The organism is Thalassospira xiamenensis M-5 = DSM 17429 (genome assembly GCF_000300235.2).
Lineage (GTDB): Bacteria > Pseudomonadota > Alphaproteobacteria > Rhodospirillales > Thalassospiraceae > Thalassospira > Thalassospira xiamenensis.
Genome location: NZ_CP004388.1, coordinates 115,215 through 160,000 on the forward strand (window position 1 = coordinate 115,215; position 44,786 = coordinate 160,000).

Below are 44,786 nucleotides of genomic sequence, written 5' to 3' on the forward strand. Positions count from 1 at the left end.
GCATAAAGGTTGTCTATGCTGTCCCAGCCGTCTTCGTGAAACACTTTTCGTTTGCAGTCAAAACCACGTGCTTCAAGGGCTGTCTGCAAGACATCAAGCGCACCGGCATCCGCAGGGGTGACGGACGGGCAGCGGATCAGGGATTGGGCAAGATCAAGGGCGGCGGACATTTGATATTCTCTTGGCTTCTTGATGAACGAGTAGGATTAAAAATCCATCATGGATGTTTCAAGTGAAACATTTGATGTGCAAAGGGGCGAAACGGCATTCCGCTTCGCCCCTTATAGATCATTAGAAAATCCGGTGACAGAAATCAGTCACGCAGCAATTCGTTGATCGAGGTTTTCGAACGGGTTTTTTCATCCACACGTTTGATGATGACCGCGCAATACAGGCTCGGCCCCGGTTTGCCATCGGGCAATGGCTTGCCCGGAATGCTGCCAGGAACCACAACCGAGTATGCCGGAACGCGGCCGACAAAGGTCTCGCCAGTGGTGCGGTCGATGATCTTGGTTGATGCGCCGATAAACACACCCATCGAAATCACGGCACCTTCTTCGACGATAACACCTTCGACGATTTCCGAACGCGCCCCGATAAAGGCGTTGTCTTCGATGATGACCGGACCGGCCTGCAGGGGTTCAAGCACGCCACCGATACCGGCACCACCGGAAAGATGAACGTTTTTGCCGATCTGTGCGCAGGAACCGACCGTTGCCCAGGTATCGACCATCACGCCGGTATCGACATAGGCACCAAGATTCACAAAGCTCGGCATCAGAACGGTGCCCGGTGCGACATAGGCCGAACGGCGCACGATGCTGCCCGGTACGGCCCGGAAGCCGGCATTTTTGAATTCAGCTTCACCCCAACCTTCAAATTTCGACGGGACCTTGTCCCACCAGTTGGTGTTTTCGCCGGGGCCGCCGGAAATGGTGGTCATGTCATTGAGACGGAAGGACAGAAGAACCGCCTTCTTGGCCCACTGATTGACAATCCACTTGCCGTCTGTCTTTTCGGCAACACGCAGTTTGCCGCTATCAAGTGCGGCAAGCGTCTGGTCGACGGCCTTGCGGATTTCACCCTGGGTGGCGGAGCCGATTTCGTCGCGGTTTTCCCATGCGACGTTGATCACGCCTTCAAGTTCTGTTCTGTCCATTTTCAGAAGTCCTTGCGGTCAGCCTTAATTTCATGTCGGGCGGAGAATGGTCAAAGCCTGCTGTGAAGTCAACTCCGCCAGTTTACGTAGTTCCGGCTTTTGGGTGCCCTGATTCTGACCCGCGCAAGAATTACCCGATCACGGCGCCAAGCTCAATCTTGGAACCATGACAAATTTACCTGAAACCGGTTTTAGGCCGGACCGTTGCCCAGTTCGCGTAAGAAATGCACCAGATTGTTGGTTTCGTGGTCGATCCTGGGATCGTCGCGGCCAACCTGCGCCCATTCCTCATCAGTATGGACCCATACGGTCGTCATGCCCATGTCCTTTGCCGGAAGCAGATTTTTGGCCATGTCTTCGAAATAGATCGCGCGCGTTGGATCAATTGCATCGCGTGCAAGCAATCGGTCATAGGGCTGGCGTTCGGGCTTGGGGATATAGTCGGCGTCGACGATGTCAAAGATGGTTTCGAAATGGCTGGCAATGCCAAGGCGATCCATCACCCGTTCGGCATGCCCGCGCGATGCGTTGGTGAAGATTACCTTGCGGCATGGCAGCGCATCCAAAGCAGCCGCCAGTTCCGGCGCAGGATCCATCACGGACAGATCAATATTGTGAACCTTGTTAAGGTAATCCGCCGGATCAATGTCATGTTCGGTCATCAGACCGCGCAGCGTCGTGCCATAGCGGTGAAAATAGCTTTTCTGGATCACATAGGCCTCGTCCGCCGGAAGCCGTAATGTATCACGCACATATTGTCCGATTAGATTCGAGACCTGCGAAAACAGGTCGCATGCCGAGGGATAGAGCGTGTTGTCGAGATCAAAGATCAGGACATTGTCCGGCGCAATACGCGGAATGACAGCAGTGGCAGAAACGATCGAGGGCATGTTGAAGCATTCCGGTTATGGGCGATGGCGGCACAAAGCTACGCGGCGTTCACGACATTCTTTATTATGGGATTACATCCGGTTTGCAAAGGTGCCGACGGTGATTTCGCAATGCAGCATTGTAGGCATGCGGTTTTTGCAACAATTTCAGGATCGAATAATTCGGGGTAGGGGTTTAAAAGCGCAGCCTGAACAAAGATATAGTCAATCTGTGTTTGGAGCCGGGCGGTGCCAGGGGAATGTTCCGAATTTCGGCGCGTTACGCACCCGGAAATGTATTCGCGAAGTTCGAAATCTGTCGGTGCTGTAAAGGCGTTATTAAGGGTGCCATGCAGATGATAGGCGAATTCGTCTTTGCGGATGATGTGACTTCCTGAATTGGGGGCAGGAAGTCGCAAGGATTTCGAGGCAGCGCAAGAGGACCCTTTGGAAAAGCTTCTCAAAAGTCGAACGACGGCACTTCGGAACGAACGGAATCGTTTCGCTGCACTTGCGTTTGTGTGGGGGGATCTTCTGCTTGAACTGGATGACGATCTGAGGATCGTGTTCGCATCCGGGGCGGCAGATGGCATGATGGGCCGGTCCGCAGCCGACCTTGAAGGACATAGTCTGCAATCGGTTCTGGCCCTGCAATTCCGGCCGCTGGTTCAGGAAATGCTGTATGTGGCGCGCCGTCGCGGCCGTATGGACAATATCCAGGTGCGGTTTATTCGCCCGGATGAGCAGTTAAGCGCCCCGGTTTCCATGAGTGGTTATTTCCTGCCCGATCTTGGCGATCATTTCTTTGTTGCCCTGCGCGTTGCGATCAATACGCTACCCCATGATGTGGCGCGATCAATCAGGCGCGATGAGGCAACCGGACTGATGGACGAGGAAAGTCTGTCCCGGGTGGTGACCGAACGCCTGATGGCGCAACGCGAAACCGGTGCAGAACACAAATTTACCTTGATGACATTGAATGCCTTTGATCCGCTTTGCAAACGCATGGAGCAGATCGAACGGGATGAAATGCTGTCCAGTATCGGTGCATTTCTAAGGGCGCATTCCGTTGCCGGGGATACTGCGGGCCGCCTGAATGGCAATCAGTTCGGTATGTTGCACCGGCCCGATGTGCCAGTTGGCGAACTTGAAGATCGGATTGCCGATTGTGCGCGGGACGCCGATCCGGAAGGCAAGGGGGTGGAGATTTCCACGTCTGTTACCGACTTTACGGCCGAAATGATCCCGCCTGGCGATCTTGCTCGCGGGGTGCTTTATTCTATCCGCCGGTTCTGTGACCGGCAGGAGCACGGATTTACATTTTCGCGCCTGATAGGGCAGACCCCCAATCTGGTGAATGATACCTTTTCGGCAATGCGCGATTTCGGCATGCGGGTTGACCGTCTGAAATTCGATGCGGTTTATCAGCCGATCGTGCGGTTGCCATCTGCGGAAATCCATCATTTCGAGGTCTTGGCGCGCTTTTATGATGACGATGGTAATCTTATTCCGACGGAACGACTGATCAGCTTTGCCGAACAGGTCAATATGATCCACAGGCTGGATCTGGCGATGATGCGCCGGACCCTCAAATGGATCCGTAACCAGCTGGACGAGGGCATCGATGCCCGTGTGGCGGTCAACGTTTCGGGTCATAGCATCGAAAACCCGGATTTCTGCCGGTCTGTGATTGCACTGTTTGAACGCAATCGCGACACGATGGGGCAGTTGATGATCGAGATTACCGAAACGGCCGAGATTACGGATATCGATACCGCATCAACCTGGATTTCACGGTTCCGCGATTTTGGTGTTGAAATCTGTCTGGATGATTTCGGTACAGGAGCATCGAATTTCCGATATCTCAGTGCGCTGGATGTTGATTATGTCAAAATAGACGGGGAATCGATCCGGCAGTCATTGAAGGCAACCAAAGGCCGTGCATTCCTTAAATCGCTGGTCGATCTTTGTCATGAACTGAAGGTCGAGGTCGTGGCCGAAATGATCGAAACCGAAACCATGCGCGAAATGGTCACCAAGGTCGGTTTTGACTATGCCCAAGGATATCTTTTCGGTAAGCCCGAAAAGGACATTACGCTTTACTGGCGCAATATTAATGATCCCAAACGGTAGTAAGTTCAGTATCCGTTAGTCACCGTAAAGGTCGCCATTCTGAGCCTGTGTCAAAACCCCGTTAGATTGTTAGCGGGGTTTTGCATAAGCGAGAGTGTTTTCATTTTGCCGGGAAGAGCGAGAGCCTTTCGATGATGTTTTTGACCCTCAGAATGTTGATTTAATTCGTTCTGGTACGATGTCGCCTGTGTCACCGCGTGATGGGCAATTAGTCCGTGGGGGTCATCTACCGCCGACTGAAAATTGTAGTCGACAACCACTTGCGTCTGCCCCATCTCTTCCATCAAAAGCACCGATTGGGTCAAATCGGCTTTCTGCGCACGCAGCTTTGCCAGTGTTGCACGCAGATCGCTCTGGCAATGCAAACAACAGAAAGCGTGCATCAAAAAGCCAGCGGATGATCGACCGCTGGCTTCAGGAAAAAACGTCAACGTATTTTAGGACGGCACAGCTCGGGCAGTTCCGTCGGTTGAAACGAGAATCAATTTTCTGTTTTCAGCAAAAAGGCCGATGCATGCACCGGCCTTTCTTAAATAACGGGTGTCAGTCGCCTTACTCGGCGGCTTTGACTTCGGCGTTGCTGCGGATTGCAGCATCGCGAACGTCGGCAGCGACATGTTCTTCGAACTTCGCGAAGTTCTTTTCGAACAGGCTGGTCAGGTTCGCGGCGGCTTTGTCATAGGCAGCCTTGTCTGACCAGCTTTCACGCGGGTTAAGGACTTCGGCGGGGATGTCACCACACGCGGTCGGGTATGCCAGACCGAAATACGGGTCGGTCGCGAAGTCGGCATTTTCGAGTTCGCCATTGAGCGCCGCGTTCAGAAGGCCGCGGGTATAGGCGATTTTCATGCGCGAACCGACACCATACGCACCACCGGACCAGCCGGTATTGACCAGCCAGCAATTTGCCTGATGTTTTTCCATCAGTTCGCCAAGCAGCTTGGCATAAACCGACGGATGACGCGGCATGAACGGTGCGCCAAAGCAGGCGGAAAACGCCGCGGTCGGTTCCTTGACGCCTTTTTCGGTGCCAGCAACTTTTGCGGTGTAACCCGACAGGAAGTGGTACATCGCCTGTGCCGAGGTCAGCTTGGCGATCGGCGGCAGAACGCCAAACGCATCGCAGGTGAGCATGATGATGTTTTTCGGGTGACCACCACGACCGTTTTCCGATGCATTCGGGATGAATTCGATCGGATAGCTTGAGCGGGTATTTTCGGTGTGACGGGCATCGTCGAGGTCAAGCTCGCGCGATTGCTTATTCATCACAACGTTTTCCAGAACCGTCCCGAAGGTTTGGGTTGTGGCATAGATTTCCGGTTCTACCTCTTTGGAAAGCTTGATCACCTTGGCGTAGCAGCCGCCTTCGAAGTTGAAGACGCCATCTTCGCCCCAGCCATGTTCATCGTCACCGATAAGCGTGCGTGATGCGTCGGCCGACAGGGTGGTTTTGCCGGTACCCGACAGACCAAAGAAGATCGCGGTGTCGCCGTCCTTGCCCATATTGGCCGAGCAATGCATCGGCATGACGCCTTTGGCCGGAAGAATATGGTTAAGAACAGAGAAGATCGATTTCTTCATTTCGCCGGCATACCAGGTGCCGCCGATGATCACCATTTTGCGTTCGAACGAAACGACGACGAATACTTCGGAACGGGTGCCGTCGACTTCCGGATCAGCCTGCAGGCCAGGAGCGTGCAGAACGGTGAATTCCGGTGCGAAGTCGCGAAGTTCTTCTTTCTGCGGCTGAATGAACATGTTGCGCGCAAAAAGATTGTGCCATGCATTTTCGTTGATCACGCGAACCGGCAGGCGGAAACGCGGATCCGAACCGGCATAGCAGTCCTGAACGAACAGTTCGGTGCCCTGGAAGTAAGCGCGCACTTTTTGATACAGGCGCTCGAACACTTCCGGGCTGACCGGGCGGTTAACGTCGCCCCAGTCGATGTCATTCTTGGTGCCTGCCTCTTCGACGATAAAGCGATCCAGAGGGGAACGTCCGGTATGCTCGCCTGTCAGCGCAACAAATGCGCCACCCTTGGCAATTTTACCTTCCTGACGACGGATTGCATGTTCGTAGAGGCCGGCAGCGTCCAAATTCCAGTGAACGGCGCCAAGATTCTTGAGGCCATGGGTTTCAAGGCCTACACGGCTGACAACGGGTCCTGATTGCAGCACGGATCTCTCCTGGTGGGAATTGAGTCTGGGGGTTAATAGTCAATTCTACACAATCGGTATGTGGGTTAACCGTTTGCGTCGCGACATATTGTTACAAAGGTGTCTCAAAAGCAACCTGTCCTTTGGCTCAATACCAAGGAAAACGTAGACGTTTTTGCGTTTGCGAAAAGTCACCTTTCGAAAGTGATAATTAAATCTTCGTTGCCAAATTCAGGACACCTGACCGCGCGATTTTTTACACATTTCGACCAGAATATCGCGCGCTTCGCCGGGGCTGCGGATTGTTTCGGTGAAGTTGACCCGCAAAGGTCGGGAATCGGCAGAATTGCATTCCAAATCCATTCCATCGCAATCAATGGCGACCATTTTCCAACCGTCATTCTTATCCTGATCGGTGAAATATCCGACAATGTCGGCTATCGCATCGGCATGATCGGAATTCATTTGGAAAATGACTTCATCATGGCCATCAATCAGTGGTTGGCAGCCATCAATCACAAACTGGTTCCCCGTTAGTCGGCGCTGTTTGCCAAACCCGCCAACCCAGTAAACCGCCTCTACCGCAACGTGGTAAAAGTCAAAATCGGCGAAATCGGCATATTGGGCGGCATCGGGATGGGTTTGAAGGTAGCGTTGGCGTGTTTCCGGTGCGTGATCGGCAACGGCCCGGCCAAAGATCGTCAGTCTGGCATTATCCGTATCGATCCGCTCGCTTTGTCCGGCATCGATATTGCCGTCGGTGAAAAGAAGCGACAGACGCGGATCACGTCGTAAATGACGGGTATGATCCGCCAGATCGGAAATCAGCAGAATGGGGCTGCCATCAATATGCGCAGCAGGGACAACGATTGACGTCACCGGCCAGCCATCGCCGACCTGTTTGTGATCACAGGCGGTTGTAGCCATCACGGCATGTAAGGCACGTCTCGTCATGCGCCGGAGTTCTGCCGCTGCATTTCCGTTTTGCTGTGCAAGGCTCGACATGCATACGCCCCTTTGATGATCAGGGTTTTTATTTAGGATTGGTTGTTGCCGTCCGCAATGTCTGGTCTGGCTGGGTTACAGGCCTTTGTCCCCGGTCGTGATCAGCGGTTCGGAAATGGTCGAAAGACGCCGTTTGCGGATGGTTTCCAGCAACCGTTTCTTGCTGCCGTCACTCATGCCCATCCATGCACCAATTTCGTCGCCCGTACGAAAGCATCCGGTGCAGTAGCCAGCGGCCGGGTCAAGAACGCAAACGCCAATGCAGGGGGATTTGACAGGCATGATTTTCCAAAGCTGGTAACAGGATTGATTGCCTGCATAGAAAACACAAAGCCCGCCAGGATCAAGAGGGTAATAATCCGGCGGGCTTAGTTATGTGTGGTAATCTGGTGGGGGTGAAAGCCCTAGAGGCGGTCAAACCAGTTGCGGACCTGGCGGTCGGCCTCTTCGCGCTCAACGCCATAGGCTTCCTGAACCAAGCCAACCAGTTTTTCCTGCTGGCCTTCGATCTCATCAAGATCATCGTCGGTGAGGCGGCCCCATTCGCGCTTGACGTGACCACGCATCTGTTTCCAACGGCCTTCAATCTGGTCCCAATTCATCAGGTGTTCTCCTGTTTCTTTCGGGTTGTTTGCTCGTTCGGTCCGGAAATTTTATCTGCATGCCAATGGCATGCTGCTTTTCCGGTTGCCTGATCATAAAACGGCTCGGAGTGTTTTTTGTTCCACGATGCCCGGATTGCTTCCTCTGCCGGGGCAGGGGGGGGCGGCCCGCTGACTTGCCATATTCGCCTTTGAGGGGTATAGCCGAGCCAGTTTTTTCATTGGAGTGTGTGTGAGCGCACCATCGGCGTGCAGCACGGAGGACAATATGCGCGGATATTTCGGGATCGGGATCGAAGGGGCCAGCAAGCCTTTTAACGTGGGCACGCTGTTTCGTTCCGCTCATGCGTTTGGTGCCAGCTTTGCCTTTACGGTGGATGCGGATTTTCGTGATGAACGGGCCAATGTGGCCGACACATCACGTGCGTCCGAGCAGATGCCCTACTATCACTTCCCGGATCACGATCATCTGTTTCTGCCCGATGGATGCCGGATGGTTGGTGTCGAACTGACACCTGATGCGATTGAACTGCCAAGTTTCAAACATCCGTCGCGCGCGGCCTATATTCTTGGGCCGGAACGTGGAAATCTGTCGCAGGAAATGCAGGATCAGTGCGATTTCATCATCAAAATCCCGATGAGCTTCTGCGTGAATGTCGCGATTGCTGCCAATATCGTGATGTATGACCGCCTGATCAGTCTGGGCCGGTTCGCCCCGCGCCCGGTACGTGCTGGTGCCCCGACCGAGCCAAAGCCAGAAGCCTTTTATGGCGGCTGGATTTCGCGCACGCGTGACAAACGCAAAGCAGATCCGGAAAAGTTTCGTCAGGCTCCGCCACCCGATTACAGTGTGATCGACGGGACGCTGGATGACGACGACGATTAAGGCATAAAATGAAGCAACGGCCGCGAGGGAGGGGCGCGGCCGTCGCATTTTCCTGACCCGGTTTCATCGACAGGGGGAGGTCGATGGCAGGTGGCATGGGTCAGGCAATCGGGTTCATCATTTGGTTTCAGGCGGCTTTTGCCGCTGTTTCATCATCTTTGTCACCTTCATCCGCATCGGGAATTTCCGCCTTTTCAGGCAGAATGCCGTGCGGATTGCGCAGCAGGTTGGCAATCATCCGCATCCCGACATCTCCTTGCAGGGTCAGCAGGCTTTCGGGATGGAACTGGACCGCGCTGATCGGCAGGCTTTGATGACGTATCCCCATAACCACACCGTCATTGCTGCGCGCGGTGACTTTAAGGTCAGCTGGCAGGCTTGCCAGGTCGGCAAATAGCGAGTGATAGCGCCCAACAACGATTTCATCGGGAAGGCCTTCAAACAACGGATCAGACGGGTCCAGTTTCACCTTAGACGGTTTGCCATGCATTGGTGTGTCGAGTTGACCAAGTGATCCACCAAAAAATTCGACAATCCCCTGTAAACCAAGACAAACACCAAATACCGGAAGCCCCGCGGCAAGGGCACGTTCAATGCTTTGGCGCAGACCATAATCATCGGGGCGCCCCGGACCCGGGGACAGGAACACCAGATCCGGTTTGAAATCATCAAACGCCTCATCCGGGAAACCGGGGCGGAGCGTTAATGTTTCGGCACCAGTTGCACGGATATAGCTGGCAAGGTTTTGAACAAAGCTGTCTTCGTGATCGATCAGAAGCACGCGTTTGCCAACGCCCGAAATGGTCGGATCAATGGTGGCTTCGTCCTTGGCATCGCGGGTTACGGCATCAATCATGGCCGATGCCTTCAACACGGTTTCGGCTTCTTCGGCGGCAGATTCACTATCAAACAGTAATGTCGCACCCGCGCGAACTTCGGCGACACCCTGTTTGAGGCGCACGGTGCGCAATGTCAGGCCGGTATTCAAGTCGCCATTGCACAGAACCGCGCCGATGGCCCCGCCATACCATGCCCGCGGGCTGCGCTCGACTGTTTCGATATGTTTCATGGCTGCCCGTTTGGGGGCACCGGTTACGGTGACCGCCCAGCAATGCGTCAGGAAAGCATCAAGTGCATCAAAGCCTTCGCGCAGGCGGCCTTCGACGTGATCGACCGTGTGGATCAGGCGGGAATACATTTCGATCTGGCGACGGCCAAGAATACGGATGCTGCCGGGTTTGCAGACGCGTGCCTTGTCGTTGCGATCAACATCGGTGCACATTGTCAGTTCGGATTCTTCCTTGGCCGAATTCAGAAGTGTTCGGATATTTTCCGCATCCTCGATCGCGTCGCGGCCGCGCGCGATGGTGCCCGAAATCGGGCAGGTTTCAATACGTTGGCCGGTGACGCGGACATACATTTCCGGCGATGCCCCGATCAGATGTTCACCGTCCCCAAGATTGATCAGGAAACCATAAGGTGCCGGGTTGCGGCGTTTAAGGCGGCGGAAGATTTCCGACGGTGCCGTTTTGCATTCGGTTCGAAAGACGCGGCTTGGCACGACTTCAAACAGTTCTCCGCGCGCAAATCGTGGCTTGGTATCATCTACGACGGCGGCGTATTCGCCTTTCTTCATATCGTTTTCGACGATTCCGTTTGCACCGTGTGACGGTGGGTGATCCTGTGCGATGCGGTCAAGCCCTGCAGTGCTATGCCCGTCTGGTGCAATGAAGTCATATTCAAAAAGGGTCGCGACCTTGGATGCGTGGTCGACTGTAATCATCTGATCGGGCAGGTAAAGATGGACATCCTTATGATCACTGCTGCGGTCCTGGGTCAGTGCAATTTGTTCGAAATGAAGGGCGATGTCGTAGCCAAAGGCACCGTATAGACCCAAACGTTCCTCGCCCTTGTGGGCAAACAGATCGCGAATGGCCCGGACAACGGAAAACAGGCTGGGTTGTTGACTGCGTTCTTCTTCCGGGAACCAAGCCGCCGCTTTGCCGACATAGCCGTAAAGCCCGTCATCGCCTTTGGTCAGGCCTTCGATATGGGCATGATCGGCAAGGGCGTTTTCAATCACCGGCAAAAGCACCTGGCCGCGATCATTAAGCGCACGGATTGCAAAGCCGCGTTCCCGTCCGGTGATTTCCAGCGGTGGTTTGGCAAATCCCATGTCCCAGCGCGAATAGCGACCCGGAAACTCGTAGCTTGAAGACAGCAAAACACCCTTGGTCCGATCAAGCGCGTCGATCAGGCTTTCGGTGGCATTTTCATAGGTGATTTCTGTCTGGCGGCGAATAACGGCGATGCCGCCATCGGTGGTATATCGATATTCGCTACTGGTTTCAGAAGTCGGGTTGGTCACGTCAAATACTCCGTTTGCGGGGCGCTGCCGCAGGAGCAATGTGACTTTTCAGCAGATAGGAACAAGGTCTGAAAACACAAAGCCGCCTGCGAAGATCAGGCGGCCGGTTGTTTCAGGGCATGATAATTGGCCGCCCGCTTATGCGGACCACCACCAACGATTGGAAATAAGGATTGTGTTCATGCCGTGTGTTTTCATGTTTCAAACTATGATCAGCGATCAGGCGGGCGTCAAGCATTTTGATCAGACGATTATTCGCCCGGTTCGGAAACTTCGAAACGAAGCGGTTTATGGCAATGTGGACAGGACAAAAGATCGTCTTCGTGATTATGATGAATGTCGCGGATGTCGGATATGATGGACTGGGCCTGTTCATCGCTGATGCCAAGTTCGTCCTGATGTGATCGCAGCCTTTTTCGCACGGCCTCGGTCAGGCGTTTTCCCGAAAGCTGATGGGCGGCTTGTTGGCGATAGGCCTCCTCGCGGCGGCGCAGTTCACTGGAAAAGGCGGATGCCAGAATACCGGCAGGCACCGCGACGATGCCGATACCCGTTAGTGAAATCAGACTTGCGATGATTTTACCGAGGGCTGTGATTGGTACGACATCCCCGTAACCGACGGTGGCAAGGGTGATAACGCTCCAGTAAAGGGCACTGGGCAGGTTGCCAAATGCGTCAGGTTGGGCTTCGTGTTCAGCAAGATAAATGGCGCCGGCGCTGAAAACCAGCATGCAGGCCAGCGCCGCGCTTGCGGCACCAAAGATGCCCATCTGCTGACGAAACACCATCAGCATCAGTTCAAGGCCGGTAGAATAGCGGGTGAATTTCAAAAGCCGAAGCAGACGGACAATGCGGATGAACCGCAGATCAATCGACGTGAAAAACAGCAAGAAGACCGGAAGGATCGCAATCAGATCAACCATTGCCATTGGTCGCAGCATATAACGCAAACGCCCCCATTTTCCGGAAAATTCCGGGTTATCGGGGGCCGACCATACGCGCAAGACATATTCAACTGTGAAAATCGCCGTGCAGATCAGCTCAATGACCAGAAACAGTATAAAAAACTGTTCGGCCAATTCATGAACGGTGTCGAGAATGACGCAGATAACATTGATCACGATCAGCGAAGCAAGGATCAGATGTACCGTCAATGACACCCGTGATTGACGGTCGACCCCATGCAGCAAATTCTGAACTTTTGATCGAAGCGTTCTTTCCATTTGACCCCATACGCTAACGGGGCACCAAACACCGCCCGCGATCGTCCGATAATTGCGGGGATCGCTTCAGAAATGGTTAAAGAGGATGCTGATACAGCGCGGTCGGGTACTAGTAACCCTTTGCCGCGCGAATGAAATCGGCAATCTTGCGCGCGTCTTTCACGCCTTTGGTCTTTTCAACGCCAGACGATACATCAACCCATGGTGCACCGGAAATGCGTACCGCATCGGTGACATTATCAGGGTCAAGTCCACCGGCGAGCATCCAGCTGCTTTTGAAACTGCGCCCGGTCAGAAGTGTCCAGTCAAAGCTGACGGCGTTGCCGCCGGGTAGAATGCTTTCTTTGGGCGGTTTAGCATCAAAAAGCAGAAAATCGGCGACGCCATCGAAGTTTGCCGCAGCGGCATCAATGTCATCGGATGTACTGACCGAAACGGCCTTCATGACGCGCAGGCCGAATTTTTCTTTTACTTCTGCGACCCGTTCCGGGCTTTCCTTGCCATGCATCTGGATCACGTCAAGGCGACCGGCCTTGATCGCATTTTCAAGGGCTTCGTCACCAGCTTCAACGAACAGGCCAACCTTAAGGATGCTGTCCGGTACGCGCTCGGTCAAAGTAGTGGCGCCGTTAAGCGATATGTGACGCGGGCTTGGTGGAAAAAAGACATAGCCCAAGGCATCAGCACCGGCACTCATCGCGGCCATTGCGGCGTCTTCGCTATTGATTCCACAGATTTTGACCATGCAGCTCATCGGGGTGTCCTGTCTTGTAGCCAATTCAAACTTCCGTCCAAGTCATTTGGTCCTAGCAGAAAGTGATCCCGACCAACAGGATATTTGCGAATTTAGGTGGCTTTCCACTGGCGAGATGGCGGTTGCTGCGCTATTTTCCCGGCCATGAGCAAGCACAAAGGCCCAGCCGGGGGCGAAAACGGCGAAAAGACAACCCATTTCGGTTTTCGGGATGTTCCGGAAAGCCAGAAGGCATCCATGGTGCGCGAGGTTTTCGATACTGTCGCGTCCAAATATGACTTGATGAACGATCTGATGAGCGGCGGTGTACACCGTTTGTGGAAAGATACGTTTATCAACGAGCTGAAGCCGCGTCCGGGCATGAAGCTGCTGGACGTTGCCGGTGGCACCGGGGACATTGCATTCCGGTTCCTGAAGAATGGTGGCGGCTCTGTCACGGTGTGCGACATTAACTATGAAATGCTGCATGTCGGTCGTGATCGCGCGGTGGATCACGGGTTGCTGAAAAACATCAACTGGACTGTTGGCGATGCGCAGAAACTGCCACTGCCCGATCATTCGGTTGATGCCTATACGATTGCCTTTGGCATTCGGAACGTGACGCGGATTACCGAAGCCCTTTCCGAAGCCTATCGTGTGCTCCGACCGGGTGGAAAATTCCAGTGTCTAGAGTTTTCCAAGGTGGTGGTGCCGGGGTTTGATAAACTTTACGACACATACTCCTTCAAGCTTTTGCCTGAAATCGGTCGCTTCATTGCCGGGAATCGCGAAGCATATCAGTATCTGGCCGAAAGCATCCGTCAGTTCCCCGATCAGGAAACTTTTGCATCCATGATCCGCGATGCCGGGTTCGAACGGGTGAAATATCGCAATCTTTCCGGTGGTATTGCCGCCATTCATTCCGGCTGGCGAGTATAGGTGGCGACTGAATGATACGGTTCGTTCGCAACAGCTTTCGACTGCTTGGAATGGCTAGGACTTTGGCGCGTCATGATGCGCTGTTTCCACTTGCCCTTGTGCCGGGTGGAAAGGTTCTGGCGTTTTTTGCCCGACTGACAGCACCATTTTCACGTCGATCCGATTTGCGGCCGGGGCGCCGGTTGGCCCGTGCGCTTGAAGAATTGGGCCCCGCATTCATCAAGCTTGGCCAGACACTGGCCACGCGTGCTGATCTGATCGGGGATGATGTTGCGGCTGATTTATCAAGCCTGCAGGATAGATTGCCGCCATTTTCGGCCAAGATTGCCAAGCGGATCATTACCGAACAGCTTGACGGGCCTTTTGAAACCCTTTTTTCCGAGTTTGATGATACGCCTGTTGCGGCGGCATCCATCGCACAGGTACATTTTGCCACCACGTCCGATGGGCGAGAAGTTGCCGTCAAGGTGCTGCGCCCTGATATCAAGACGCGCTTTGCCCGTGACCTTGATCTGTTTTACTGGGTGGCGGAGATTGCCGAACTGACGCAACCGCGCTTGCGTCGTCTCAAACCGGTTGAAACCATCAAGACGCTGGAAGACAGCGTGCATCTTGAAATGGATTTGCGGTTTGAAGCATCGGCAGCATCCGAGTTCCGCGATAATTTCGAGGCTGATCCGACTTATTATGTGCCGCAGATCGATTGGGAACGGACGGCGGAACATGTGATCACCATGGAACGGGTCAAAGGTGTTCGCATCGACAATGTCGAGGCCCTGGATCGCATGGGTGTTGATCGCTCTGCCCTTCTGGCGAAGGCGGCGGGGGCATTTTTCCAACAGGTTTTCCGTGACGGCTTCTTCCACGCCGATATGCATCCGGGCAACCTGTTTGTCGACGAAACCGGTAAGGTCAGCATCGTTGATTTCGGTATCATGGGGCGTGTTGACCGTCAGACGCGCCTGTACCTCGCAGAAATGCTTCTTGGCTTTCTGACGCGTGATTATCGCCGTGTCGCCGAGGTGCATTTCGAAGCGGGATATGTCCCACGTAACCAGTCGCTTGAAAATTTCCAGCAGGCGTGCCGTTCCATCGGCGAGCCGATTCTGGGCAAGGAACTGGCCGATATTTCGGTCGGGCGCCTGTTGGGGCAGCTTTTCCAGATTACCGAAACCTTCGGGATGGAAACCCAGCCGCAGCTTCTGATGTTGCAGAAAACCATGATTGTCGCCGAGGGGCTTTCCCGTATTTTAAGCCCGAACGAGAATATGTGGGAATTGTCGCGTCCGCTGATTGAGGAATGGATGCGTGAAAACCTTGGCCCGGAAGCAAAGATTGCCGAAGCCACCCGACAGGCAGGGACCATGTTACGCCGGTTGCCGCGCGTTCTTGAGGCTGCCGAACAGGCATCGGCTGTCTTTACCGATCAGGGGTTGCGCCTGCATCCTGATACGGTTGCAGCGATGCGTGGCCGGTCAAACGGGCAGCGCAGTTCCGGTGGAGTTTCCAAGCAATCCATCCTGCTTTGGGTCGCGATTGCAGCACTTGCAGTCGCCCTGTTCGTCAAATAGAGGACGGCAATGAGCGAAATTGAGATCAGTTGTGATCGCGGTCGGCTGGACCTTGGATATTGCTATGATTTCATTGCCAATTCTTATTGGTCGCGGGGCAGGTCGCGCGGCGAGTTTGACCGTTCGGTTGAAATGTCGGTACCGGTTGGTGCCTATTGTGACGGGCGGCAGGTTGGTTTTGCCCGCGTCGTGACCGACTTCATCGCCATTGCCTATATCGCCGATGTGTTTGTTGACCCCGATTACCGTCGTCGGGGCATTGCATCCATGATGCTTGATGCCCTGCATGCTCATCCCGATATTGCGCGGGTCAAACGATGGATGCTGGCGACACATGATATGCAACCGGTTTATCGCCTTCATGGATATGAAGACCTTAATGAAACGATCATGATGCGGCTTGATGCAGAATCCGATGATCGGGAACCTTTGCTCTAGGTATGATTAAACCCGACATCTTTTAAAAGAAACGCCGCCACGGTCAGACCGGGCGGCGTTTTTGTTTCCGGCAATCTCGCAATCAGCTGGTGCGGACTTCATCAAGGAAGTTGCCGACCTCGCTGCGCAGCGTTCCTGATTGCGCGCCAAGTTTTTCGGAGGCATCAAGTACCTGTCGGGCAGCATCGCCGGTCTGGCGGGCCGCAGACTGCATTTCATGGATATGGCTTGTGACTTCCTGCGTACTCTGGACCGCCTGCTGCACGGAGTGTGAGATTTCGGACGTCGCCTGTCCCTGTTCCTGAACTGCGGCGGCAACCTCGGATGCGATTTCGTTCAGATTGGCGATGATGCTGGTGATGCCATCAATTGCACCAACAGCTTCCTGGGTCGATCCCTGAATGCCGGAAATCTGGGCTGAAATATCCTCGGTCGCGCGTGCTGTCTGATTGGCAAGGTTTTTGACCTCGTTGGCCACCACGGCAAAGCCTTTGCCCGCGTCACCGGCACGTGCGGCTTCGATCGTGGCGTTCAGCGCCAGAAGGTTGGTCTGTTCGGCAATGGCCTGAATGATCTGGACCACTTCGCCGACTTTCTGTGCTGAAACATCAAGCCCCTGAACCATTTCATTGACCCGATTGGCTTCGGTGCTGGCGTTGGCGGTAATGTTTGACGTGTCATTTACACGCGCACTGATATCGCGGATTGAAACAGATAGCTGTTCGGCAGCACTGGCAACCGTTTCGACGCTATGATTGGCCTGCTCAACTGCGGCAACCACTGCCTGCGAACCGGATTCGTTCTGATGAACGGCCGCAACCATTGTCTGGGCGACTTGCTGCATTTCGCTTGATGCGCCCGATACACCGTCGACAACACCCATGACGGTCTGTTCGAAACGCCCGGCAAGGCCGTTCATTGCCTCTCGCCGTTTTATTTCTGCGCGCTCGCGTTCCTGTTCGCGTTCCCGATCAAGTTGGGCAACTCGGTTGGCATTTTCCTTGAATACTTCGACCGAGGCCGCCATCTGGCCAATTTCATCGGTGCGATGAACGCCAGGGATGTGAATGTCGCGATTGCCATCAGCAAGGGCCGCCATGGCACCATTGATTTTAACAAGCGGGGTAATGATCTGATTGCGCAGGACAAACCAGGTGCTGCCCAGAAGGACGGCAAGGATTGCCGCCGCAAGGGCCAACTGGATGATGACGGCCTGTTTTACCTCGGCATTTACGCGCTCCAAGCTCCATGCGGTCAGCAGCATGCCGCGATATTGATCTTCGTCCCGGCGTTTGGAATATTTGGTAATCGGCGCAGCAACAATGACCGCATCGTCAGAGATGAAGCTGACAACTTCCTTGTTTTCAAGCCGCTCCAGATAAGGTTCGGCAAGTGCAGCCAGATCGTGTTCGGGAAGGTTTTCGGATTGATAGGTCGCAATGGGTTCGCCGTCCGGATTGGCTGCCACCAGCGATGCCAGCTGTGATCCTTCCTTGTCGGTGATCTTGCGAAATTCTTTTTCGACCGAGTTGCCGTCCATGGCAATAAAGCCCGGTTGCACGGCTGTTGACAGCATTTCGGTTTTTTCGACCGACTCATTATACATGATTTCGATCATCGCATCGCGTTGCGAAACCGTCTGGATCGTCATCATTGCGCCGAAGCCGACAATCAACAATGCAACCACAACCAGAATAACTTTGCGTCCGACAGAGCCGCCGGATCGTTTGGTTTCGGCCATTTAAGGTCTCCCGTCCTTTGAAGCCTGATGAATTTTTGTTTCCTCGAAATCCTCTCGTCTGCCAGCGATCATTTGAGGCTGTCGTGGCATGAACGATCAGGATTGGTATCGTTCCGGCTGTCATCCGAATGGTGATTTCGGGGACCTGCCAAAGCGACGATATTTATTCTTTCTGACTTCCCCTGATGTAAAACTCCCTAGGGAACGGGAAGCTTTTTGATGCTTTCCTTCGGACCCCACAAAAAAGCTACTGCAAAGCGGCGGATAACCGAAATAATTAAAATAGGCCTGTTTGAAATTACCGGAAACTTGCGAAATGCGATAAAATCGTCCGGCATCATTCAAGTTTTTAGTAAATAATGCTGTTCGGGTAACCGGTGTTTCTCGTGATGCGAATCGCAGGCTGACTTCGTCGGTCCTAACATGCCTATTCATATGGTGATGGTGGCTTGTGTTTTTGATGCTGTCCGATCACGATGCTGCAGTTTTTGCGGGACGGGGAACCCGAATGGCTAAGTCCAGAACCATAACAAAATCGCGTGCCACCAAAAAAGACAGGAAAACCATGGCTATTTCCGGGGTGAAAAGCCCTGTGACCAAGCCCGCGGGTGATGACAGTCCAAAACTGCCCAAAGGCGAAATCGGTGCCCTTGATCAAATGCGAGGCGATGAACCCGGATCAGCAAGTTTATCGTCCCGACCGGCACCGGATATTGCGGTTAACCGTTCTGACAAATCGGAACTTTTTGCGCGCGCGCTTGAAGCACATCAGGCGGGCAGGATTGACGAAGCGATTGCGCTTTATGGTGCTGTCCTTCGACAGAACCCGGATCAACCCGATGTCTGGAACAATCTGGGCGTGGCACTTCGCCGCAGCAAACGCCATGATGCGTCACTTGTTGCTTATCGTCGCGCGGCGGAGTTAAGGCCGGGAAATGCCGGGCTTTGGTCAAATATGGGCAACTGCCTGCGTGAAATGATGCGCTTTGAAGAAGCCACGGCCGCGCATGACAAGGCCCTCGAACTTGATGCTTCAATCAAATCGCATCCGTTTAATGCCGGTCTTGTTTTTCGAGATACCAACCGTTTCGAGCAGGCAATCCGGCATTTTGATGCAGCATTGGCGATTGATCCCGACTATGTCGACGCCAACTGGGACAAGGCATTGGCCCTTCTGGCGATGGGGCAATATGAGGCTGGCTGGGCGGGATATGAAACGCGCCGCAAACTGGCCGATAACCCTATCCGTCCTCTTGAAGGTGCTCCGGAATGGGACGGCAAGGCTGATTTGCGTGGCAAAAGACTGCTGCTGCGCGCCGAGCAGGGCTTTGGCGACATGATACAGTTTGCCCGTTTTGTGCCAATGGTCGGGAAGAAGGCCGCGCATATTATCCTTGAATGCCGATCAGAATTGATCCCGGTGATGCGTACGGTTGCCGGTGTCGGAACAATTGTTGAAAAGGGCGCAAAACTGCCGCCCTTTGATCTGCATGTACCGTTGCTAAGTCTGCCGCATGTTATGAAAATCAACGAAGCGGAATTACACCGCGTATCTGCCGAACCCTATTTGAGTGCACCGAAAGGCAAGCAGGCACGGCTGAGCCCGCCACCGGGAACGGTGCTTAAGGTCGGACTGATATGGGCAGGCAAACTTAATCCGCGTGACCGATCCTGCCCGCTTGAAAAGTTGATGCCGCTTATGGCTCAGAAAGGGGCCTGTTTTTACAGTTTTCAGGTCGATGAACGGCGTGGTGACATAGCCAAACTTGGTGCCAATGCCCTGATTACCGACATGGGTGAACATATTCATGATTTCGGTGACAGTGCCGCGTTGATGAAGGCGATGGATCTGATCATCACAATTGATAGTGCCCCTGCCCATCTTGCCGGCGCGCTTGGTGTACCGGTCTGGATGTTGCAGCTTTATACAACGGATTGGCGGTGGATGGTCGGGCGGGCCGACAGCCCGTGGTACCCGACGATGCGGATTTATCGGCAAGAAACACCGGGGGATTGGGCTACTCCGATTGGAAAGCTGGGGGCTGATTTTGCCAATCTGCTTAAGGCGCGGCTGGGTGCCACGGCATAGTCAAAACGATGGGTCGCGATATTTTTGCCCGATAGCGGGCGATTGTCTGATCAATTCTTTGGACAGGAACGGTCCCGCCCCTTGTGTTTGACTGTGACTCAGCGTAGGAAAGCGCCTTAAATTTACGAAGAATATCGACCGCTGTCCGGTCTTTCTCCTGATTTGGTATGACAGACAGCAGGCGATCCGTTTTTTGCGCAGGAGAAAGCTTGTGAGCGAAGCTGCTTATAACAAAGGTTTCCCGGTTTCCTGGGAACAGATGCATCGCGACGCACGTGCATTGGCGTGGCGTCTGCTTGAAAAAGGTCCGTACAAGGGCATTATTGCGATTACCCGTGGCGGTTTGGTCCCGGCGGCCATCATCGCACGCGAACTTGATATCCGTTTGATTGATACGGTTTGCGTTCGCAGCTACTCTGACAAGTCGCGCGGTGATCTTGAATGGCTTAAGGGGATCGAAGGTGACGGCACGGACATGCTGATCATCGATGATCTGGTCGATACCGGCAAAACCGCAAAGGCTGTGCGTGAAAAACTGCCAAATGCGCATTTTGCGACTGTTTATGCCAAGCCGCTTGGACGCGAGATCGTCGACAGCTTTGTGACGGAAGTTTCCCAGGATACGTGGATTTATTTTCCTTGGGATATGGAGCTTTCGGTTAACGCACCGATATCCGAACGCGTCCGCTAATCGGTCTTGAAGATCTGATCGTATCTTTCTCAAGGCCCGTTGGACCGAAAAGGAGGACACGATGCAAAATCAAAATTGCCCGGCCTGCTATCGTCAACCGTCATTAACGGTCCGATGGGCCGGGCGTTTGTTTTTTATGCTGGGATTCTGCGCCCTGAGTATTCTCGGTGCAGTTGTTCCGGCATTGGCAGATAATTTGCCGCTGCAGACCGCGAAGGCGATGTCACTGCTAAGGCCGGAAAGCGGCTACAGGCTTGAATTATTCGCCGCGGTAAATAATGCGCGCTCTATTGCTGTTGCCCCGGAACTGAAGGGTATTTTCGTCGGAACGCGTGGTCCCAATCTTTATTTCGTGCGTGATGCGGATGGGGATGGCAAGGGCGAGGAAGTCAATCTGATTGCTGATGACTTCAAGATGGCGAATGGCATTGCCTATAAGCCCGGAACCCTGTTTGTCGCCGATCAGCACCGGGTTGTGTCCTATGATCTTTCAGATTTTGACGGAACAGCATTGGGACGCGCGCGCATCCTGTTTACCAATCTGCCGGACAAGCGCCATCATGGCTGGCGATACGCCGCACTTTCCCCGGATCAAAGCCGCCTGTTCATTGCCGTTGGCGCGCCGTGCAATATCTGCAAGGTTGGTGGGCTGGAAGGTACGATTATTTCCATGCCGATCAGCGGTGGGGCACCCAAAATCTATGCCAGCGGTATCCGTAATTCCGTAGGGCTGACGTTCCATCCCGACACCGGAGATTTGTGGTTTACCGATAATGGCGGGGATAACCTTGGTGACGATGTTCCGCGCGAGGAATTGAACCATGCCATCGCCGAAGGGCTGTTTTATGGATATCCCTGGTATGCCGGAAACGATACGCGTTCCCCGCAGTTTGCCGATGAAACTCCACCGGCTGAGGTTACCTTTCCTGCCTTTACCTTTAATGCGCACAATGCAGCGCTTGGTCTTACCTTTGACGATGGTGATGCACTTGTGGCGTTGCACGGATCATGGAACCGGACAATTCCGGATGGTTACAAGGTTGTGCGGGTGGAATTTCGCAATGGTGAACCTGTGGCGACCAATCCGTTCCTTGATGGTTTTCTGCGCAGCAACGGCGAAGTTGTTGGCCGCCCGGTAGACGTAAAGCATTATATTGATGGATCGATTCTGGTGTCGGACGACCACGCCAGTGCGGTTTGGCGACTGGTTCCGACAAAGAAATGACACGGGCATGACAGGTTTAAATAAATTATTCCGGTATCGGGGATGGGCTTGCACCCATCCTGAAACCGGGCTATAAAACCGCCGCTTAGCGGGTGTAGTTCAATGGTAGAACGGCAGCTTCCCAAGCTGCATACGAGGGTTCGATTCCCTTCACCCGCTCCAAGCTTTCCACATATTTCGATGCCAGATTGCCGTGCAGGGACGGTTGCTTAAAGAAACCGTTCGGTCAGATCGGCTTACTTTTGCATCGGCGCGTAAGAAAGGTTCTGTTTGCGGGCTTGTTCATCGCTACACAGAAATTTTGCCTTATCCGTGACGAGCTCCTCATAGCGGGGGTCCAGGGTGCTGACATAGTGCCCATTGACCACTGTGGCGAAAAGACAGCGTCCGCTTTCACCATCAAGCCGTTTGCCTGATCTCCATTCGGATGGCGGGATCATATCGCCGCCCTGAATGCCGATCCCTGCATTATCGGCTTCTTTCGAAAGACCGTCATATCGGTGGGAATATCCTTCGATCGGAAGGGCCTCGCCGTCACTGACCATCGCTGCGGCCACATCGCGTTCGCCAATGCCGCATTCGACAATCGGGAAATCGTCACCTTTGCCAGAATGTTGCTGATCACCGGGCCAGCAGCGCACCGTGAAGGGGGCCATGGCGAAATATTTGCGAAGCTGCATGGCCGATGACATGCCGCAATCCCAAAAACTACCGTTATGCAGGCATTGCTGTCCAAGTTCCGGTGCATCGATCCCGGCAATATCGGCAACGACGCCATCAATCATGATTGTATCACCGTCAATGACCAGAACATCGCGTCCTTCTGCCTCCAGCGCCATTTGATCGCTTTTTTGCTTGTCATCCCCTGCCGCTTGAACCGGTTTGTCCTGCAAATAGACGGCAAGTGAAAAAGCAACAGGAATGGCAAGCAGGATAATCAGGCGGAAAAAGCGGTTCAAAGTGACCTCGATGGTTTGGTGATTGGACAGAGGCGATGCAATCGAGATACAGAATGGCATAAATGACTTTGATAAGGACAGCCGAAAACAACGGCAAAATAATGACCCCCAATATCGGGAAATTTGCGGCTCTGATTCCTTCTGTGAAGGTGCATCTGCGATAACAGGATGCAATCGCTGTCGTTTGGCTGTAAAAGCGGATTTCCCGAGTTAGGCACGGACACTGTTCTTGTTTCGACTGCAACCCATCTTTTTCGTCGTAGGTATCATGGTCATCATCATCGGTGTGTCGATGATGATCCCGGCTGCGGTCGATTTGTATTACGGTAACCCGGATTGGAAAATCTTCGCGCAGGCGTCGATGACCAGTATCGGGCTTGGTGGTATGGCTTGTCTTGCCTGCCGGTCTGAAATGGGCCCGCGTGTGACAGCCCGGCAGGGATATGTCCTGACAGTTTTTTCATGGGTCGCGATCAGTCTGACCGGGGCATTGCCCCTTTGGTTTTCATCTCTTGATATCAGTTTCTGCGATGCGGTCTTCGAGACTGTTTCGGGGCTGACGACAACCGGATCGACAATTTTGTCCGGGTTGGATGATATGCCGCCCGGGTTGTTGCTTTGGCGGTCGATTCTGCAGTGGCTGGGCGGCATCGGGATTATTGTTACAGCGCTTGCATTGTTGCCTATGATGCGGGTTGGCGGAATGCAGCTCTTTCAAATGGAAAGTTCGGACCGTTCGGAAAAGCTGAGTCCGCGCATTCGTGACATGTGCCTGCAAATCGTGATGATTTATGTCGGCCTTAGCATCATCTGCATGGTGTTGTACCGGATTTTTGGCATGACCTGGTTTGATGCGATCAATCATGGCATGTCGACTTTGGCGACTGGCGGTTATTCAACATCCGATCTCTCATTTGCCAAATTCGATTCCAGTTTGGCGCTGCACTGGGTCGGCATCATTTTCATGTTTGCTGGTGCCCTGCCTTTTACGGCCTATGCCGTTCTGATTCGCAAACGCGATATCAGCGCGATAATAAGTAATCAGCAAATAAGGCTTTTTCTGCTTGTCATTGCCGTTTTCACCGGGCTTTTGACACTGAGGCTGATGCATATTTCTGATGACGGCTTTTTCAGGTCACTGACCATGGCTGCGTTTAACCTTGTTTCGGTGATCACGACAACCGGTTACGCGTCGGGCGACTATCTGCAATGGGGACCAGCGGCGATCATGCTGTTCTTCTTTGCGACATTTATTGGCGGGTGTTCCGGCTCTACGGCCGGCGGATTCAAGATGTTCCGGCTTTATGTCGTGTTCACCGGACTTAAAGCCCATTTCATGCGGCTTCGCAGTCCTTCGGCAGTAATAGTAAGCCGGATCGATAAACATGAAATCACTTCTGACATCTATAATGCGGTAACGGTCTACGTCTTCCTGCTAACGATCAGCTATATCGCGATCAGTGTCGCATTGGCTTTTACCGGGCTTGATCTGGTGACCTCGATGAGTGCTGCGGCGACGTCACTTGCCAACGTTGGTCCGGGCCTTGGCCCGATTGTCGGTCCGGCAGGGAACTTCCAGTCATTGCCTGATGCGGCAAAATGGATTCTTGATATCGCGATGGTGCTTGGGCGGCTGGAATTTGAAACATTTCTTGTGCTTTTGATGCCAGCCTTCTGGCGGGACTGATTTCGGTCATTAGTGACGAATGCCCGCAGCATTGCCGTGGTTTTGCCCGATACGGGCAGTCGTTTTCATCTGAACAAATTAACGAAGGACACGCAAATGGCAAAATGGAACATTCCCGGTCGTAAACTCGTTCTTGGCTTGTCGGTTTTGATGGTGGCCGGGGCGCTCGGTGCCTGTTCGCCAGAGGTTGGCAGCAAGGAGTGGTGCGAGGACATGAAAGCAAAGCCAAAAGGCGACTGGACGGCCAACGAGGCAACAGACTTCGCCAAGCATTGCGTTTTCTGATCTTCGATTACCTGTTGCATGGGGGCTTTGGCCCGACACCCTCTAATGATGCCCTTTGGCTGCCGCATGTCGGGAAAAACGCCAAAGGGCAGAATTTTGCGTAAAACCCGAATAAAAATGAATGGAACAACTCGTTTAGAGTGGCGTTTGAGTTTCAAGATTGCCGTGTATGCGTGCGATGCAGCAAGCTGCATTTGCCAACGCACGAGAAATCCCTATAATGCGCGGCCCGCGAGCAATCGCGTAAGTCGAGAATGACAACAATTTTTATACGAGGTTAGACAATTATTATGAGTGCCGAAAATCTCCATGTCGGTGTGATCGGCGCAACCGGTGCGGTTGGCGTCGAGCTGATCAATGTTATGTTTGATCGCAACTTCCCTGTGGGTGAACTCACCCTGTTCGCATCCGAGCGTTCTGCAGGCAAGACCGTGGAGACTAAGTACGGTACTAAGACCATCGCACTGTTTTCGGTTGAAGAAGCCAAGCAGTGTGACATTGTCTTCCTTGCAGTTTCCGGTGATTTCGCCAAGGAATTCGCCCCGCAGATTGCCGAGGGCGCGCTGGTGATCGACAACTCTTCGGCGTTCCGTCTGAATGACGATGTGCCGTTGATCGTGCCGGAAATCAATGGTGATCTTGCCAAGACTGCCAAGCTTGTTGCCAATCCGAACTGCACCACTGCGATTGCAGCCGTGGCTCTTTGGCCGCTGCACAAGGCATTTGGTCTGAAAAAGGTGTTTGTATCCACCTATCAGGCGGCGTCTGGTGCGGGGCAGCCGGGCATGAACGAACTGCGTGAAGGTTTGGCCGCAGGTCTTGAAGGCAGGCCGGTCCCGGCCGAGGTGTTTGCTCATCCGCTGGCTTTCAACGTTATCCCGCATATCGATAGCTTCCAGGAAAATGGCTATACCCGCGAAGAGATGAAGGTTACCTGGGAAACCCGCAAAATCTTTGGTACGCCGAACCTGCCAGTATCGTGCACGGCTGTGCGTATTCCGACCGAGCGTACCCATTCGGAGTCCATCGTGATCGAAACCGAAAAGGCTGTGACCCCGGCGGCCGCGCGTGAGGCACTGGCGAATGCCAAGGGCGTTAAACTGGTCGATGATCCGGCAAACAATGTCTATCCGATGCCGATCAACGCGACCAAGCAGTATGACGTCGAAGTCGGTCGTATCCGGTCAAACCTGATCTTTGGTGATCATGGTCTGGAACTGTTTGTTGCCGGTGACCAGTTGCTTAAAGGTGCCGCGTTGAACGCAGTCCAGATCGCTGAAGCCTATATCGCGGATTAAGCGATATAACGGATGCTAAATGAAAACGGCCCCGATTTCGGGGGCCGTTTTTGTTTGTGAAATCACCATATTCAGGCAACAGAGATGTGATCCCGTCCGGTATTTTTGGCGGTATAAAGCGCATTATCAACACGTGTGATTAGCGTTTCAAACTCCTCGCCATCACGATATTCCGTGATGCCGGCGCTGACTGTGACCAGAATGTTATCCCGTCCGAAACGTATCGGGTGTTCGCGAATGGCATCAGCAATTTCGCGTGCCTTGGTCATGGCTTCCTGCCGGTTGAGTCCAGGCAGAAGAAGAACAAATTCATCACCACCCCAACGGCATAGCGTATCTGATTCCCGCGAATGATGGCGAATGGTGGTGGCAACTTCCTTAAGCGTTGCATCACCTCCCGGATGGCCGAACGTATCGTTGACCTCTTTGAATTCATCAAGATCAATACAGACGATGCCAAGCGGTTCTGCCCGGCGTTTGCAGGATTTGGCCACACCTTCAAATACCAGATCAAAAACCTGTCGATTGCACGCACCGGTCAGCTTATCGCGCGATGCCAGTTCTTCCAGGCGGTTCTGATAATTGCGGATCGTCAGATATGCGGCAATGCTGACAATTGCCGTGATCAGAAGGGATATGGCGATATTGATCAGGAAGGTGGTTTCAATCTGCTGATCACCGATATGCTCCTTTTGTTCAACCAGCAATAACCAACCGAATTCGGGAACAAGGCGACTGTTGACGAAATAGGTTTCACCGTGGTCCTCGTAGGTGATCGAAGAGCCCGGAGACGTCAGAATCTGCGTCGCATGAATACGAATGCCATCGCGATCATGCAATGTTTCGGACGTGCCAAAGCCACTGCCGTGCAGGGTGATGCGGCCTTCCTGATCAACAAAGTAAATCGTCCGGCCATACCGTTTCTGATAGGTTTCTATCAGGCGGGTCACAGAGTTGACGGATAGGCCAACACCGGTAATGCCGATGACATTGCCATCATAATCGCGCACCTGATAATTGACGAAAACGGCCAGGCGCGACCGGTCTGCGGTATCGTGATCAACATTGATTTCATAAGGTTTTTGATTGTCGCGGGCCTGAAAATACCAGAAATCAGCCGGATCATCTCTGGATACCTGCTTGATCATGCCGGTCGGGTGATAATAGTTCCGGGTTTTATCCGAGATGAAATAAGCTGTGACCGTGTCATAGCGCATCTGGATTTCGCTGAGATAGCGAATGATTTGTTCGGGATCATTTTCCCCGCCAAGCGTCCAGTCGCGGACAAAGGTGTCCTGCGCCATCAGTGACGAAATAAAGATCGGTTGCAACAGGTCGCGCTGGATTTCCGAATAGATGTTGTCACTGGTGAGTGGCAGGGTGCTCTCGGAAATCTGCTGTTCCAGCGATTGTCGTGCGACATAGAAGCTGACAAAACTCGTGGTCAGAAATCCGACAACGAGCAAAATGCATAAGACGACGGCGAAATAGATTTTCTTTCCCGGCACGGAAAGCCCCCAAGGTAGTTTCAGGGCAACGATATTCGTTGCAAGTTATTGTTATTTTGGGAATTTTATTTTCCCAAGTATAATTTATTCGATAATTTTCATGTTTTCTATCGGCCATTTCGCCGAATTAACGAATTACTTTCATAGGTAGTAAATTATATCAAAAAATAAACCGCCAGTCATTAAAGCTGGCGGTTTGATGAGAGATTGTGGTTTCGCGTCTGTGTTTTATCGACGGAAGACGACGGTCTTGCTGCCATTGCGGAAAACACGATGTTCGCAATGCATCTGAATTGCGCGCGAGAAGACGACGGATTCAATATCGCGCCCGATTTCAACCATGTCTTCGGCCGTCATCGTATGATCGACATGTTCGATGGCCTGATGGATGATCGGTCCTTCATCAAGGTCGGCTGTGACATAGTGCGCAGTTGCCCCGATCAGTTTCACGCCCCGCGAATGCGCCTGATGATAAGGTTTGGCACCCTTGAAGCTGGGCAGGAAGGAGTGATGAATATTGATGCAGCGACCTTCAAGTTCGCGGCACAGATCGGTTGAAAGAACCTGCATATAGCGCGCCAAACCAACCAGATCGGCATCGTGTTCGTCGACGATATCAAGCAGTTTGGCTTCCTGGGTTGCTTTGGTTTCTTTGGTCACCGGGAGGTGATAGTAAGGAATTCCGTACCATTCGACGATTCCACGCATGTCTTCGTGGTTTGAAACAATGGCCGGGATTTCGATATGCACATTGTTTGAGGCAACCCGGTGCAGCAGATCGTTCAGGCAGTGGCCAAACTTTGACACCATCAGCAACACTTTTGGCTTCCGATGGAAATCGTGAAGTTCCCACTGCATCGTGAATTTTTCTGCGATGGTGGCGAATTTATCGGCAAATTCGGCCTTTGTGCGTAGGGCACGACCGGCATCGAATTTCACGCGCATGAAAAAGCGATTGCTCTGCGGGTCGCCGAATTGCTCCAGCTTGTTGACGAACGCGCCTTCTTCGGCAAGGAAGCTGGTGACACCGGCGACGATCCCGAACGTATCCGGGCAGGTGATCGTCAGGATGAAGGTTTTGGCGAGTTCGGACATTTCCGCTTTGTCTTTCGGTTTATGAATTTTGACCTGCATGCGATATACCGGCGTTGGCAGGCCGTGCCAACCCGGAATTGGCGTTAAACAAGCTCTGCCAACGCTGATAGACCTAATACGCATAGCTCTATGATTGAAGGCATGAAATTACGATCAAGCAAGGAGCCACACGTTTAAAAGCTGGACATTGGCAGGGCATGTGCGAAGAATTCCGCTTCGTTTGCTGGAAGATGATGCAAACGAACTGGTTTTTCGGTTATGCAGTGCAGCTTGTCGGGATAATCGCGAAGACATGTCATGCCCGGTTCAATGGGAACGGGCGTAAAACATGGTACGGGGCTTTTCATTGATCGATTTTCGTCCAATCCTTTTCATTATCGGCATTTTGCTGTGCACCCTGTCGATCGGGATGTTCATCCCTGCCTTGGTTGATATGTATTACGGGCAACGGGATTGGTTGGTGTTTTCAGCCGCGTCGGCCGTATCGCTGTTCATCGGCGGTGCGCTAGTGATGATGAACCGGACCGAGAATCTCAAAATCACATCGCGACAGGCTTTTATCCTGACCACAACAAGCTGGCTTGTTCTGACTGCCGTATCCGCATTGCCGTTTGCGTTTTCCGACCTTGATATGAGCTACACGGACGCGTTCTTTGAAGCGATGTCGGGGATTTCGACGACCGGTTCGACCGTGATCGTCGGACTTGATACTGCCCCACCGGGCATTTTGCTATGGCGCGCACTTTTGCAGTGGCTTGGTGGGATCGGGATCATTGTGATGGCAATTGCCGTCATGCCGATGCTGCGTGTTGGCGGTATGCAGCTTTTCCGGATGGAAAACTCTGACAAGTCCGATAAGGCTTTTCCGCGTGCAACCCAGATCGCCATTGGTATCGCCAGTTTGTATCTGGGCTTTACCATAATTTGGGCGTTTCTTTTGTGGTGGGCGGGTATGCCCGGATTTGATTCGATTGCCCATGCGATGACGACGATTGCGACCGGTGGCTTTTCGACCAAGGACGCATCGGTCGGGCATTTTGATAATGCCGCAGTTGATGTGATCATCACATTGGGTATGGCAACGGGCGCATTGCCCTTTATCCTTTATCTTCAAATGCTGCGTGGCAGGACCTTGGCGCTTTTTATGGATGGTCAGGTTCGCTGGTTCGTTGCGATTGCCAGTTCGATCATTCTGGGTCTGACCATCTGGCATTCGCAAACAAACGATGTCGCCTTCCTGAATGCGCTTCGATACACGTCGTTTAATATCATTTCCGTGATGACGGGGACTGGCTACGCCACAACCGATTACGGCCTTTGGGGACCATTTGCCGTTACGGTATTCTTTTTTGTAATGTTTATCGGCGGCTGTGCCGGCTCAACGACCTGCGGGGTCAAGATATTCCGCCTGCAGGTGCTTTACGAAATCGCCAAGGTTCAGCTTTCTCATATGCTGCGGCCTCATGGTGTTTTCATCGCTTATTATAACCGGAAACCGCTTTCCGAAGACGTTACGGAATCGGTGCTCAGCTTTTTCTTCCTGTTCGTCTTCTGCTTTGTGGTTCTGGCGGCGGCTCTTGGCGCAATGGGTCTTGATTTCATTACGGCGGTTTCAAGTGCCGGTACAGCGATTGCCAATGTCGGTCCCGGACTTGGTCCGATTGTCGGTCCGTCCGGTAACTTCGCAACCCTGCCAGACGGGGCAAAGTGGTTGATGTCGATCGGTATGCTGATTGGCCGGTTGGAGGTCTTCACCGTTCTGGTGCTGCTGTTCCCGGCTTTCTGGCGCGACTGATTTTACTCTTCCAGCCTGCCATGATACCCCGCCTTTGTGCGGGGTTTTCTTTTTCTTTCTAAGTTGATTGTCACCGAAACCCGTTGCGATTTGATTGATTGACAGATTGGGTCATTTGTCCTAAATCTCAAATAGGGCAATTGTCCTAGTCGAGTTTCAAGCACCCATCATTCAGGTTGAACAGACATGATCGTGGAACAGGGCACGCGCGAACGGATTGTCGAAGCTGCGGATCAGCTGTTTTATCAACAGGGGTTCGAGCCGACCTCCTTTGCAGATATCGCAGCCGAGGTCGGCATATCGCGTGGCAATTTCTATTATCACTTCAAAACCAAGGACGAGATTCTTGATGCCGTGATCAATCGGCGTCTGACCAATACCGAACAGATGCTTGATCACTGGGAAGCCACCGGAGAAAACCCGGTCGCCCGCATTCGAAGTTTCATTCATATTCTGATCGTCAACGGGGAAAAAATCCGACGTTACGGATGCCCGGTCGGAACACTTTCTGCCGAACTGGCAAAGCTCAATCATGCTGCGCAAAGTGACGCGGCGGGACTTTTTACCCTTTTCCGCGTCTGGCTAGGTCGGCAGTTCACACGACTTGGCTTTGCCGAACGATCAGACGGTATGGCGATGCATTTGCTTGCGCGCAGTCAGGGTGTGGCGGCGCTTGCCAATGCGTTTGGTGATGAAAAATTCGTCCAGTACGAAGTCGATCAGATGTGTGACTGGCTGGATGGACAGATGCGGTCGCTTCGTACCCGGAACAACCATGCAGCAACCAAATGATCAGGGATAATAACGATGTTCACCATTTTACTGACGTTTTCGGAGAATCGATCGAAGGCATCGCAGTTTATGGAGGGCCATAAACGATGGATCAGCCAGGGGTTTGATGAGGGCGTGTTTCTGGTGGTCGGCAATCTCCAACCCAGTCGGGGAGGGGGAATTCTTGCGCACAATACGACCATGGAAGAGTTAACGGAACGTCTGAATGCCGACCCGTTTGTTATCGAAAAAATCGTCGAGGCCGAAATCATTGAAATCACCCCGGCCAGAATGGATGAACGTTTGGAATTCCTGAAGGCGTGATATCTCCGGGACTAAGAAAAGAGGGGGCAGTATGGGAACCACAACGATCAGCGCAGACGGCAAAACACGCTGTAAATGGTGTGATGCAGCACCAGAATTTGATGTCTATCACGATACGGAATGGGGCTTTCCTGTTGGTGATGATCGCCGGTTATTTGAAAAGATCTGTCTGGAGGGTTTTCAGTCCGGCCTTAGTTGGCGTACGATTCTGACCAAACGCGAGAATTTCCGCACCGTATTCCATAACTTCGATTTTGATCTTGTTGCTGAGTTTACAGGTCGTGATGTTGAGCGGCTGCTTCGGGATGCGGGCATTATTCGCCACCGTGGCAAGATCGAAGCCGTCATCAACAATGCCAAACGTGCGCGCGAAATGGTGGCACTAGAAGGATCGCTTGCCGCTTACTTTTGGCAGTTCGAGCCAAGGGAGGATTCTGTTGCAAAGCCGCAGACTGCATCCATGTCTGAAATTTCGGTCGCACTTTCAAAGGATCTGAAAAAACGGGGTTGGAAGTTTGTTGGCCCAACGACCGTCTATGCCTTTATGCAGGCAATGGGCTTGATTAACGATCATGCAGAAGGATGCTTTATGCGACCGGTAATCGATGCTGCGCGCCGGGAATTTGAACGGCCGTGATTTTAGAGAAGGTGGCGATGCCAGACCTAGGGTCAGGAGCGGATCGGGGATCGGGATATTGGTCCAGCATCGCCTTGACCCAACAATGCCAAATGAAATTCATTTGGTGAAATCGAATGTAAATTTAAATTCGATAGAAAAAATCTATTACTATTGATTCTTTAGCGGAAGCCGACAACTTCACATTATGACCCGGAGCTGCACGCAAAACGTTGCGCCATCCGGCCCTGTCGCGCTCAGGCGAAGGTCCCCTTCATGGGCCAGGATCATTTCCCTTGCGATGGCAAGGCCAAGACCGGTTCCGCCTTTCCTGCCGGTTGCGGCGAACGGGACAAACAGATTTTTGATTGCCTTTTCAGGTAAGCCGGGCCCGTTATCTATGATCAGGATTTCAGCAAACGCGTCCTCTTTATTCTGATCATTTGCAGGTGCCAGTTTGACGGTCACCTCAGTTGCCCCGGCATCTAACGGATTGCGGATCAGGTTGCTGAAGGCACGAAAAAGCTGATCATAATCGGCTTCAATCATCAGTTCCGGCGGCAGCTCGATATGGATTTTGGCCTTGCAGGGCTCCTTGGCCGTATCGAGGCTTTCCGGCGCCAGAAGACTTTCACCACCATTCTGCAACAGCACCTGATCGCGCACTTCCTCGATCAATTCGATCAGGGTAAATCGCGCGATATCAAGTGTTGGTGGTGCTTCACGGGCAAAAGACAGCGTTTGTTCGCTGATATAAACCGCACGCTCCATCGATGATAACAGGCGGGGGACGACGGCACGGACTTCCTGATCCTCGCTTTGGGCAAGCTTCTCGGTCATCAGCATTGAGGTTGCCAATGCATTGCGCAGGTCGTGGCTGATTTTTGTTGCCGCGGTTCCAAGAGCCGCAAGACGACGACGTTGGTTTAACATTGCCTGCAAATCGTGCTGCATATTGGCCAGTTCGTGCCGGGCGATGCCAATTTCATCGTCACGATCGTCTGGCACGATGACTGATCCCTGATCCTGCGGATTTTCGCGAAAACGGATCATGTCGCTGGTTAATGTTCGCATCGGCCGGACCAGAAGCCGGTTCAACGCAAAATAAACCAGCCCGGCGGTAAAGAAAGAGATCACCAGCGATAACCCCATCACCCGCCAGCCGAAATTGCGCATGTCTTCTGCCAGACCGTGTTCATGAACCAGTATTTCGATTTCGAAGTCCGGTGCCATGGATGGCATGCCAACCACACGCAACATACGATCATGCGGCTGGGTCAGGGTCGAAAGACCTTCATACAATGCCATCAGGATGGAAAAGGTCGTCAGATCGACGTCATGATCGACCTTTGCGGGCATATCATCGCGCTGAAGCAGCAATTTGCGATCATCACGGCGTAAAATAACCGCTTCTATCCCGGCATTGGACAACAGTTCCTTTTCCAGATCATCGGGGATCATCTGATCGGGTGTGGCTTCCAGTGCCAGTGCCGCCAGGTAACCGGAATCAAGGTGCGCCTTAAGCCAGTCGACCCGATATCGGGCAACAGACGGTGCAAAGACGAAAATTTCGGCAAGCATCACAAACCCCACAGTCAGCACGAGCAAACGTGCCGACAGCGATTTGGCCCATGGGGGCAGTTTGAGATGTGGGCGTTCCATGACAAATGTTAGCCAGAGACGGGGAAAAATGTACAGTGTTTCAGAAGCTTGTCCCCACTTTGACCGTCCTAGCCGAATTTCAGCAGGAAGCGGACGAGCTTGCGAGTCTTTTCGCTAAACAGGCTGGGTGTGTACCACGCCCCGGCAACGCGTTTGGACAATTCGCCAAGAGTCGGATAAGGCGCGATCATTCCGGCAATCGCCCCGATTTTCATTTTCTGGGATATGGCCAGCGACCAGAGGCCGATAAGTTCCCCGGCTTGGTGACCAACAATACCGGCACCAAGGATTTTACCGCGTGTTGTGGTCACGATTTTGATAAAGCCTTTGGTTCGGGCTTCGGCCCGTGCGCGATCATTTTCCGCGTATTGCCAGGTAACGACCCTGATTGCATCGCCAAATTTTTCGCGTGCGGCGGTTTCGCTTAAACCGACCTGTGCCAATTCCGGATTGGTATAAGTCACCCATGGAACCGCTTTGTGATCGACTTTGGCTGGCAGGCGGAACAAGGCGTTACGAATCACAATGCCAGCATCGTAACCCGCCATATGGGTAAATTGCAGACCACCTGTGACATCGCCAATGGCAAAGATTTTGGAATTGCTGGTGCGTAATCGTTTGTCGACGTTGATCCCGCGCGCGCTGTATGTCACCCCGGCCGCGTCGAGGCCAAGATCATCGATAGTCGGTTTTCGTCCTGTCGCAATCAGAAGGTGGCTGCCTTCGATGGTGATATCTGCACCGTCATGCTCGATGATAACGCGTATCTGATCGCCATGTGTCTCCACCCGCTTGGTTTTGACCTTTTCATACAGGCTTATGCCAGAAGACTCGATCATATCGCGAACCACAGCCACAAGATCGGGATCGTCCTTTGGCAGGATCGTTGCCATTTCGATTACGGTGACTTTTGCGCCAAGCTGCTGGTGTGCCTGTGCCATTTCAAGGCCGATGGGGCCACCGCCAATGATGATCAGGTGATCAGGGCAAATCCGGTTTTCAAAGATGGTTTCGTTGGTAAAATACGGGACGGCGTCAATCCCGTCGATTGGTGGAACGGCTGCACGTGACCCGGTCGCAATCACAAACCGTTTGGCGTGAATGCGTTTGCCGTCGGCGATGACCTCGTTCGGGCCGGTAAAATGTGCTTTGGCCTCGATAACCCGACAGCCGAGTTTTTCAAATCTTTCAACCGAGTCATGCGGTGCAATACCAGCGATGACAGAATGGACATGATCCATGGCGCGCGCAAAGTCGATTGCCAACGGGCCGGTGTCGATACCAAATTGAAATGCTGTCCGGGCATTCTCGGCCGCGTGTGCCGCAGCCAGCAATGCCTTGGACGGAACGCAACCGGTATTCAGGCAGTCGCCGCCCATCTTGCCCTTTTCTATCAGGACAACATCGGCACCCATCTGGACCGCGCCGGCAGCAACCGAAAGCCCGCCTGATCCGGCGCCAATGATACAGATGTCTGTTTTGATTATGTCGCTCATCGGGTGTTTGCCCCGCTATCGCGGTTACGGAATTTTTTATAGGCCACCGGGATCATTGCCAGCACAGCCAGGCCGATGATCGGGGTTAGAATGCGGGGTTCAAAAATAATGCCAAGATCGGGAGTCTTGCCCTGATCAAACAGTGCACCCAAACCATCCCCGATTGAAACATACACAAAGGTGCCCGGGATAATTCCAACCGCCGTACCCACAACAAATGACCGAAATTTTACCCCCAGCAGAGCCGGGACCAGATTAACCAGCCAGAACGGAAATAACGGTACAAGCCGCAGGACCATAAGGTAGCTGAATGCGTTTTCGGCAAAGCCAGCTTCCATTTTACGGATTGCACTTCCGGCCTTGGCACGCATGAGGTCATAAAAGGCATAGCGCGCGGCAAGATAAACGACTGTTGCGCCAATGGTCGCGGCAATCACGACATAACCCGTGCCCAGCCACGCTCCGAACAGAAACCCGCCAACAATGGTCAGTATCGACCCCACCGGAAGCGACAGGGCAACGGCAATGGCGTAGCCCGCCATAAAGGTAGCAACGCTCAGAACCGGATTATCTGCGACAAAATTCTGCAAAATATCGCGATTTTCGCGCAGGGTTTCGAACGATAAATAATCCACCGCACCAAATAGCCACGCGAGCACCAATCCGGCAAACAGGATCGAGACCGGCAGAAATTTGCGCCAAAGTGGCGTTCTGACGCTGGTGGCTTGCCCGGACTTGAAATGATCTTTGGTCGTGTGCTCTGACGTCATTGAATGTGTCTTGGTCATTGATTTTACTGTCTTAACCGCCTCTCTGAGGGAAGCGGCTTTTAAAGGATTGCATGTCTTGGCCGAACAATAGAGCGAAAAAGCACGAGATGCTTATGAACTGCTTTCACCATTGCGTGAGGCCACCAGGAAACTCCCATATGGATTCAAAGACGGACAGGTATGATTGTCGGGTGCGTGATGCTTGACGTCGGGGAAACCAAGTCGTATCGTCGGGTTTCTTCGTGGGATTTGTCGACCGGCTTGCGACCACGTAAAAAATCGCTAAAGAGGGTAATCGTGGCTTCGGCCCTGACCCATCGTGCCGGTCAGGGTTTTTTTGTGTCCGGGTCATCCCAATATGACCGGGCATATAGGAGCAAGACGATGACAACCGAAAAAAAGGCTTCTGATAAATGGCGTGCGGCTACCCGTGCAGTTCGCGGCGGCACGGCGCGTAGCGGGTTTAATGAAACCTCCGAAGCCATTTTTATGAATTCCGGCTATGTCTATGACAGTGCTGCCGAGGCTGAAGCATCTTTTGATGGTACCGGCCCGGAACGCTTTGTGTATTCGCGTTTTGCCAACCCGACGGTGGGGATGTTCGAAGAACGTCTGGCGCTGCTCGAAGGTGCCGCATATTGCCGTGCAACCGCATCTGGCATGTCTGCGGTTTGGAATGCCCTGATCGCGTGCACAAAGGCAGGCGGCCGTGTTGTTGGTTCGCGGGCACTTTTCGGTTCGTGCGAGTTTATCCTGACGACCCTTTTGCCCCGGTTCGGGGTTGAAACCGAACTGGTGGACGGCACAGACCATGCTGCGTGGGAAAAGGCATTGTCGAAACCGGCTGATGCCGTTTTCCTTGAAACGCCGTCCAACCCGACATTGGAAGTCATCGATATCGCATTTGTTGCCGATCTGGCGCATAAGGCCGGTGCCAAGGTTGTTGTTGATAACGTTTTTGCGACACCGATCCTGCAAAAGCCGATGGAATTGGGCGCTGACATTGTTGTCTATTCCGCGACCAAGCATATCGATGGTCAGGGACGCTGTCTTGGTGGCGCGATCCTTTTCAATGACAAGGAATGGCACGATAACCACCTGACAACGTTCCTGCGTCACACCGGTCCCAGTATGAGCCCGTTCAACGCATGGGTTCTGCTTAAAGGTCTCGAAACGCTTGGTCTGCGTGTTGATCAGCATATTCGCAATGCAACAGCACTTGCCGGGTTCCTTTCGGAACAGCCGCAGGTATCGCGCGTTATCTATCCAGGGCTCGAAAGCCATCCGCAATATGAACTGGCGATGAAACAGATGTCGGGGCGTGGTGGGGGATTGATCGCGATCGAGCTTGCCGGTGGAAAGTCGGCTGCTTTTTCGTTGCTCGATAATCTTCAGCTTATTGATATTTCGAACAATCTTGGTGATGCCAAAAGCCTTGCGACCCATCCGTGGACCACGACCCACCAACGTGTTCCGGCTGAAGACAAGATCACTATGGGCATTACCGAGGGCATGCTGCGATTGTCTGTCGGTCTCGAAGATATTGATGATCTGAAAGAAGATCTGTCTGCCGCGTTGCGCGTATAACAGTAAGCAGGTTCGGCGATATGCCTATGTCAGGCGGTCCGTATCTGCGCGGGCCGCCTTTTGCTTAGCCGCTAAAATACGTGATCGGGATGGCAAATTGGTGGCAGACATCTGGCACTTGGGGCATTGACTGTCTAAATATGACCTAGGTAAAGCAAAAAAGCGCAACGCCCTTGGCAGAAGGAACGCAATAAGAATTGGCCTGGAGTTTTGCATGTATTCATCCGTGACCCGAGACATAAAAGTATCCGTGCAACCTGTGTTCCTTGACGAACAGTCAGACCCGGACACCCATCGTTATGTCTGGGCCTATCGGGTTGTCATCGAAAATCATGGCCCGAAAACAGTACAACTTTTGAACCGTTACTGGCGTATTACCGATTCCCGGGGATCAACCCAGGAAGTCCGGGGATCAGGTGTGGTCGGCGAGCAGCCGGTTCTGGCAAGTGGCGAAAGTTTCAATTACACAAGCGGCGCGCCATTGGCGACGCCAAGCGGTTTCATGGTTGGGACATATGAAATGACTGACATGGATGGAAACCGGTTTGATATTGAAATCCCGGCATTTTCGCTCGACAGTCCGCATAGCAAGCGCACACTTAATTAAACGAACCAAGATCAGGGTCGGGAGCACATGACCCACAGGACAGAATTATAAAGAGGAAGCCAAATGTGCAGCGAAACCAGCGCCGTTAAACGCCCATCGCAAGAAGAAGCAGAAGAAGCCGTTCGTACCCTGCTTCGTTGGGCAGGAGATGATCCTGATCGTGAAGGACTGCGTGGAACGCCAGACCGTGTTGTGAGGTCTTACGGTGAATTTTTCGCAGGTTACCAGCAGGATCCGGCAGAAATTTTACGTCGCACCTTCGAGGAAACCGACGGCTATGACGAGATGGTCGTGCTGCGTGATATCCGTGTTGAGTCCTATTGTGAACATCACATGGTGCCGATTATCGGTGTTGCGCATGTCGCCTATCTGCCGCGCCGCCGGGTCGTTGGCATTTCCAAGCTGGCCCGTGTCGTCGAAGTTTACGCAAAGCGCCTGCAGATTCAGGAAAAAATGACCGCACAGGTCGCCAATACCATTCAGGAAGAACTTGATCCGCTGGGTGTTGCCGTCGTGATTGACGCCAACCATCAATGCATGAGCACACGCGGCATTCACAAGACCGGGGTGTCGATGGTGACCAGCCGGATGCTTGGGGCGTTTCGCGATGATCCGATCACCCGGCGCGAGTTTTTCGCGATGATCGGTCGATAGGGTTTATTTCGAATATAATGAATAGAGGCCGCCTTTCGGGGTGGCCTTTGTCATATGCACGGTTATGTTCAGTCGGCACGAAACTGCTGATGGCAGGATTTGCAGGTTTGCAGCACGTTGCGGAATGCATCGTTAAACTGACCAGCATTGTCGCTGCCACTTGGAAACAGTTAGGTAAAAGCCGATCCTGCATGGCTGCTGATTTTATCCGTCATACCCCAAAACGGGCGAGAATGCGATCCACGGAACCGACATAAGACCCACCGAAAAGACGAACATGCACCAGAAGCGGGTAAAGGTTGTAAAGTTCACGGCGTTCTTCAAAGAAGCCCGGCAGGATCGGGAAAATTTCCGAATACCGATCAAAGAATGCAGGTGTAAGGTCACCAAACAATGTGCCGAAGGAAAGCTCGATCTCCCGATCACCAAAATAAACTGCCGGATCAACCAATCCGGCGATCTTTCCCTGTTGGCACAGAATGTTGCCACCCCACAGATCGCCATGCAGCAAGGATGGTTTGCAGTCTGATGGCAAAAGACCACCAAGTTTGGCCGACAGGGTTTCGATCCGTGATAAAAAATGCCCTGGCAGTCGTCCGCAATTTGCTGCCTGCTGGGCCATGTAAAGCAGACGGTGATCGCGAAAGAAGGTGATCCAGTCGACCGTAAGGGGATTGGGCTGATCAAGGCCGCCAATAAGCGTGTCAAAGGACAACCCAAACCGGCCTTGTGTAACCTGATGTTGACTGGCCAATAGAACGGCAAGGTCACTTTGAACCTGACCATTCATGTGACCATCATTTTCTATGAAATGCATGATCAGCAACCCGGGCTCGGCATGTAACACGGCCGGAAATGGAATGGGGGAATGAGTGCCCAGATAGTCAAGCATCCGGCCTTCAATTTCCAGATTTGCCTCACCGCCCTGCTTGATGACGAGTTTACGACCATCGCGAAGATCGGCCCGCTTCACATCGGAAACGCACCCTCCCGAAAGCTGGTGATAGGCCGCAACCTCGCTTCCGGCAATGTCTTTAATCCGTTGTGTAATCACCGGCGATGCCATCGCTCAAATTCCATGCTTTTCCCTGATGTGAGTTAGCAAGGCACCTGACGTTTCCTCAATCATATCAAAAACCGATTTGAAGCCGTTTGCTCCACCATAATAGGGATCAGGAACGCTTTGTCCTTTACGGTTCGGGTGGTAATCCAAAAACAGTTCCAGCTTATCGCGATACTGGGTGGGACATTGGTTTTGCATATCGGCCAGATGTCCGTCATCCATTGCAAGGATGTAATCAAACTCGCTGTAATCACTTGAAGTGATTTTACGAGATCGGATCAGGGACAGGTCATAACCGCGACTGGCGGCCATTTCGCGTGATCGCGGATCAGCCTGTTCACCGGCGTGATATCCCGAAAGGCCGCAGCTATCGACTTTGATGGCATCATCCATCCCTGCTTTGCCGACCATGGTCTTGAAAATGCCATCGGCGGTGGGAGAACGGCATATATTGCCGGTACAGACAAACAGAACTTTAATCACGATATAGGCTTTCCGTTGGGTCGGGACCTTGCCAGACTGGCACATTCGGTGCCTTCGGCGCAATGATATCTACGGTAACTGCGCGAAACACCAAATGATCAATGTAACAGCTTCGTGACATTTTCTACGATAAGCTGACAGCCATCTCATATGTTTGTATGATCGCGCCAAGTGGCGGTTCAAAAATGTGATTGGTAATGCAGGAATTCGTTTCGTTTGGTTTGCATATCGCCCTGATCCGGCAGTTGGCGTGGTTGCCAAAGGGATATGATCTTGTGCCGGAAGGCACGGTCATCACCAGTGCTCGCCTGCGCAGCATTCTGCTTGCTCTTGAAGAAGCTAACGGGCCTTCGGTATTGGTGCGGCTGGGGCGTCATCTGGCGCTTAAGGAACAGCAACCGGTTTTGACCATGTTGCGCCAGGGGGCAACGCCCGAATTGATCGCGGATCGCTGGCATCGGCTTGAAGGTTATTCCCATGCCCGCAGTCGCACCGATTATCAGGCCGCCGGCAAATCATTGACCCTGCATCGTGGTGCTGTCCGTGGCCAGCCGCCCGCACGGGTCGAAAACCTTTTAATGCATGGTTTCATGGTTGGTCTGCTCGAAGCGGTCGGTGTCGAAAATGTCAGCAGCGCAATCCTGCCCAGCCATGGTCCTTCCATTCCGGTGATCCGAAATGGAAAACTGATCAAGAAACTCGATTTTGCCGGGCGCGCTTTACGTTTTCGCATCAGTTGGCAAAGCTATGTCGCGATTTCATCGGGCTATCCCTTTATGGCGAATATGCCCGGAACGGCGCCGACCGTCGGGAACAGTCGACCGGTCGTGCAAAAGCTTTGCGCTGTGCTTGAACATGATATCGGGCGCAGCTGGACGATTGAAGATGTTGCCAATGCGCTAGATACATCTGGCCGAACTTTGCAGCGTCGCTTGCAACAGGCCAACAGCCGTTTTTCCGATCTCCTGCGTCTGATGCGGGTACGCGAGGCGTGCCGCCTTCTGGCTGGCACCAGCCTGATGGTTGGTGAAATCGGATTTTGGTGCGGTTTTACCGACAATGCGCATTTCAGCCGTGATTTCCGTCGTCTGGTGGGGATGCCTCCTTCGGTGTATCGCGAAGCCAGTCTTGGTCATGCCGGTCTGACGCGCGCCTGATTAAATTGCGGCGGCGATTGACCGGTCTGGTTTCCTTGGGTATCAGCACGACAGCAACCATTGCGCCACTATCGCCGCCCAGATTGCGAGGCTATCCATGACTGATACATCCGCAACCGATCAGTATGCAGGTTTCCTGCCACCATTTTTCCGGGATCGCCCGGATGCAGAGGATGTGATGATCCGGACCTGGAAGGTCGGGGATCCGCTTGGCGATCATGATGTGCCTGAATTACCAGCACCGATTGCCATGTTCTTTGATCTGGTTGCAGCTGCCGCTGAGCGGGCCGGGTCAAACGGATTTGCCCATTTGTGGCTGGATCGCCATCCGCATGAACAACCGGGTTGGCGGCTTTCTGTTGGCCATGTCGGTTCTGCCGATGAACTTGATGCCGCTATTGCCAAACCCCTTGCCCGGCTGGGGGGGGCCATGGCGATGGCTCTGATCGAAACCGAAAGCTGGCATGTGACCCGTCCGCTTTGGCGCAAGCGCGCCGAACCGGTGCGTCTGACCTTCTGGGGGGCATTTGGCAAACACGCGCGCAGCTTGATCGGCCATCGGGATGCCGCCGGTTATTATCAGCCAATAGGGGCGGGCCTGCGGTCCGATCATGTGTTTGCCGCATTGCCATTGCTTGAAGATATGCTGGGCGATCCGTTTTTGCGCGATGGTATGGGATTTGAAGACGCGCTTCGTATCGGCATGTCGCTTGGGCGGGCGCACCTGCTTGAAAGCTGGATCGAAGCTGGCGGCGCGGAAAAGGAACCCTATTTCAGACCGATGCAAATCTGGCATCAGGCATGGCTTGCCAATGCTCTGATCGATCCGGCGGTGGCCACTCTTGCAATGTCGGCTCAGCCCCCGATGCCCGCCCTTGATTTTGATCGCAAAGCAGATCCGGAAACGCGGCGTGCCGCGCTTGACGATCTTTCTGGCTGGCTAACAGCGGTGTTTTTCAATGATGCCAATCCGGCTCTTCGCAATGCGTTCATTGCCGGGGTGCAAAATGCCGTCTGGCTTGATCCCGATTTGCAGCAATATGTTCAGCCCCAACAACGTGCCGAAATTCTGCAAGGCTTGATGCCCTATTGCCGCTGGTTCCTTGCGATGGCGCTTTATAACCATCTCGGTAATCTTGCTGCGGGGACTGCGCGTAAAGATCAGGTCGTATTTTACGCAGCCCTTGTCGAAGCCCTGCCGGAACTCTCGCCCTTGGGTGAATTTGCGACCCAGCGCGATATAGAGCAGCACATCATCCGTATTGATGCCGCACGGGCGGCTTCGGCACTCGATACACTGGTGCTGCCATTTTGCGATCTGCTGATGCCGCGTCTTAAACTCGATGCGGTGCGCGCCTAGCTTTGCATTGAGTGAAGCACTCAAAATAAAAGGTCCGCTGAGGGTATCCGGCGGACCTTTCTTTTGGCGATAAGGCGCTTGCCTATTGCTGATATGCTTTGATCGGGCGGCCCGATACAATCGCAAACCGGATGGCAAGGCCGCTAACCGCGACAAGGCTTGCGATCACAATACCCCAGAACAGTCCGGCAACACCAAGCCCGACCACAAAGGTCAGATAGTAACCTGTCGGGATCATCACACATATATATGACACCAGATGCAGGATTGTCGGGACCCATTTATCTCCGGCACCGCGCAATGCGCTGATGGCGGCGTTCTGCCCGCCATCAGTCGGGAAAATGATCGGCATCAGGATCAAAACACCGGCAGTCATGGCAATAACTGTGGCATCCTGACTAAACAGATGCGCCACCAGCCCCGGAAAGAAGTAAAGCGGCGTGCTCAGAAGCAGCATCACAATCATGGTCGTCAAAAGTCCGATCCATCCGGCCAATGCCATATCGGGCCGGTCGCGCCTGCCATAGGCTATGCCGACCCGAACCGACGTCGCCGATGCCAAACCAAGGGCCACCATGAACATCAATGCCAGCATCGTCATGGTAATACCGTAACTTGCCGCGGCAACAACGCCGAGCCGACCTGCGAAAAGCTGCATGGCGGCAAAGGCACTGGTTTCCATGCCTTGGCTGGCGCCCGCGGCATATCCCATATGGCGGGCATCGCGTGAATGATGCCACCAGCCTGAAAAGCCGTCGCGAATGCCGTAATCGGAATGGCTGCGCATCAAAAGGATATATCCCAGCAGACTGATCGCCATGACCCAGCGGATGACGGTCGATGTCCATGCCGCCCCTTCGGCTCCCATTTCGGGAAAGCCGAATGCGCCGTAAACCAGTCCATAATCCAGCACCAGATTAAGGAAGTTGGCACCGATCATCAGCATCATGCCGGGCAAGGGTCGTTGAAGGCCTTCAAGGAAAAAGCTGCACACAATATAAATCATTGCGGCGGGCATTCCGATCGACAGGATCATCGCAAGTTGGCTGGCATGAAGGGTAATGTCATCAGGCTGACCGGTTGCCATGAACAACCAGTCGGACTTCCAGGTAAGAATCATGAAAGTAATGCCAACCAGAATGGCATAGGGCATGCAGGCCCGCCATGTCTGCCCGGCTTCGCGCAGATTGTTTCGTCCGACCGAATGTGATGTCAGAATCATCACCCCGGTCAGAAGCCCGATGCCGGTTACCATCAATGATGTAAAAGGCGCGTGGGCAATGTTCAGATAGGCCAGACTGGCGCTATCGTAATTGCCAACAATGATCGTATCGACAACCGACATGATCAGCATGCCAAGCCGCGCAATCACAACCGGCAGCGCCAAACGGAACAGTTCGCTTAAATGACGCCGAACGCGATTATGCGGGTATAGGGGAACCGGCGGAACATTCGGTGGCAACCCTGCCGGATGATTGGGGGGCATACCCGGTGGGGCGCCGGGTGGTGTGATCGTCATAGTCTTCGTTTCCTCGTTATTATTGACGCGCGGCAGTCATTGCGGTGGCGGTGCAATGGCGGGTGGGTGGCGCGTAGCGCGTGATTATTATCTTGCCTGTCGGCTTATTTGTTCCGGCCCTGCGGGTTGGGATGACGCGGGATTGCGGCAATCATCTTTGCGGGATCATCGGTAATGACCGATGTTACCCCCCAGCCAAACAACTCTTTGGCACGGGCCGGATCATTGACGGTATAACAGACCAGCGGCACATTGGCCGCA

42 protein-coding genes, 1 tRNA gene and 1 riboswitch (2 of these 44 cut by a window edge) are annotated in these 44,786 nt (G+C 53.3%); of the genes, 21 read left to right on the forward strand and 22 right to left on the reverse strand.

Features of this window, described 5'->3' with window-relative positions:
- From dapE to TH3_RS00545, 3 genes are all read right to left on the reverse strand, one after another.
- A protein-coding gene (gene dapE / locus TH3_RS00535; protein WP_007091835.1) for a succinyl-diaminopimelate desuccinylase crosses the window boundary here: on the reverse strand, nucleotides 1-170 show its 5' portion. It extends 976 nt beyond the left edge of the window; 170 of the gene's 1,146 nt are visible here — the first part of the coding sequence; its start codon is at nucleotides 168-170; its stop codon lies beyond the left edge, outside the window.
- Between the two features lie 143 nt (nucleotides 171-313).
- Nucleotides 314-1,159: a 2,3,4,5-tetrahydropyridine-2,6-dicarboxylate N-succinyltransferase gene (dapD, locus tag TH3_RS00540; protein ID WP_007091836.1), complete on the reverse strand. Its 846-nt coding sequence runs from the start codon at nucleotides 1,157-1,159 to the stop codon at nucleotides 314-316.
- A gap of 191 nt (nucleotides 1,160-1,350) precedes the next feature.
- Nucleotides 1,351-2,049, reverse strand: coding sequence for a pyrimidine 5'-nucleotidase (locus TH3_RS00545; protein ID WP_007091837.1), 699 nt, complete (start codon nucleotides 2,047-2,049; stop codon nucleotides 1,351-1,353).
- Between the two features lie 426 nt (nucleotides 2,050-2,475).
- Between TH3_RS00545 and TH3_RS00550 the strand changes: the two genes are divergently transcribed.
- Nucleotides 2,476-4,161: an EAL domain-containing protein gene (locus tag TH3_RS00550; RefSeq protein WP_007091838.1), complete on the forward strand. Its 1,686-nt coding sequence runs from the start codon at nucleotides 2,476-2,478 to the stop codon at nucleotides 4,159-4,161.
- A gap of 50 nt (nucleotides 4,162-4,211) precedes the next feature.
- On the opposite strand, the gene TH3_RS00555 is transcribed toward TH3_RS00550, so the two are convergent.
- The 5 genes from TH3_RS00555 to TH3_RS00575 form a co-directional block, all read right to left on the reverse strand.
- Nucleotides 4,212-4,592, reverse strand: a complete 381-nt coding sequence (locus TH3_RS00555; RefSeq protein ID WP_076519636.1) for a hypothetical protein — start codon at nucleotides 4,590-4,592, stop codon at nucleotides 4,212-4,214.
- Between the two features lie 121 nt (nucleotides 4,593-4,713).
- Nucleotides 4,714-6,339, reverse strand: coding sequence for a phosphoenolpyruvate carboxykinase (locus TH3_RS00560; protein ID WP_007091840.1), 1,626 nt, complete (start codon nucleotides 6,337-6,339; stop codon nucleotides 4,714-4,716).
- A 210-nt stretch (nucleotides 6,340-6,549) separates the two neighbouring features.
- Nucleotides 6,550-7,323, reverse strand: coding sequence for a HugZ family pyridoxamine 5'-phosphate oxidase (locus TH3_RS00565; RefSeq protein ID WP_007091841.1), 774 nt, complete (start codon nucleotides 7,321-7,323; stop codon nucleotides 6,550-6,552).
- A 75-nt stretch (nucleotides 7,324-7,398) separates the two neighbouring features.
- Complete coding sequence (locus TH3_RS00570) at nucleotides 7,399-7,605, reverse strand: DUF1289 domain-containing protein (RefSeq protein ID WP_007091842.1); 207 nt, start codon at nucleotides 7,603-7,605, stop codon at nucleotides 7,399-7,401.
- A gap of 122 nt (nucleotides 7,606-7,727) precedes the next feature.
- Nucleotides 7,728-7,925 (reverse strand): CsbD family protein, encoded by a 198-nt coding sequence (locus TH3_RS00575; protein ID WP_007091843.1) that lies wholly within the window; start codon nucleotides 7,923-7,925, stop codon nucleotides 7,728-7,730.
- A gap of 268 nt (nucleotides 7,926-8,193) precedes the next feature.
- Between TH3_RS00575 and TH3_RS00580 the strand changes: the two genes are divergently transcribed.
- Nucleotides 8,194-8,811, forward strand: a complete 618-nt coding sequence (locus TH3_RS00580; protein WP_007091844.1) for an RNA methyltransferase — start codon at nucleotides 8,194-8,196, stop codon at nucleotides 8,809-8,811.
- Nucleotides 8,812-8,938: 127 nt separating this feature from the next.
- On the opposite strand, the gene TH3_RS00585 is transcribed toward TH3_RS00580, so the two are convergent.
- The 3 genes from TH3_RS00585 to TH3_RS00595 form a co-directional block, all read right to left on the reverse strand.
- Nucleotides 8,939-11,179, reverse strand: coding sequence for an anthranilate synthase component I (locus TH3_RS00585; protein WP_007091845.1), 2,241 nt, complete (start codon nucleotides 11,177-11,179; stop codon nucleotides 8,939-8,941).
- Between the two features lie 251 nt (nucleotides 11,180-11,430).
- The gene (locus TH3_RS00590; protein WP_007091846.1) at nucleotides 11,431-12,402 is read right to left on the reverse strand and encodes an ion transporter; all 972 of its coding nucleotides are present in this window, start codon (nucleotides 12,400-12,402) and stop codon (nucleotides 11,431-11,433) included.
- A gap of 109 nt (nucleotides 12,403-12,511) precedes the next feature.
- Nucleotides 12,512-13,180, reverse strand: a complete 669-nt coding sequence (locus tag TH3_RS00595; protein ID WP_306460233.1) for a phosphoribosylanthranilate isomerase — start codon at nucleotides 13,178-13,180, stop codon at nucleotides 12,512-12,514.
- 120 nt (nucleotides 13,181-13,300) lie between these two features.
- On the opposite strand from TH3_RS00595, the gene ubiE reads away from it, so the two are divergent.
- From ubiE to TH3_RS00610, 3 genes are read left to right on the forward strand one after another with little or no spacing between them, the layout of a single operon-like run.
- Complete coding sequence (gene ubiE / locus TH3_RS00600; protein WP_007091848.1) at nucleotides 13,301-14,074, forward strand: bifunctional demethylmenaquinone methyltransferase/2-methoxy-6-polyprenyl-1,4-benzoquinol methylase UbiE; 774 nt, start codon at nucleotides 13,301-13,303, stop codon at nucleotides 14,072-14,074.
- 11 nt (nucleotides 14,075-14,085) lie between these two features.
- Nucleotides 14,086-15,645 (forward strand): 2-polyprenylphenol 6-hydroxylase, encoded by a 1,560-nt coding sequence (gene ubiB, locus TH3_RS00605; protein ID WP_037989415.1) that lies wholly within the window; start codon nucleotides 14,086-14,088, stop codon nucleotides 15,643-15,645.
- A gap of 9 nt (nucleotides 15,646-15,654) precedes the next feature.
- On the forward strand, nucleotides 15,655-16,083 hold the full coding sequence (locus TH3_RS00610; protein WP_007091850.1) for a GNAT family N-acetyltransferase: 429 nt from the start codon (nucleotides 15,655-15,657) through the stop codon (nucleotides 16,081-16,083).
- An 82-nt stretch (nucleotides 16,084-16,165) separates the two neighbouring features.
- Here TH3_RS00610 and TH3_RS00615 read toward each other — a convergent pair whose 3' ends face one another.
- Complete coding sequence (locus TH3_RS00615; protein WP_007091851.1) at nucleotides 16,166-17,824, reverse strand: methyl-accepting chemotaxis protein; 1,659 nt, start codon at nucleotides 17,822-17,824, stop codon at nucleotides 16,166-16,168.
- A 508-nt stretch (nucleotides 17,825-18,332) separates the two neighbouring features.
- On the opposite strand from TH3_RS00615, the gene TH3_RS00620 reads away from it, so the two are divergent.
- From TH3_RS00620 to TH3_RS00635, 4 genes are all read left to right on the forward strand, one after another.
- Nucleotides 18,333-19,913: a tetratricopeptide repeat protein gene (locus TH3_RS00620; RefSeq protein WP_233421822.1), complete on the forward strand. Its 1,581-nt coding sequence runs from the start codon at nucleotides 18,333-18,335 to the stop codon at nucleotides 19,911-19,913.
- A gap of 211 nt (nucleotides 19,914-20,124) precedes the next feature.
- Nucleotides 20,125-20,604: a xanthine phosphoribosyltransferase gene (gene gpt, locus TH3_RS00625; RefSeq protein ID WP_007091853.1), complete on the forward strand. Its 480-nt coding sequence runs from the start codon at nucleotides 20,125-20,127 to the stop codon at nucleotides 20,602-20,604.
- A 136-nt stretch (nucleotides 20,605-20,740) separates the two neighbouring features.
- The gene (locus tag TH3_RS00630) at nucleotides 20,741-21,829 is read left to right on the forward strand and encodes a PQQ-dependent sugar dehydrogenase (protein ID WP_233421823.1); all 1,089 of its coding nucleotides are present in this window, start codon (nucleotides 20,741-20,743) and stop codon (nucleotides 21,827-21,829) included.
- Between the two features lie 88 nt (nucleotides 21,830-21,917).
- Nucleotides 21,918-21,991, forward strand: a tRNA-Gly gene (locus TH3_RS00635).
- Between the two features lie 74 nt (nucleotides 21,992-22,065).
- Here the strand turns inward: TH3_RS00635 and TH3_RS00640 are convergent.
- On the reverse strand, nucleotides 22,066-22,848 hold the full coding sequence (locus TH3_RS00640; protein WP_007091855.1) for a thermonuclease family protein: 783 nt from the start codon (nucleotides 22,846-22,848) through the stop codon (nucleotides 22,066-22,068).
- Between the two features lie 208 nt (nucleotides 22,849-23,056).
- Here TH3_RS00640 and TH3_RS00645 point away from each other — a divergent pair, with 208 nt between their 5' ends.
- The 3 genes from TH3_RS00645 (at nucleotide 23,057) to TH3_RS00655 (ending at nucleotide 26,058) form a co-directional block, all read left to right on the forward strand.
- Nucleotides 23,057-24,475 carry a TrkH family potassium uptake protein gene (locus TH3_RS00645; RefSeq protein ID WP_007091856.1) on the forward strand — a complete coding sequence of 473 codons (1,419 nt, stop codon included), beginning with the start codon at nucleotides 23,057-23,059 and terminating at the stop codon, nucleotides 24,473-24,475.
- A gap of 96 nt (nucleotides 24,476-24,571) precedes the next feature.
- Nucleotides 24,572-24,760 carry a DUF3012 domain-containing protein gene (locus TH3_RS00650; RefSeq protein ID WP_037991106.1) on the forward strand — a complete coding sequence of 63 codons (189 nt, stop codon included), beginning with the start codon at nucleotides 24,572-24,574 and terminating at the stop codon, nucleotides 24,758-24,760.
- A 290-nt stretch (nucleotides 24,761-25,050) separates the two neighbouring features.
- The gene (locus TH3_RS00655; RefSeq protein ID WP_007091858.1) at nucleotides 25,051-26,058 is read left to right on the forward strand and encodes an aspartate-semialdehyde dehydrogenase; all 1,008 of its coding nucleotides are present in this window, start codon (nucleotides 25,051-25,053) and stop codon (nucleotides 26,056-26,058) included.
- Nucleotides 26,059-26,129: 71 nt separating this feature from the next.
- Here the strand turns inward: TH3_RS00655 and TH3_RS00660 are convergent, their stop codons facing one another.
- Complete coding sequence (locus tag TH3_RS00660) at nucleotides 26,130-27,566, reverse strand: sensor domain-containing diguanylate cyclase (protein WP_007091859.1); 1,437 nt, start codon at nucleotides 27,564-27,566, stop codon at nucleotides 26,130-26,132.
- A 228-nt stretch (nucleotides 27,567-27,794) separates the two neighbouring features.
- Nucleotides 27,795-28,700 (reverse strand): formyltetrahydrofolate deformylase, encoded by a 906-nt coding sequence (purU, locus tag TH3_RS00665; protein WP_007091860.1) that lies wholly within the window; start codon nucleotides 28,698-28,700, stop codon nucleotides 27,795-27,797.
- 307 nt (nucleotides 28,701-29,007) lie between these two features.
- Between purU and TH3_RS00670 the strand changes: the two genes are divergently transcribed.
- From TH3_RS00670 to TH3_RS00685, 4 genes are all read left to right on the forward strand, one after another.
- Nucleotides 29,008-30,456 carry a TrkH family potassium uptake protein gene (locus TH3_RS00670; protein ID WP_007091861.1) on the forward strand — a complete coding sequence of 483 codons (1,449 nt, stop codon included), beginning with the start codon at nucleotides 29,008-29,010 and terminating at the stop codon, nucleotides 30,454-30,456.
- A 186-nt stretch (nucleotides 30,457-30,642) separates the two neighbouring features.
- Complete coding sequence (locus TH3_RS00675; protein ID WP_007091862.1) at nucleotides 30,643-31,248, forward strand: TetR/AcrR family transcriptional regulator; 606 nt, start codon at nucleotides 30,643-30,645, stop codon at nucleotides 31,246-31,248.
- A gap of 15 nt (nucleotides 31,249-31,263) precedes the next feature.
- The gene (locus TH3_RS00680) at nucleotides 31,264-31,551 is read left to right on the forward strand and encodes a YciI family protein (protein WP_007091863.1); all 288 of its coding nucleotides are present in this window, start codon (nucleotides 31,264-31,266) and stop codon (nucleotides 31,549-31,551) included.
- 31 nt (nucleotides 31,552-31,582) lie between these two features.
- Nucleotides 31,583-32,188, forward strand: coding sequence for a DNA-3-methyladenine glycosylase I (locus TH3_RS00685; protein ID WP_007091864.1), 606 nt, complete (start codon nucleotides 31,583-31,585; stop codon nucleotides 32,186-32,188).
- Nucleotides 32,189-32,368: 180 nt separating this feature from the next.
- Here the strand turns inward: TH3_RS00685 and TH3_RS00690 are convergent, their stop codons facing one another.
- From TH3_RS00690 to TH3_RS00700, 3 genes are all read right to left on the reverse strand, one after another.
- On the reverse strand, nucleotides 32,369-33,829 hold the full coding sequence (locus tag TH3_RS00690) for a sensor histidine kinase (protein ID WP_007091865.1): 1,461 nt from the start codon (nucleotides 33,827-33,829) through the stop codon (nucleotides 32,369-32,371).
- A 68-nt stretch (nucleotides 33,830-33,897) separates the two neighbouring features.
- A complete protein-coding gene (locus tag TH3_RS00695; RefSeq protein ID WP_007091866.1) occupies nucleotides 33,898-35,325 on the reverse strand; it encodes a dihydrolipoyl dehydrogenase family protein in 1,428 nt (475 codons plus the stop codon).
- The gene (locus TH3_RS00700) at nucleotides 35,322-36,113 is read right to left on the reverse strand and encodes a TVP38/TMEM64 family protein (protein WP_007091867.1); all 792 of its coding nucleotides are present in this window, start codon (nucleotides 36,111-36,113) and stop codon (nucleotides 35,322-35,324) included. The genes TH3_RS00695 and TH3_RS00700 overlap by 4 nt, the downstream gene beginning before the upstream one ends.
- A gap of 214 nt (nucleotides 36,114-36,327) precedes the next feature.
- A riboswitch (SAM riboswitch) is annotated at nucleotides 36,328-36,402 on the forward strand.
- A gap of 77 nt (nucleotides 36,403-36,479) precedes the next feature.
- Between TH3_RS00700 and metZ the strand changes: the two genes are divergently transcribed.
- From metZ to folE, 3 genes are all read left to right on the forward strand, one after another.
- Entirely contained in the window at nucleotides 36,480-37,682 is a 1,203-nt protein-coding gene (metZ, locus tag TH3_RS00705) for an O-succinylhomoserine sulfhydrylase (protein WP_007091868.1), read from the forward strand.
- A gap of 214 nt (nucleotides 37,683-37,896) precedes the next feature.
- Entirely contained in the window at nucleotides 37,897-38,289 is a 393-nt protein-coding gene (gene apaG / locus TH3_RS00710; protein WP_007091869.1) for a Co2+/Mg2+ efflux protein ApaG, read from the forward strand.
- A 63-nt stretch (nucleotides 38,290-38,352) separates the two neighbouring features.
- Nucleotides 38,353-38,943 carry a GTP cyclohydrolase I FolE gene (folE, locus tag TH3_RS00715; RefSeq protein ID WP_007091870.1) on the forward strand — a complete coding sequence of 197 codons (591 nt, stop codon included), beginning with the start codon at nucleotides 38,353-38,355 and terminating at the stop codon, nucleotides 38,941-38,943.
- 211 nt (nucleotides 38,944-39,154) lie between these two features.
- Here the strand turns inward: folE and TH3_RS00720 are convergent, their stop codons facing one another.
- Both TH3_RS00720 and TH3_RS00725 read right to left on the reverse strand, forming a co-directional pair.
- Nucleotides 39,155-40,009, reverse strand: coding sequence for a fructosamine kinase family protein (locus TH3_RS00720; RefSeq protein ID WP_007091871.1), 855 nt, complete (start codon nucleotides 40,007-40,009; stop codon nucleotides 39,155-39,157).
- Nucleotides 40,010-40,012: 3 nt separating this feature from the next.
- Entirely contained in the window at nucleotides 40,013-40,489 is a 477-nt protein-coding gene (locus tag TH3_RS00725; RefSeq protein ID WP_040060329.1) for a low molecular weight protein-tyrosine-phosphatase, read from the reverse strand.
- Between the two features lie 197 nt (nucleotides 40,490-40,686).
- Between TH3_RS00725 and TH3_RS00730 the strand changes: the two genes are divergently transcribed.
- Both TH3_RS00730 and TH3_RS00735 read left to right on the forward strand, forming a co-directional pair.
- Nucleotides 40,687-41,646 carry an AraC family transcriptional regulator gene (locus TH3_RS00730; protein WP_007091873.1) on the forward strand — a complete coding sequence of 320 codons (960 nt, stop codon included), beginning with the start codon at nucleotides 40,687-40,689 and terminating at the stop codon, nucleotides 41,644-41,646.
- A gap of 97 nt (nucleotides 41,647-41,743) precedes the next feature.
- Nucleotides 41,744-43,006 (forward strand): hypothetical protein, encoded by a 1,263-nt coding sequence (locus TH3_RS00735; RefSeq protein WP_007091874.1) that lies wholly within the window; start codon nucleotides 41,744-41,746, stop codon nucleotides 43,004-43,006.
- An 82-nt stretch (nucleotides 43,007-43,088) separates the two neighbouring features.
- Here TH3_RS00735 and TH3_RS00740 read toward each other — a convergent pair whose 3' ends face one another.
- Together TH3_RS00740 and TH3_RS00745 are read right to left on the reverse strand one after the other, a co-directional pair.
- Nucleotides 43,089-44,525, reverse strand: coding sequence for an MATE family efflux transporter (locus TH3_RS00740; protein WP_007091875.1), 1,437 nt, complete (start codon nucleotides 44,523-44,525; stop codon nucleotides 43,089-43,091).
- A gap of 104 nt (nucleotides 44,526-44,629) precedes the next feature.
- Nucleotides 44,630-44,786: the end of a glycerophosphodiester phosphodiesterase family protein gene (locus TH3_RS00745; RefSeq protein WP_007091876.1), read on the reverse strand. Its footprint extends 599 nt past the window's final position; 157 of the gene's 756 nt are visible here — the last part of the coding sequence; its start codon lies beyond the right edge, outside the window — the gene reads right to left on this strand; it ends in the stop codon at nucleotides 44,630-44,632.

Excerpts from the sequence above, each read along its gene's own strand:
- dapD (WP_007091836.1), bottom strand. The coding sequence starts at position 1,159 with ATGGACAGAACAGAACTTGAAGGCGTGATCAACGTCGCATGGGAAAAC.
- TH3_RS00545 (WP_007091837.1), bottom strand. The coding sequence starts at position 2,049 with ATGCCCTCGATCGTTTCTGCCACTGCTGTCATTCCGCGTATTGCGCCG.
- TH3_RS00565 (WP_007091841.1), bottom strand. The coding sequence starts at position 7,323 with ATGTCGAGCCTTGCACAGCAAAACGGAAATGCAGCGGCAGAACTCCGG.
- TH3_RS00570 (WP_007091842.1), bottom strand. The coding sequence starts at position 7,605 with ATGCCTGTCAAATCCCCCTGCATTGGCGTTTGCGTTCTTGACCCGGCC.
- TH3_RS00575 (WP_007091843.1), bottom strand. The coding sequence starts at position 7,925 with ATGAATTGGGACCAGATTGAAGGCCGTTGGAAACAGATGCGTGGTCAC.
- TH3_RS00580 (WP_007091844.1), top strand. The coding sequence starts at position 8,194 with ATGCGCGGATATTTCGGGATCGGGATCGAAGGGGCCAGCAAGCCTTTT.
- TH3_RS00590 (WP_007091846.1), bottom strand. The coding sequence starts at position 12,402 with ATGGAAAGAACGCTTCGATCAAAAGTTCAGAATTTGCTGCATGGGGTC.
- ubiE (WP_007091848.1), top strand. The coding sequence starts at position 13,301 with ATGAGCAAGCACAAAGGCCCAGCCGGGGGCGAAAACGGCGAAAAGACA.
- ubiB (WP_037989415.1), top strand. The coding sequence starts at position 14,086 with ATGATACGGTTCGTTCGCAACAGCTTTCGACTGCTTGGAATGGCTAGG.
- TH3_RS00610 (WP_007091850.1), top strand. The coding sequence starts at position 15,655 with ATGAGCGAAATTGAGATCAGTTGTGATCGCGGTCGGCTGGACCTTGGA.
- TH3_RS00615 (WP_007091851.1), bottom strand. The coding sequence starts at position 17,824 with ATGGCCGAAACCAAACGATCCGGCGGCTCTGTCGGACGCAAAGTTATT.
- TH3_RS00620 (WP_233421822.1), top strand. The coding sequence starts at position 18,333 with ATGGCTAAGTCCAGAACCATAACAAAATCGCGTGCCACCAAAAAAGAC.
- TH3_RS00630 (WP_233421823.1), top strand. The coding sequence starts at position 20,741 with ATGCTGGGATTCTGCGCCCTGAGTATTCTCGGTGCAGTTGTTCCGGCA.
- TH3_RS00640 (WP_007091855.1), bottom strand. The coding sequence starts at position 22,848 with ATGCCATTCTGTATCTCGATTGCATCGCCTCTGTCCAATCACCAAACC.
- TH3_RS00645 (WP_007091856.1), top strand. The coding sequence starts at position 23,057 with ATGGTCATCATCATCGGTGTGTCGATGATGATCCCGGCTGCGGTCGAT.
- TH3_RS00650 (WP_037991106.1), top strand. The coding sequence starts at position 24,572 with ATGGCAAAATGGAACATTCCCGGTCGTAAACTCGTTCTTGGCTTGTCG.
- TH3_RS00655 (WP_007091858.1), top strand. The coding sequence starts at position 25,051 with ATGAGTGCCGAAAATCTCCATGTCGGTGTGATCGGCGCAACCGGTGCG.
- purU (WP_007091860.1), bottom strand. The coding sequence starts at position 28,700 with ATGCAGGTCAAAATTCATAAACCGAAAGACAAAGCGGAAATGTCCGAA.
- TH3_RS00675 (WP_007091862.1), top strand. The coding sequence starts at position 30,643 with ATGATCGTGGAACAGGGCACGCGCGAACGGATTGTCGAAGCTGCGGAT.
- TH3_RS00680 (WP_007091863.1), top strand. The coding sequence starts at position 31,264 with ATGTTCACCATTTTACTGACGTTTTCGGAGAATCGATCGAAGGCATCG.
- TH3_RS00685 (WP_007091864.1), top strand. The coding sequence starts at position 31,583 with ATGGGAACCACAACGATCAGCGCAGACGGCAAAACACGCTGTAAATGG.
- TH3_RS00690 (WP_007091865.1), bottom strand. The coding sequence starts at position 33,829 with ATGGAACGCCCACATCTCAAACTGCCCCCATGGGCCAAATCGCTGTCG.
- TH3_RS00695 (WP_007091866.1), bottom strand. The coding sequence starts at position 35,325 with ATGAGCGACATAATCAAAACAGACATCTGTATCATTGGCGCCGGATCA.
- TH3_RS00700 (WP_007091867.1), bottom strand. The coding sequence starts at position 36,113 with ATGACCAAGACACATTCAATGACGTCAGAGCACACGACCAAAGATCAT.
- metZ (WP_007091868.1), top strand. The coding sequence starts at position 36,480 with ATGACAACCGAAAAAAAGGCTTCTGATAAATGGCGTGCGGCTACCCGT.
- apaG (WP_007091869.1), top strand. The coding sequence starts at position 37,897 with ATGTATTCATCCGTGACCCGAGACATAAAAGTATCCGTGCAACCTGTG.
- folE (WP_007091870.1), top strand. The coding sequence starts at position 38,353 with ATGTGCAGCGAAACCAGCGCCGTTAAACGCCCATCGCAAGAAGAAGCA.
- TH3_RS00720 (WP_007091871.1), bottom strand. The coding sequence starts at position 40,009 with ATGGCATCGCCGGTGATTACACAACGGATTAAAGACATTGCCGGAAGC.
- TH3_RS00730 (WP_007091873.1), top strand. The coding sequence starts at position 40,687 with ATGCAGGAATTCGTTTCGTTTGGTTTGCATATCGCCCTGATCCGGCAG.
- TH3_RS00735 (WP_007091874.1), top strand. The coding sequence starts at position 41,744 with ATGACTGATACATCCGCAACCGATCAGTATGCAGGTTTCCTGCCACCA.
- TH3_RS00740 (WP_007091875.1), bottom strand. The coding sequence starts at position 44,525 with ATGACGATCACACCACCCGGCGCCCCACCGGGTATGCCCCCCAATCAT.